A 56,029-nucleotide genomic window follows, 5' to 3' on the forward strand; every position below is an offset into this window, starting at 1 on the left:
GCGGAACCGCCGTCGGACGAGCGAGCCGCCTCTGAGGAACCGTCGCCGGACGAGCAGGCCGCTCGTGAGGAGGTGCCGTCGGATTCCGAGGCAGCGCCGGCGGAGCTCTCCTGGCTGGACACCGAGACCGCCCTCACCCTCCTCGCCTCCCCCCTCGCCGGTATGGACGCCGCCGACCTGCGCCGCCTCGGGCGAGCCCTGCGGGACGAGGAGCGGGCCGCGGGCAACGCCCTGCCGCCGCCCTCCGACGTGCTGCTCGCGCGGGCGCTCGCCGAGCCCGAACGCCTGGCCGTGCAGGACCCCGCGTACGCGCGGGGAGCCCAGCGGCTCGGCGCGCTGCTCGGCAAGGCCCGCGAGCGCCTCGCGAGCGGCGGCAGCGCCGAGGAGGCGCTGTGGGACCTGTGGGAAGGCACGCCGTGGCCCGGGCGCCTGGAGCGGGCCGCCCGGCGCGGCGGCGCCGCGGGGCGCAACGCGGACCGGGATCTCGACGCCGTGTGCGCGCTGTTCGCGACGGCCGCGCGCGCGGAGGAGCGCACTGGAGGACGTGGCGCCCTGAACTTCCTGGAGGAGATCGACGCCGAGGACATCGCCGCCGACACCCTCACCCGGCGTGCCGTGCGCCCCGACGCCGTCCGCCTGATGACCGCGCACCGCTCCAAGGGCCTGGAGTGGCGCCTGGTCGTCGTCGCGGGCGTCCAGGAGGGCCTGTGGCCGGACCTGCGCCGCCGCGGCTCCCTCCTGGAGGCCGACCGCATCGGCCGGGACGGACTCGCCGAACCGCTCACCCCGGGCGCCCTGCTCGCCGAGGAGCGCCGCCTGTTCTACGTGGCCGCCACGCGTGCGCGTGAGCGACTCGTCGTCACGGCGGTGAAGGCACCGGCCGACGACGGCGACCAGCCCTCCCGCTTCCTGACCGAACTCGGCGTCGAACCCAAGGACGTGATCGGCCGCCCGCGCCGCCCCCTCTCGGTCGCCGCCCTGGTCGCCGAACTCCGCGCCACCACCGTCGATCCCCGCGTCTCCGACACCCTGAGGAAGGCCGCCGCCCGCCGACTGGCCCGGCTCGCCGCCCTCGCCGACGAGGACGGCCGCCCGCTCGTCCCCTCGGCGCACCCCTACCGCTGGTGGGGCATGTTCGAGCCGACCGAGTCCAAGGTGCCGCTGCGCAACCGCGACCAGCCCGTCGTGCTCTCCGGCAGCGCCCTCGACCAGCTCGCCAACACCTGCGCCCTCCAGTGGTTCCTGGGTCGCGAGGTGAAGGCCGACGCGCCCGCGACGGTCGCTCAGGGCTTCGGCAACGTCGTGCACGTCCTCGCCGACGAGGTCGCCTCCGGGCACACCCCCGCCGACCTCGACGTGCTCATGGAGCGCCTCGACTCCGTGTGGAACGCGCTCGCCTTCGACGCGCCCTGGAAGTCGGCGCAGGAGAAGGAGCACGCGCGCGTGGCGCTCGAACGCTTCCTGAAGTGGCACGTCATGGACCGCACCGGCCGCACACCGGTGGCCAGCGAGCACGACTTCGACGTCACCCTCGAAGCGGGCGAGGTCGAGGTACGCATCCGCGGCCAGATGGACCGCGTCGAGACCGACGGCGAGGGACGCGCGTACGTCGTCGACTTCAAGACCGGCAAGCAGCCGGTGAGCTCCGCCGAAGTCGAACGCCACCCCCAACTCGCCGTCTACCAGCTCGCCGTGCGCGAGGGCGCCGTCGACGAGGCCTTCGACGGCGTACGGCCCGAGCCGGGCGGCGCCGAGCTCGTCCACCTGCGCCAGGGTGCCCCCAAGAGGGACGGCGGCGAGACGCTGCCGAAGGTGCAGGCGCAGGAGCCGCTGGAGGGGGAGTGGGTCGGCGATCTGCTCGCTACGGCGGCCGGCAAGGTCCTCGACGAACGGTTCACACCGAACGCCGGGCAGCACTGTTCCCACTGCGCGTTCCGGGCGTCGTGCAGCGTCCAGCCGGAGGGGCGACACGTCGTGGAGTGAGGTGAACATGCCGGTGTGATCAGTCGCACCACACGTGCTGACCTGCGCATCCTCCGGCCCGAAGGGCGATTCGTCCTCCGCTGTCAGTGGGCGCCGCTAGCCTCTGCGACATGCCCGCCCGTATCACCCATCCCGATCAGCTCAAGGAGCTCCTCGGCATCCCGTTCACCCCGGAGCAGACGGCCTGCATCACCGCGCCGCCCGCCCCGCAGGTGATCGTGGCCGGCGCCGGCTCGGGCAAGACGACGGTGATGGCGGCCCGCGTGGTCTGGCTGGTCGGCACCGGCCAGGTCGCCCCCGAACAGGTCCTCGGCCTCACCTTCACCAACAAGGCCGCCGGTGAACTCGCCGAGCGCGTCCGCAAGGCACTCGTCAGGGCGGGCGTCACCGACCCCGACGTCATCGACCCGGACAACCCGCCGGGCGAGCCCGTGATCTCCACCTACCACGCCTTCGCGGGCCGCCTGCTGACCGACCACGGCCTGCGCATCGGCCTCGAACCGACCTCCCGCCTCCTCGCCGACGCCACCCGCTACCAGCTCGCCGCGCGCGTGCTGCGGGAGGCCCCCGGCCCCTACCCGGCCCTGACCCGCTCCTTCGCCGACCTGGTCAGCGACCTCCTCACCCTCGACGCCGAACTCGCCGAGCACCTGGTCCGCCCCGAGCAGGTGCGCGCCCACGACGCCCAGCTGCTGCTGACCCTCCAGGGCGCCAAGCTCACCAACGACGCCCTGCGCAAGGTCCCCGAGGCGGCCGCCGCCCGCCGCGAACTCGCCGACCTGGTCGTCCGCTACCGCGCCGCCAAACGCGAACGCGACCTGCTCGACTTCGGCGACCAGATCGCCCTGTCCGCACGCCTCGCGGGGATTCCCGAGGTGGGCGGCATCCTGCGGGACGAGTTCCGGGTGGTGCTGCTCGACGAGTACCAGGACACCTCGGTCGCCCAGCGCGTCCTGCTGGCGGGTCTGTTCGGCGGCGGCACCGGCCACCCGGTCACCGCCGTCGGCGACCCCTGCCAGGCCATCTACGGCTGGCGGGGAGCCTCCGTCGCCAACCTCGACGACTTCCCCGAACACTTCGCCCACCCCGACGGCCGCCCCGCCACCCGCCAATCGCTCAGCGAGAACCGCCGCAGCGGCGGCCGCCTCCTCGACCTCGCCAACGGCCTCGCCGAGCCCCTGCGCGCCATGCACGCGGGCGTGGAGGCCCTCCGCCCGGCCCCCGGCGCCGAACGCGACGGCATGGTGCGCTGCGCCCTCCTGCCCACGCACGCCGAGGAGATGGACTGGCTCGCGGACTCGATCGCCCATCTCGTACGGACCGGGAAGGCGCCCGGCGAGATCGCCGTCCTGTGCCGCACCGCGACCGACTTCGCCGAGATCCAGGGCGCCCTCGTCGACCGGGACGTCCCGGTGGAGGTGGTCGGCCTCTCGGGCCTGCTGCACCTGCCCGAGATCGCCGACCTGGTCGCCGTCTGCGAGGTCCTCCAGGACCCCGGCGCCAACGCCTCCCTCGTCCGCCTCTTGACCGGCCCGCGCTGGCGGATCGGCCCGCGTGACCTCGCCCTCCTCGGCAGGCGTGCCCGGCGTCTGGTCTCCCACACGCGTGTGGACGACGGCGACGACCCCGACCGCCGGCTCGCCGAGGCCGTCGAGGGGGTCGACCCGGCCGAGGTGATATCGCTCGCCGACGCCCTGGAGACCTTCCTGGAGACGCCCCTCTACAGCGACGACGAGGACGACGACGGGCTGCCCTTCTCACCGGACGCGCGCGTGCGGTTCGCGCGTCTGGCCGCCGAACTGCGCGACCTGCGCCGCTCTCTCGCCGACCCCCTGATGGACGTCCTGCACCGCGTCCTCGCCGTCACCGGCCTGGAGGTCGAACTCTCGGCGTCCCCGCACGCGTTGGCCGCCCGCCGCCGCGAGACCCTGTCCAACTTCCTCGACATCGCCGCCTCCTTCGCGGCCGGGGACAACGAGGCGAGCCTCCTCGCCTTCCTCGGTTTCCTGCGCACCGCCGCCCAGTACGAGAAGGGCCTCGACAACGCCCTGCCCGGCGGCGAGAACACCGTCAAGGTGCTCACCGCGCACAAGTCCAAGGGCCTGGAGTGGGACGTCGTCGCCGTCCCCGGCCTGGTCACCGGGACGTTCCCGAGCAGCCAGGGCCGCGAGAAGTGGACCGCCCAGGGCAAGGTGCTGCCGCACGCGCTGCGCGGCGACACCGACACCCTCCCCGACATCACCTCCTGGGACGCACGGGGCATGAAGGCATTCCACGAGGCCATGAAGGACCACCAGCACACCGAGGAACTGCGCCTCGGCTACGTCACCTTCACCCGCCCCCGCTCCCTCCTGCTCGGCTCAGGCCACTGGTGGGGACCCACCCAGAAGAAGCCCCGGGGACCCTCCGACTTCCTCCAGGCCCTGCACGACCACTGCACGGCCGGCCACGGCGAGATCGAGGCATGGGCCGACGAGCCGGCCGAGGACGAGGAGAACCCCGCCCTGCACAGCCGGACCGAGGACCAGATCTGGCCCCTCCCCCTGGACGACAGGGCCCTGGCCCGACGCCGGGCTGCCGCCCAGACGGTCCTGGACCACCTGGAGGACCTCGCCGCCCACCCGGACACCCACCCCGCGGCCGTACACGACCCGGACACCTACGACGACCCGGACTGGCCCCCGCCGCCGGACGACGACGAGGCGCCGCACGACGACGAACCGACGTACGCCGAGGAGTCCCCCTTCGAGGACGAGACCGTCGGGGTAGACGTCCCCGACGACTGGGACACCTTCACGACGGACCGCCCGGCCGTCCCGCACCAGGCCACCGCCCCGGAGCCCGTCACCGCACCGGCCCGCCCCCACCCCGCGGAACCGGAACCCCTCACCCCGGAGGAAGCCCGAGCCATCGCCTCCTGGGACCGCGATCTCGACGCGCTCACCGGCGAACTGCTGCGCACGCGGCAAGCGGTCACCGACGTACCCCTGCCCGCGTCGCTCACCGCGTCCCAGGTGCTCCGCCTGGCCGCCGACCCCGACGGGCTCGCGCAGGAACTCGCGCGCCCCATGCCGCGCCCTCCGCAACCCGCCGCACGTCAGGGCACCCGCTTCCACGCCTGGGTCGAGGCCCGCTTCGAAGCCCTGACCCTGCCCATGCTGGAGCCGGACGACCTGCCCGGCAGCGACGCCGAGATCGCCGACGAACGCGACCTGGAAGCCTTCAAGGACGCCTTCGAGCGCACCGAGTACGCCCACCGCACCCCCTACCGCCTCGAGACGCCCTTCCAGCTCGCCATCGCCGGCCGCGTGATCCGGGGCCGTATCGACGCCGTCTACCGGCACAGCGACGGGGACACCACGACGTACGAGATCGTCGACTGGAAGACCGGCCGCACCCGCACCGCCGACCCCCTGCAACTCGCCGTGTACCGGCTGGCCTGGGCCGAGCGGCAGGGTGTGCCTGTGGAATCGGTCACTGCGACGTTCCTGTACGTCCGCACCGGAGACGTCGTACGCCCCAGGAACCTGCCGGACCGGGCCGCCCTGGAGCGGCTGCTCACCCAGGAACCGGGAGGGCGGTCGGACGGCTTCGAGCCGGCGAACTGTGAGGAACCGCCCACCGAGGATGTCGGTGCGGGCCGATAGGCTCATGACCATGAGCCAACCCGTTGACAGTGTCGTCAGCGCTGTCCGTCCGTACATCGAGCAGCACCGCGCCGCCTTCCTCGACGACCTCGCCGAATGGCTGCGCATCCCGTCCGTCTCGGCCCAGCCCGACCACGGACCCGATGTACGCCGCAGCGCCGACTGGCTCGCCGCCAAGCTCAAGGAGACCGGTTTCCCCACGGTCGAGGTCTGGGAGACCCCGGGCGCGCCCGCCGTCTTCGCCGACTGGCCCGCCGGGGACCCCGCGGCGCCCACGGTCCTCGTCTACGGCCACCACGACGTACAGCCCGCCGCCCGCGAGGACGGCTGGGACAGCGACCCCTTCGAGCCGGTCGTCCGCGACAACCGTCTCTACGCGCGCGGGGCGGCCGACGACAAGGGCCAGGTCTTCTTCCACACCCTCGGCGTCCGCGCCCACCTCGCCGCCACCGGCCGCACCGCCCCGGCGGTGCACCTGAAGCTGCTCGTCGAGGGCGAGGAGGAGTCCGGCTCCCCGCACTTCCGCGCGCTGGTCGAGGAGCGCGCCGACCGGCTCGCCGCCGATGCCGTGATCGTCTCCGACACCGGCATGTGGGCCGAGGACACCCCCACCGTGTGCACCGGCATGCGCGGCCTCGCCGAATGCGAGATCCGCCTGTACGGCCCCGACCAGGACATCCACTCCGGCTCCTTCGGCGGCGCCGTCCCCAACCCGGCCACGGCCGCCGCCCGCCTCGTCGCCGCGCTGCACGACGAGCACGCGCGCGTGGCGGTCCCCGGCTTCTACGACGGCATCGTCGAACTCACCGACCGTGAGCGGGAGCTCTTCGCCGAGCTGCCCTTCGACGAGGAACAGTGGCTGCGCACCGCCAAGTCGCACGCCACCCACGGCGAGGCCGGACACACCACCCTGGAGCGCGTCTGGGCCCGCCCCACCGCCGAGGTCAACGGCATCGGCGGCGGCTACCAGGGCCCCGGCAACAAGACGATCGTCCCGTCCTCCGCGATGGTCAAGCTTTCCTTCCGGCTGGTGGCCGGCCAGGACCCCGGCCACATCGAGAAGGCCGTCCGCGCCTGGGCCGTCGAACAGGTGCCCGCCGGGATCCGGCAGGAGATCACCTTCGGCGCCGCCACGCGCCCGTGCCTGACCCCGCTGGACCACCCCGCCCTCACCTCCGTCGTACGGGCCATGGGCCGCGCCTTCGACCAGCCGGTCCGCTTCACCCGCGAGGGCGGCTCGGGCCCGGCCGCCGACCTCCAGGAAGTCCTCGGCGCACCCGTGCTGTTCCTCGGCATCTCCGTGCCCTCCGACGGCTGGCACGCGCCCAACGAGAAGGTCGAGCTCGATCTGCTGCTCAAGGGCGTCGAGACCTCCGCGTACCTGTGGGGTGATCTCGCCGAGCACTGGAGCCATGCGCCCTGACCGTCCCGCGCCGCCCGGACCGGCAGCGCGCGGGGCACACTGAAAGAGCCGCCCCGCACCGCGAAGCCCGCCGGGCCCGGTCGTCTCCGTCGTACGTCCCACGAACCGCCCGCCGAAACAATCCGTTGCACCGGGGGAGTTGGAAGCACCCGTGACCACCTGGACCGACCACACCGCCGACCGTCCTGTCTCGCTCACCGCCCCCAGCGGCATCGACCGCGCCGCGCACCACCGGCTCGACGAGGCCTGGCTCGCGGCGGCGTGGAGCCACCCCTCGACCCGCTGCTTCGTGGTCTCCGGAGGTCAGGTCCTCATCGACGAGACGCCGGACGGCCGTACCGAACTCGTCATGACCCCCTCCTTCGAGGCCCCGCTCACCGAGGCGCACCGCTACTTCCTCGGCATCGACGAGGAAGGCGTCCGCTACTTCGCCCTCCAGAAGGACGCCCTTCCCGGCCGAATCGACCAGTCCGCGCGCCCCGCCGGTCTGCGCGAGGCCGGACTGCTGCTGTCCGCGCGCGAGGCGGGCCTGATGGTGCACGCGGTCGGCCTGGAGAACTGGCAGCGCACCCACCGCTTCTGCTCCCGCTGCGGCGAGCGCACCGTCATCGCCGCGGCCGGCCACATCCGCCGCTGCCAGGCCTGCGGCGCCGAGCACTACCCGCGTACCGACCCGGCCGTGATCATGGCCGTCACGGACGACGAGGACCGCATCCTGCTGGGCCGCCAGGTGCACTGGCCGGAGGGCCGCTTCTCGACGCTGGCCGGCTTCGTCGAACCGGGCGAGTCCATCGAGCAGTCGGTGCGCCGCGAGGTCTTCGAGGAGGCCGGCATCACCGTCGGCCCGGTCGAGTACGTCGCCAGCCAGCCCTGGCCGTTCCCCTCCAGCCTCATGCTCGGTTTCATGGCCCGCGCCACCTCCACCGACATCAACGTCGACGGCGACGAGATCCACGAGGCCCGCTGGTTCTCCCGCGACGACCTCCAGGCCGCCTTCGAGTCCGGCGAGGTCCTGCCGCCGTACGGAATCTCGATCGCGGCCCGTCTGATCGAGCTCTGGTACGGCAAGCCGTTGCCGACGAGGAGCTTCGTCTGAGAGGCCGGGCATGTCCGACCTGTACTGGAACCACAACGTCCACTACCACCCCCTGGTGCTCGACGCCGTCCCTGACGGCTGCCGGGAGGCCCTGGACGTCGGGTGCGGGGACGGGGTGCTCGCCCGCAAGCTGGCCGGCAGGGCCGCGTCCGTCACGGGCGTCGACCGCTCGCCGGAGATGATCCGGCAGGCACGCGCGGCCGCCTCCGGGAACATCACGTTCCTGGAGGCGGACTACCTCGACGGAACGGCCCTCCCCGCGGGCACGTACGACTTCGTCAGCGCGGTCGCCGTGGTGCATCACGCGCCCTTCGAGGACGCGGTCGCCGGCCTGGTCCGGCTGCTGGCCCCCGGTGGACGGCTCGTGATCGTCGGGATGGCCCACAACAAGACAGGGCTGGACTGGGTGATCAGCGGCTGTGGCGTGCCCGTCTCGCTGTTCCTCAGGCGCAAGCAGGGCGGCAAGCGGGCCCCGGCCGGTATGCCCATGGAGGACCCGGCCATGCACTGGGGCGAGGCCCGCCGGGCCGCCCGCCGTCTTCTGCCCGGCTGCCGTTACCGGCGCCGACTGCTGTGGCGCTATACGGCGGTGTGGGACAAACCACAAGAAGGCGGTTCCTGAGCCGCCCCAGGAACCGCCTCCGTGCCCGCGCACCTACGCGCTGATCTTCTGCTTCACCTGTGCCAGCGACGGGTTGGTCAGCGTCGAACCGTCCGCGAAAAGTACAGTCGGGACTGTCTGATTCCCGCCGTTCGCCTTCTCCACGAAGGCCGCGGACGCCGGGTCCTGCTCGATGTTGATCTCGGTGTACGCGATGCCCTCGCGGTCCAGCTGCTTCTTCAGCCGCTGGCAGTAACCGCACCAGGTGGTGCTGTACATCGTCACAGTGCCCTGCATGTCTCGCGTGCTCCTTCGGTGGCTCGGGGACGAGGCCGTCCTACGGGGAACGTATGCGACCGGGACGCCATTCCCGCCCCGGGGTGCTTGGCCAGGTGACGCCTGCCGCATTAGTACGACTGCGGCTACCTGCCTGTGGACAACCGGCTCACCCGCCTCCGCCGACCTGGCAGCATGGCCGTGTGACAGCAGCAACGCACTCCACGCTCTTCCCGCACACACCGGACACGGCCGACGCGGTGCTCGAAGGGCTGGACCCCGAGCAGCGTGAGGTGGCCACCGCCCTGCACGGGCCGGTGTGCGTGCTGGCGGGCGCCGGCACCGGCAAGACCCGGGCGATCACCCACCGCATCGCCTACGGGGTCCGGGCCGGGATCCTCCAGCCCTCCAGCGTGCTCGCCGTCACCTTCACCAACCGTGCCGCCGGGGAGATGCGCGGACGCCTGCGCCAGCTCGGTGCCGCGGGTGTCCAGGCGCGTACGTTCCACTCGGCGGCCCTGCGGCAGCTCCAGTACTTCTGGCCGAAAGCAGTCGGTGGCTCCATGCCCCGGCTCATCGACCGCAAGGTCCAGCTCGTCGCCGACGCGGCCGCCGCCTGCCGCATCCGCCTCGACCGGGGCGAGCTGCGGGACGTCACCGGCGAGATCGAGTGGTCCAAGGTCACTCAGACCGTGCCCTCCGACTACGCCCTCGCAGCCGCGAAGGCCGGGCGTGAGACCCCTCGCGCCGCAGCCGAGATCGCCCAGCTCTACGCCGCCTACGAGGACATCAAACGCGACCGTGCCGTCATCGACTTCGAGGACGTCCTGCTGCTGACCGTCGCCGTCCTCCAGGACCGGCACGACATCGCCGAGCAGGTCCGTGCCCAGTACCAGCACTTCGTCGTCGACGAGTACCAGGACGTCAGCCCCCTCCAGCAGCGCCTGCTGGAGCTGTGGCTCGGACAGCGCGACACCCTGTGCGTCGTCGGTGACGCCAGCCAGACGATCTATTCGTTCACCGGGGCAACTCCCGACCATCTCCTCGACTTCCGCACCCGCCACCCCGGCGCCACCGTCGTCAAGCTGGTCCGCGACTACCGCTCCACCCCCCAGGTCGTCCATCTCGCCAACGGCCTGCTCGCCCAGGCCCGCGGCCGCGCCGCCGACCACCGGCTGGAACTGATCTCCCAGCGCCGGCCCGGCCCCGAGCCCGTCTACACCGAGTACACCGACGAGCCCGCCGAGGCCGAGGGTGCCGCCCGCCGCATCCGGGAACTCATGAACGCGGGCGTCAGGGCCAGCGAGATCGCCGTCCTGTTCCGCACCAACTCCCAGTCGGAGACCTACGAACAGGCCCTCGCCGACGCCGGTGTGCCCTACCAACTGCGCGGCGCCGAGCGGTTCTTCGACCGGCCCGAGGTACGCAGGGCCATCGTCAACCTCCGGGGCGCGGCCCGCTTCGGCGGCAACGACTCGCGGCTGGACGACGCCGTGGACCTGCCCTCCCAGGTGCGTGCCGTGCTGTCGGGCGAGGGCTGGACCACCGCGCCGCCGGCCGGCTCCGGGGCCGTCAGGGAGCGCTGGGAGTCGCTGGCCGCCCTGGTGAACCTCGCGCAGGACTTCACCGCCGCGCGATCCGGCGCCACCCTGAACGACCTCATGGCCGAACTCGACGAGCGGGCCGGCGCCCAGCACGCCCCGACCGTCGAGGGCGTCACCCTCGCCTCGCTGCACTCGGCCAAGGGTCTGGAGTGGGATGCCGTGTTCCTGGTCGGTGTCGCCGAGGGCATGATGCCGATCACCTACGCGAAGACCGACGAGCAGATCGAGGAGGAACGCCGGCTCCTCTATGTCGGCGTCACCCGCGCTCGCGAGCGCCTCCATGTCTCCTGGTCGCTCTCCCGCTCGCCCGGCGGCCGCCCCAACCGCCGCCCGAGCCGCTTCCTCGACGGGCTGCGCCCCGGCTCCACCGCCACCACGGGGCGGAGCGTCGGCGGCGGCCCCGGAGGCGTCGAGCGCGGCTTCACGAGCGCCGTCGGCGCCGCCCCGAGACGCACCCAGCGCACCCCGGCGCGCTGCCGGGTGTGCGGGCGCACGCTCACCGACGCGGGCGAGCTGAAGCTCATGCGTTGCGAGGACTGTCCCTCCGACATGGACGAGGGACTGTACGAGCGGCTGCGCGACTGGCGTGCCGTACAGGCGCAGCGCAGCGGACAGCCGGCCTTCTGCGTCTTCACGGACAAGACGCTGATGGCCATCGCCGAGACCGTTCCCGACGACGAGCACGAGCTGGCGCGGATCCCGGGCGTCGGGCTGCGCAAGCTCAACCGCTACGGAGCCGATGTGCTGACCATCTGCGCAGGCCGGGAGGTTGCGGAGGAAGAAGACGAGGGCTGATTTCAACTCGTCGGAAAAATAGTTTGCGCATGCCCCAGCAATCCCCATAGGTTCTTAGCCACGGGGACGGAGGCCTTCTCGGAGGCCCCGATTCCGTGCTCTACTTGCATATCCGTAGGACAGCGGCTCGCGCCGCCGTCCCCCGAGACGCCGAGAGGAGGCGATTGAAGTGATCAGCATCAACAGCAGCCAGGCCATCAGCACCGCCAAACTGACCGATCGCTCGGTCGTCTCCATGTGCATGCTCGGCGTTTCGAACCTGGGCACCGGTGTGTCCGGCATTCCTGCCGTGCGTCCGGCGTCCTCCGTGTCTCTCGCGGTCCTTCCCGTCCGTGAGCGCAATGAGCGACCGACCAAGGCACTGGAAGCAGTAGTGGCACAGGCGCATGTCTATGCCTTTGCGGCGGCCGGTGCCGGATTCCGGAAGCAGACGACGCAGCACCACCTGATGTGGGCCTTCCGTGGGCCAGAACCCTGGAGTGATCCAGCCTGATCGTCGATCAGGCCGGCGCCTTCAGGGCCGCGGAACCCCATCCGGGATCCGCGGCCCTTCTGTTTTCCCCGAACGGGGAGAGCGGAGCGAAGGGGCCTCGGGACAAGAAAAGAACCCGGTACCAAGCGACCACCGGTCCTACAGGGCCGGACCGAACAGACGAGGAAGACGAACCGTGCAACTCGAAGCGCACGCCCCGTCCGTACCGCCTTCCGAAACGATCCCCCCGCCCGGCCTCACGGAGGACTCCACCTTGATCCCGCTCACTGCGCTCACCGCGCTCGACGACGCCATCGAGAACCTCGGCGTACCCGTCCCCTGCCGTTCCTACGACCCGGAGGTCTTCTTCGCCGAGTCGCCGGCCGACGTTGAGTACGCCAAGTCCCTCTGCCGTACCTGCCCGCTGATGGAGGCATGCCTCGCCGGCGCCAAGGAGCGGCGTGAGCCCTGGGGCGTCTGGGGTGGAGAGCTGTTCGTCCAGGGTGTCGTCGTCGCCCGGAAGCGGCCGCGTGGCCGCCCGCGCAAGAACCCGGTCTCGGCATGAACATCGCAGGAACGATCGACCGCCCCCTCACGAACGACCCCACGAAGCAGGCCCCGATGAAGCCGTCCACCAGCGAGCCCGCAGGCTCCGCGATCCCAGACTTCACCACCACCGACGCGAACGACTCGCGTCAGAACAGGACCCGAGAGATGCAACTCATCCCAGAAGCCCTGGCTCGTGCGCATATGCACGACCGGCTGCAGGAGGCCGAGCAGGAACGCCGGGCGATCCGCCTGGCGACCGCCCGCCGGATGCAGCGCCGGGCCGAGCGCGCCTCCCTGCGTGCTCGCCGAGCGCTGGCCATGGCCGTCATGCAGTAACGCGACCCGGTGCGGTAACCCGACCCGGTAGTTCCCCGCGGGGGCCGGTCCGTCCAACGGACCGGCCCCCGCGGTGCGTTGTGCGCAACCGGGCCCGGCTCACGCCTCCGCGGCCGACTCCTGCTCGTCCTCTTCCTCCTCCGGCACGAACCCCGGCAGCCACTCCTCCAGTTCCTCGCGCAACCGCACCGTCGCGCCCAGCTGGCACAGGACACCGATGGTGCTCAGGGTGACCCGGTGTATCAGCAGGTATGCCGGGGGGAGGTTGAGCTGTTTGCCCAGTTGGTGGGCGGGGGAGCGGGGGTCGGCGATCCGGGCGGCCTGACTGCGCATCCAGCCGCGGGTGAAGGTGAACTCGTCGACCTCGGCCGGTTCGATGATCGGCAGGAGGTAGTCGAGGACCGCGTCGGGATCCAGCTCTATGGACTCCTTGACGAAGCCCTCGACGCGGAGGAGTTCGTAGACCGCCTCCGCCTCGCCGTCCAGCGTCATGCGCAGGCAGGTGCCGATGGTGTCCGGCAGTCCGCCCTGGAGCCGGTCGACCGTGCCGAAGTCCAGGACGCCCAGGCGCCAGTCCTCCTCGCCGTCCGGGCCGCCGGGCAGGAGCCGGAAGTTGCCCGGGTGCGGGTCGGCGTGCAGCAGGCCGGTGCGGGCGGGGCCGGAGAAGAGGAACCGGGCCAGGAGCTGCCCGGCGCGGTCGCGCTGCTCCTGAGTACCGTCCGAGATCACCTCCGACAGCGGGACACCCTCGATCCACTCCGTGATCAGGACTTGGTCGCTCTGGTGGACCACGGCCGGAACCACGACGTCCGGATCGTCCGCGAACTCCTCGGCATGGGCCTGCTGGGCCTGCGCCTCCAGGCCGTAGTCGAGCTCCTCGGAGACCCGGTCGCGCAGCTCGGCGATGAGCGGCTTGATGTCGATGCCGGGAACCAGGGGCCCCAGCAGGCGGGCGAAGCGGCCCAGTTGGGTCAGGTCGGACAGCAGGGCCTCGCCGGCCCCCGGGTACTGGACCTTGACCGCCACCTCGCGCCCGTCACGCCATACGGCCCGGTGGACCTGGCCGATCGACGCCGCCGCGGAGGGCTTGTCGTCGAACTCGGCGAACAGTTCCCGCCAGCCCTCGCCCAGCCGCTCCTCGAGCACCGCGTGCACGGTGCGGGTCGGCATCGGGGGCGCCGCCTCCTGGAGCTTCGTCAGGGCCGCGCGGTAGGGGCCGGCCACCTCCTCGGGGAGCGCCGACTCGAAGACGGACAGGGCCTGGCCGAACTTCATGGCCCCGCCCTTGAGCTCTCCGAGCACCTTGAACAACTGGTCCGCGGTGCGCTGTTGCAGTTCGCGGCCGACGATCTCCGCGGACTCGCCCACGATCCGCTTGCCGAGTCCCCAGGTGGCCCGCCCGGCGAAGCCGAGCGGGAGCGCGGCGAGCTTGGCGGTTCGGGTGACCGCCTTCCGGGGAAGATCAGACATGCGCCCTCCAGGTCCCAGCCGGCCGTGGCGCGGTTGCCTTGCGGCACAACTCCTCCGACGACCGTTGTTCCATCATTGTCTCGTGCGCAGCCTCCTCCTTGGAGGTGTGTTCTCCCTTACCTTTCTCCGCGGCCCCGCACGGACAGCCGGGATGCGGCGGTACCGGCCGGGCGTGCCAGGTCATACCGGGCAGTGAGACCTCCCAGCGGGCGCCCGCGCTCGACGGGAGGCGGCCGTCCAGGAAGGCGAGCGCGTGAGCGGCCGCGAGACCGGCGACCGTCGTGGCCAGCGCCAGGTCACAGGGGCGCACCGACAGTCGCCTGCTGCCCGAGCGCCACTGCGCCACCAGCCGGGGCCAGGCCTGGTCGCGGTCGGTCCGCGTCTCGTGCAGACAGCCCGCGCAGCCCGTCTCGCCCGGCAGGACGAGAGGGCCGACCACCCCTGTGGCCTCGACCACACCGGCGTACAGATGCGGTGTGCCGGACCGGACGAGGGGTTCGCCGGTGGCGGGAGCGGGCGCGTGGACCTCGACGTCGTCCCGCGGGGCGAGGACGACCAGGGAGAACCCGGGGTCGTCCGCCGTCACCGAGGCCCGGGAGCCGTTGCGCGGCGGGCGTCCGGGGGCCGCCGCGGACACGGCCCGGCGTGCGGCGACGTCCCTGCGGTCGCCGACCGAGGCGGCGGGGAGCCCGCCCGGGGCGACGTCCCCCGGCTCGACCCGGCCGCCGTCCCGCACGTCGACCTCTCCGACGCCGGCTCCCGAGAGCAGTGCGGCCAACGCCACGCCCACCCGGCCGGCCCCTCTGACCTGTACGCGCAGTGAGCGGCGGGCGGCCAGGAGTCTCATCGCGTCACCCGGCTCCGACGTGGTCAGCGAGAGGGAGGCCAGGTCGGGTGCCAGCCGGTCGAGGACCTCCTTCTTCCCCCGCAGCGCGTCCGCGGCCGGCCCGCCGCCCCTGGCGTCGTCGACGAGTCCGGCCCGCGCCAGCCGTCCCACGAGCGTGTCGACATGGCCGTCGGGCAGATCCATACGGCGTCCCTCCTCCCGCAGCAGCGCGAGACCGCGCGTGCCGTTGAGCAGGTCGAGGAAGCTGCCCGTCGCCGTGTCGACGGGGCCCAGCGTCAGCGCGTGCGCCGGGGTCATCCCGAACTGCACGGTGTTGAGATCGCGCCAGCCGCGCCGCAGCGCCGGCTTCATTTGCGGAACCATCGTGTGCTCGAGCGGAACCACTGCTTGCATGACAGGCCCCCGTAGCCCTCGTAGAACGTCCCCGTCCGCCCGCCGGAGCCCGGACCACGGTCGGTCGCGGCTGCGGCGGCGATGCCAGCATGCCCGGACCCGGGGGGCAGGTGCCGAAAGTTGTCCACAGGTGGGGGCCATTCGTCGTACAAATCAGACGCATGGTGGGCGATCGGAACCGAACCGTCCCGGAGCCGGGACTTCCCCCGTGTGCAGAGGGTAACGTCAGGGCGTGCCCGCCGACCCACTGCACAGCGCCGGAATGCCACAGCGCAGCACGACGAGCCAGCCGCCGAGCGGCTCGGGGGCGAGCGCGATCGAGGTGCGCAGGAGCAGCCGTCGTCGCCGGACGGTCTCCGCGTACCGCGAGGGCGATCGCACCGTCGTGCTCATCCCTGCCCGGATGTCCGAGGCGGAGGAGCAGCGCTGGGTGAGCGTCATGCTCGACAAGCTGGCCGCCCAGGAGAGCAAGCGGGTCCTCGGCGACACCGAACTCTCCGAGCGCGCCCAGCGTCTTTCGGCCCAGTACTTCGACGGCCGGGCGCGGCCCACCTCGGTCCGCTGGGTCACCAACCAGAACACCCGCTGGGGCTCGTGCACCCCGGCCGAGGGCAGCATCCGGCTCTCGCACCGGCTCCAGGGCATGCCGGAGTACGTCGTCGACTACGTCCTGCTCCACGAGCTTGCGCATCTGCTCGTGCCCGGGCACGGACCCCGCTTCTGGCGGCTGCTGGAGGCCTATCCGCGCACCGAGCGGGCCAAGGGCTATCTCGAGGGCGTGGTCGCCGCGGACCGGTTGCCGCATCTTCCGGGCGTCTGACCGACGACTCGAACGGGTTTTTGTACCGGATCTGTACCGACCTGAGCCGGTGTCGGAGTTTGCCGTTAGCCTGTCGCGACGCACTTGCTTTCGGGATGGGGGACGGTCGTTACGCATGGCCAGGGAATTCCAACGCGGCCACAAGGCCAAGATCAGTGACCTGACCGCGGGCACGGACCTGTACGTGGGAGTACAGATCTCGGGCCCCGGACTGACCTTCGACATCAGCTGCTTCGGCCTCGACGCCGACGAACGGCTCTCGGACGACCGGTATTTCATCTTCTTCAACCAGCCGAAGTCCCCTGAGGACTCCATCCAGCTCCTGGGCGAGCAGTCGGGCGACACGGAGTCGTTCCGGGTCACACTCGATCGGATTCCGTCGCAGATCCAGAAGCTGTCGTTCACGGCGACGATTGACGGCGCCGGCCAGATGTCGCAGATCGCCCCCGGCTATCTCCGTATCGTCGCCGGTGGCGAGGAGGTGGCCCGCTACTCGTTCGACGGCAGCGAGTTCTCCACCGAGCGCGCCGTGATGCTGGGCGACCTGTATCTGAAGGACGTCTGGCGGTTCGCCGCGGTCGGCCAGGGCTTCGACGGCGGTCTGGACGCACTGCTGAAGAACTTCGGCGGCGAGGTCGCCGAGGAGGAGCCCGCGTCCGCGCCCCAGCAGCCCGCGGTCCCGGCCCAGTCCCAGGCCCCGGCCTTCGCCCCGCCGCCGCAGGCCGCCACGCCGCCCGCACCGTCGCCGTCGTTCGGCGCACCGCAGGCCCCCGCGGCCCCCGCGCCCGCCCCGTCCGTCCACGCCGCTCCGACCATCGCCGGGACCGCCCCGCCCGCGCCCGCCGCGCCGACGAGTCCGCAGACGTTCACCCCTCCGGGTCAGTACACCCCGCCGGGTCAGACGTTCACGCCGCCCGGCGCACCTCCGGCGGGCCAGTACGCGCCCCCCGGCGCACCCGCCGGCCAGTTCACGCCCCCGGGCGCTGTGGCCGGCCAGTTCGCGCCTCCCGGTGCTCCCGGAGCCGTCCCCGGCCAGGCGCAGCCCTTCGGCGGCGGCACCCAGCTCGCCCCCGTGCCGCCCGAGGCCAACGTCCGGGTCGTCCTGACCAAGTACGCGGAAGCCCCCGTCGGCGACCGCTGGACGGAACAGAACCAGAACCTGGTGCGGGCCACCCTCACCAAGGACGCCCCCATCCTCGCCAAGCAGGGCAGCATGGTCGCCTACCAGGGCGACATCGACTTCGCCCACAAGGGCTCGGGCCTGCTCGGCAAGCTCACCGGGGCCCTCACCGGCCAGGGCATGTCACTGATGCGCTGCACCGGCAACGGCGAGGTGTTCCTCGCCGACGAGGCCAGCCGGGTCTTCGTCATCCGCCTCCAGGGCGAGCAGCTCTACACCAGCGCCCAGGGCGTGCTCGCCTTCGACGAGTCCCTGGAGACCGAGGTCCGCCGCATCGAGGGCGCGGGACTGCCCGGCGGAGGCTTCTTCAGCATGCTCTTCTCCGGCACGGGAGCGGTCGTCGTCAAGACACGCGGCGTGCCGGTCGTGCTGCCCGTCGGCGCGGCCACCTACGTCGACGGCAACGCCGTCATCGCCTGGTCCGCCGGCGCGCAGGCGGTCACCACGACCTCGCTCAGGCTGCGCCGCTCCGGGTACGCCCGGCAGACCACCGAGGCCGTGAACCTCCAGTTCCGCGGCGCCCCCGGCAACTTCGTCGTCGTACAGCCCTTCGAGGTGTGAGGCCATGGACTCCCAGACTCTGAGTGCGCACCGCGCCGCCGCGACCGGCGTCCGCATGAGTGTGCACAGCTCCAAGACGCTCAAGGTCACCATGGTCACCGGGCAGGACCTGATCGCCAAGGCCGGCTCGATGATCGCCTACGACGGCTATGTGCAGTTCGACGGGGCGCCCGCGAGCCTGCGCCGCTCGGCGGAGGAGATGGTCAGCGGCGAGGGCGGCCGGCTGATGCTGGCCCGCGGTGACGGCGACCTGTACCTCGCGGACTACGGCGGTGACATCCTCGTCCTGCACCTCAACGGCGAGGCCCTGTCGGTCAACGGTGCCACCCTGCTGGCCTGTGACGCCTCGCTGGAACTGGCCATCGAACCGGTCAAGGGACTCGCGAAGCTCTCCGGCTCCGGCCTGACCAACCTCGTCATCAAGGGCACCGGCTGGGTCGCCCTGGTCAGCCGGGGCATTCCGATGGCCCTGGACTGCGCCGAACGCGAGACATACGTCGACCCGGACGCCCTCGTCGCCTGGACGACCGGCCTGGAGATGAAGGCCCGCCGCACCATCAAGGCGAGCGCCCTCATCGGCCGCGGCAGCGGCGAGGCCTTCCAGATCGGCTTCAAGGGACAGGGCTTCGTCGTTGTCCAGCCGAGCGAGGACACCGGCGACCGATTCAAGATCCGGGGCTGAGGGGAGCACCAGGCACATCATGCACAGCACACTCTTCGCACACGTCCCGGTCGAGTCGACCGGGCGCTACACCCTGCAGAACCCGCAGCTCCTGAAGACCGACGTCACTCAGGGCAACAGTCCCGTCCTCGCCCGGCAGGGCGCCATGGTGGCCTTCGAGGGCCAGGTCGAGTTCGACAGCCAGTACCGCAACCGCGGCTGGCGCAACGCCGAGCGGATGACCGGCGAGCGCCTCGAACTCATGCGCTGCAAGGGCAACGGCATCGTCTACCTGGCCAACCTCGCCCAGCACCTGCACATCATGGAGGTCGGCGTTGGCATCACGGTCGACAGCTCCTATGTACTAGCCTTCGACGGCTCTCTCGGCGTCGGCATCGTCGCCGTGGACAGCGCCGTGGAGGTGGCCGCCGCGGGCGCCTACAACCTGGAGCTGTCCGGCTCCGGGCAGGTCGTCCTCATGACCTCCGGCGAGCCGCTGGTGCTGGAGGTGGGACCGGACAAGAACGTCTGCGTCGATTCCGACGCCGTCATCGCCTGGTCCACGTCCCTTCGCACCCAGCTCCAGGCGCCCACCTCCACCTCCGGCGTGTGGCGCCGCCGGGGCACCACGGGTGAGGGCTGGGAGATGCACTTCGGCGGCACCGGCCACATCCTGGTCCAGCCCAGCGAGTTGCTGCCGCCGCAGGGCCTGCGCAACGGTGGGGTGCTCGGCCAGTTCGGTATGCGCGGCAACTCCCTCGGAGGCAGCAACAGCTGACCGCCCCGGCGGCACGACGAACGGCACATGTAAGGGGCGCCCGCCATTGCCGGGCGCCCCTTACACACGCGGCCAGCGCCGCGATCACGCGCTCACAACCTCGCGCGGGTCGCTTCCAGCAGTCGTACGACCGAGCCGTCCGCCACGGCCGCCACCTCGTCGTAGGCGAACCACCGCACGTCGAGCGACTCGTCGCTGATCGTCTCCACGGCGCCGGACGGGGCGAGCGCGGCGTACTGGACGTCGAAGTGGCAGTTGCACGGCGGCGGGATCGGATGCCGGTCCAGACGCACCGGGCCGCCCGGCAGCAGCGTCAGGTCCGGGATGCCGGACTCCTCCGTCGCCTCGCGCAGGGCCGCCGCCTCCAGGGAGGTGTCGGCCGGCTCGCAGTGGCCGCCCATCTGCAGCCACATGCCCAGCTTCTTGTGGAGGGTGAGCAGGGCCCGGCCGCGCTCCGGGTCGACGACCAGGGCACTCGCCGTGATGTGGCCGTCCTCGCAGGCCTTCCACATGGCGTCCGGGTGAGCCGCCAGATGGTCCAGGTAGGCCTGGCGAAGATCCGCCTGGTCCTCGTATCCCTTCAGGACCAGGGCGGCGTCGTCATGGAGGCTCACTCTGCGCTGCCGCCCTCGGCGGAGTCGTCCTTCTTCTTGAGGTCCGGCTTGTCCGCCGCCTCGCCGAGCATCTTGTCCAGCTCGGAGAAGTCCAGCTGCTCGCGGTGCACGAAGCCGTCCGGGTCGTCCAGGTCGGACGCGGTCGGCAGCATGTCCGGGTGGGCCCACAGACCGTCACGGCCGTCGACACCGCGCGCGTCCGTGAGCGAGGCCCACAGCCGGGAGGCGTCCCGCAGGCGGCGCGGGCGCAGTTCCAGGCCGATCAGCGTGGCGAACGTCTGCTCGGCCGGACCGCCCGAGGCACGCCGGCGGCGCAGGGTCTCGCGCAGCGCGTCGGCGGACGACAGGCGCGGCTTCGCGGCCGCGTGGACCACCGCGTCGACCCAGCCCTCCACGAGCGCCAGCGCGGTCTCCAGACGGGCCAGGGCCGCCTTCTGCTCCGGGGTGTCCTCCGGCTGGAACATGCCCTGCTGGAGGGCGTCCTGGAGCTGCTCGGGGTTCTGCGGGTCGAACTGGCCGACCACGTCCTCCAGCTTGGCGGTGTCGACCTTGATCCCGCGCGCGTACCCGTCGACCGCGCCGTACAGGTGCGAGCGCAGCCACGGCACGTGCGAGAACAGGCGCTGGTGGGCGGCCTCGCGCAGGGCGAGGTACAGCCGCACCTCGTCCTTGGGCACGCCCAGGTCCTTGCCGAAGGCCTCGATGTTCGCCGGCAGCAGCGCGGCCTTGCCCACCGGGCCCAGCGGCAGGCCGATGTCGGTGGAGCCGACGACCTCGCCCGCGAGCACGCCGACGGCCTGCCCGATCTGCGTGCCGAACATGGCCCCGCCCATCGAGCGCATCATGCCGATCAGCGGGCCGGCCATGGCCTGCATCTCCTCGGGCAGGACATCGCCCATGGCGGTGCCGACCCGCTCGGCGACCGGGTCGACGAGCTCCTTCCACGCGGGCAGGGTCGCCTCGACCCACTCCGCGCGGGACCACGCCACGGCGGAACCCGCCCCGGACGGCAGCGACGTCGCGTCGTCGAGCCACAGGTCCGCCAGGCGTACGGCCTCCTGGACCGCGGTGCGCTCGGCGGGGCCGATGCTCGCGTCCTTGGTGCCGTCCGAGGTGCCCTGGGAGACCGTCTGACGGGCGATCTGCTTGGCCATGTCCCAGTTCACCGGGCCGCCCTCGTACGAGAGCATCTGACCCAGCTGCTGGAAGGCGGCGCCCAGGTCGGTGGGGTTCAGGGAACCGAACATGGCTGCGAGCGGATTGTCCGCACCGGGGCCGCCAAAGCCTCCGGCTCCGGGCAGAGCGCCGAAACCGAACGGGTTGGCCGGTCCCTGACCACCACCGCTCTCCTGGTCCTTCTTCTTGCCCTCGTCGCCGTCGTCCGGCTCCTCCGGCGGAAGGCCGAATCCGAATGGGGTGTCACTCACGGGATTCCTCGGCTGGTAAGGCCACCGGTTGCCTCCGGCGGCGCGGCTGCCCGATAACACCCCCCAGCGTAGACACCGACGGCCGTTAGGGCCTCGGTGCTCCGCCGACTCTCCGCCTGCGGCAGGATGGATGCCACCTGGTACGTACGCGTCACTCGCGTTCCTACTGAAGACAACCGCTGGAGACGCCCGGTGAGTTCCCCTGATCCGCAGGTTCGCGCAGCGCGAAACCAGTCAACCAATCCCGCCGCGCGCGGGCCAGTCGTCGCGGTCACCGGCGCAGCCTCCGGCATCGGAGCGCTGCTGACCGAGCGACTCGCCGCCTCGGAGGAGATCAAGCAGGTCATCGCGCTCGACGAGCGGCGTGGCGAGTGCGCCGCGGCGCAGTGGCACATCCTGGACGTGCGGGATCCGGCCATCGCGGAGAAGCTGCGCGGCGCCGATGTCGTGGTCCATCTGGCGCTCGACCTCGATCTGGAGACCGACCCCGCGGCGCGTACGGCGTACAACGTGCGCGGGACGCAGACCGTGCTCACCGCCGCGGCGGCCGCGGGCGTCCACCGAGTCGTGCTGTGCACCTCCGCGATGGTCTACGGGGCGCTCCCGGACAACGAGCTGCCCCTTTCGGAGGACGCCGAACTGCGGGCCACCGCGGAGGCGACCGGGGTCGGGGACCTGCTGGAGATCGAGCGGCTCGCGCGGCGGGCGCCCCGGGCGCACCCCGGGCTCAACGTCACGGTCGTCCGGCCCGCAGTGCTGGTGGGAGGCGGTACCGACACCGCCCTGACCCGGTACTTCGAGTCTCCGCGGTTGCTGGTCGTGGCCGGGTCCCGGCCCGCCTGGCAGTTCTGCCACATCGAGGACCTCTGCAGCGCCCTGGAACACGCCGTCCTGGAGAAGGTCGAAGGGGAGCTCGCCGTCGGGTGTGACGGATGGCTGGAGCAGGAGGAGATCGAGGAGCTCAGCGGGATCCGCCGGATGGAGCTGCCCTCGGCCGTCGCGCTGGGGGCCGCGGCCCGGCTGCACCGGATCGGTCTGACGCCGTCTCCCGCCGGGGACCTCGCGTACACGATGTATCCCTGGGTGGTGAGCGGAAGCCGGCTGCACGACGCCGGATGGCGGCCGCGGTGGACCAACGAGGAGGTGCTCGCGGAGCTCCTGGAGGAGGTAGCCGGGCGCCACACCGTTGCCGGGCGGCGACTGGGGCGCAAGGACGCGACGGCCGCGGGAGCGGCGGGAGCGACGGTCGCCCTTCTGGGTGCGGCGGCTGTCGTACGGCGGGCTCGGAAGGCGCGGCGGAGGATCTGACCGGAGCGCGCTCCGCCACGTGGGTGCGACAAGCCACGAGCGACAAGCGACAACGAACCAGCACTTCTGTACGAGCCTCCAAACGCACACACGCGTGTGCCGGGTGATAGCGCTATTTCCCGTGGTCTCAGGAGTGCGGCACGATGGACGCATGGCACCCACTGACGACCACCCCGGTGAGCAGGCCGCCGACGAGCCCATCAAGCTCATCGGCATTCGAGAGACCCCGCTCTCCCTCGACGAGGTCTTCCGCGCGGTCGGGGACGACGCCGCCGGCGGGACCGCCCTGTTCGTGGGGACCGTGCGCAATCACGATGGCGGCGCCGACGTCGACAAGCTCGGCTACTCGTGCCACCCCAGTGCCGAGGCCGAGATGCGAAGGGTCGCCGAGAAGGTCGTCGCCGAGTTCCCGGTGCGGGCCCTCGCCGCTGTGCACCGGGTCGGGGATCTCGCCGTCGGGGACCTCGCCGTCGTCGTCGCCGTTTCCTGTCCGCACCGGGGCGAGGCCTTCGAGGCCTGCCGGAAACTGATCGACGATCTCAAGCACGAGGTGCCGATCTGGAAGCATCAGACGTTTTCTGACGGTACGGAGGAATGGGTCGGCGCCTGCTGAACCCTTCCTTCACCTCTCCGGTTGCGTAACCGCCCCCCTGGCGTGAGCGTTGTCAGTGCGGATGGGTAATCTGCTGATCCGTCAGTTTTCTGCGGTTGCTCAGTGCGGGGTCGGGAGGTCGGCATGGGGGCGCTCGTCTGGTTGTTGATTCCGTTGTTGGCCGGGGTTGTCGGCGGGCTGTGGGGCAGTTGGGCCAACCGGACCCGCAAGGCGCGCAGCGACGGCCCCGAGCTCGACGGGTACGCCCGTTTCCGCGCCGCGATGGAGAAGTCGCACTCCGGCACCTGACGTCCACCTGACGGCGGCGCCCTGACGAAGGTCCGACAGGGGCGTCCCGTACTGTCGTGCCATGCCACGCCGCACCGCGACGATGCTCGCCTCCACCCTGATGCTGATCGCGCTCCTCTGCGCGGGAGTCTTCATCAATGTGCCCTATGCCGAGATGTCACCGGGGCCCACGGTGAACACTCTCGGGGACCACGGCGGCGAGCCGGTGCTGCAGATCTCGGGACGCAAGACGTATCCGACGAGCGGCCACCTGAACATGACCACCGTCCGGGTCACCAGCGCCGACTACAAGATGAACCTCGTCGAGGCCGTGTACGGCTGGCTCGCGCACGACAACAAGGTCGTACCGCACGACACCCTCTACCCGGACGGCAAGACCGAGGAGCAGTCGACCCAGGAGAACGCCGAGGAGTTCAGCCAGTCCCAGGAGAGCGCCAAGGTCGCCGCCCTGAAGGAACTGGACGTCCCGGTGCAGTCCTGGGTGATCGTCTCGACCGTCGTCAAGGACTCCCCGTCCGAGGGCCGGCTCCACGCCGGTGACGTGCTCAAGGCCGTCGACGGTACGGCGGTGAAGGCGCCGGAGGACGTCGCCAAGCTGGTGACCAAGCACAAGCCCGGCGAGAAGGTCGTCTTCACGATCGTGCCCGTGAAGGAGCAGACCGCCGCGGAGAAGGCCCACAGGACGGCGACGAAGACCGAGAAGGTCACCATCACGACCAGGGCCTCCGACGACGAGGGCGAGAAGCGCGCCATCGTCGGGATCGCCGCCGGGACCGACCACACCTTCCCGTTCACCATCGACATCAAGCTCGCCGACGTCGGCGGTCCGAGCGCCGGTCTGATGTTCGCGCTCGGCATCTACGACAAGCTCACCCCGGGCAGCCTGACCGGCGGCACGTTCGTCGCCGGCACCGGCACGATCGACGACAACGGCAAGGTCGGACCGATCGGCGGCATCGAGATGAAGACGGTCGGCGCGCGCGACAAGGGCGCCCGGTACTTCCTGACGCCCGCCGACAACTGCGCGGCCGCCGCCAAGGACACCCCGAGCGGACTCACCCTGGTCAAGGTGAACACCATCGGGGACGCCCTCGGCGCGCTCGAGGACATCCGCGAGAAGAAGACGTCCGACCTGCCGAAGTGCACCAAGGGATAGCCGCGAGGGCTACTCCTCGAACGTCGCCGACAGCGCCTCCGCCAGGCCCGGCACCAGGTCGCCGCCCGTGAGGACCTCCGTGGGGGAGTCCTTCTCGCGCAGACGCAGGGCGGAGTCGCGGGTTCCGTCGCGCAGGACCGCGACCGTCATGCGGACCTCCTGACGGTCCGGGTGCTCGGCGACCCACTTCGTCAGCCGGGCCTCGCTCAGCCCCTGCGGGACGGACGCCTCGGCGGACGGCGGCAGCATCAGGCGCTCCACGGTGAGCGCGCAGCCGACGACCGCGTCGGGCCAGGCGATGGTGCCGAGGAACTCGTCGAGCGGCTTGCCCGCGGGAATCTCCTCCTGCTCGATGGGCGTGAAGCCCGAGGGCGCCTGCGCCTGCGCCAGACCGAGCTGGCTCGCGAGAGCGGGTTCCTGGGCGCGCAGCCGGGCGGTGTCGACGAGGGCGAAGAGACGGGCGGGCTGGTCCCAGCCGAGGCCGGAGGCGTACTCGTCGATCTCGAGTACGGCCCGGGTGAGCGGGCTCGCCGCCATGGGGGTGTTGGACATGGTCACAATCCTGCCTCGTTCGTCACCTGAATCGGGAACCGAGTAAACGGTGAGTAAGTTGCATAGGTGTGGGCCCGCGATCACGGGGGGCCACCCAGGGCCCGCGAACACGAGGGTCTGACGGATCGACAGCGAACTTCGAGGTGCGCACCTTGGCTTTCCAGATGCCGGACCGCGGCGGAGGCCCGACAGGGCCGCGGATGAGAGTGGGCCGCCCGTCCCGGCGTGCCAGGACCCTGCTCATGACACTGGGCATCCTTGCCGTCCTCGGCATGGCGTTCACCATGTTCGCGGGCTTCTGGACGGACTGGCTCTGGTACCGCTCGGTGAACTACTCGTCCGTGTTCACCACCACCCTGTGGACCAAGATCGGGCTGTTCTTCGTCTTCGGCCTGCTGATGGCCCTCGCGGTCGGCTTCAACATCTGGCTGGCCCACCGGCTGCGCCCGCCGCTGAGCGCCATGTCGATGGAACAGCAGAACCTCGACCGCTACCGGATGGGCATCGCGCCGTACAAGAGGTGGCTGCTGCTCGGGATCGTCTCCCTGGTGGGCCTGATCGCCGGCGCCTCCGCCTCCAGCCAGTGGCGGACCTGGCTGATGTGGGTCAACGGCGTCTCCTTCGGCCAGAAGGACCCGCAGTTCCACCTCGACATCTCCTTCTACACCTTCGACCTGCCCTGGTACCGGTTCCTGCTCGGCTTCGGCTTCGCCGCCGCGATCCTCTCGGTGATCGCCGCCGCGCTCACCCATTACCTGTACGGCGGTCTGCGGATCACCTCCCCGGGCGCGCGGGCCACGGCCGCCGCGACCGGGCACCTGTCGGTGCTCCTCGGCATCTTCGTCGCCCTGAAGGCGGTCGCGTACTGGCTCGACCGGTACGGCCTCGCGGTCAAGTCCAGCGACTTCAAGGCGACCGACAGCTGGACCGGCCTCAGGTACGTCGACGCGAACGCCTATCTGCCGGCCAAGACGATCCTGTTCTGCATCGCCGTGATCTGCGCGCTGCTGTTCTTCGCCACCCTGTGGCGGCGCACCTGGCAGCTGCCCGTGATCGGCTTCGGCCTGATGGTGCTCTCGGCGATCCTCATCGGCGGGCTCTATCCCGCGATCGTCCAGAAGTTCCAGGTCCAGCCGAACGAACAGGCCAAGGAAGCGCCGTACGTCGAGAAGAACCTCAAGGCGACGCGTGAGGCGTACGGCATCGACGACGCCTCGGTGAAGGAGTACGACGGCAAGTCCACCACCACGGACAAGACCGAGCTGCGCCAGGACGTCGACGCCACGGCGAGCATCCGGGTCGTGGACCCCAACGTGGTCTCGCCGACGTTCCAGCAGCTCCAGCAGATGCGTAACTACTACGCGTTCCCGACCAACCTGGACGTCGACCGTTACAGCAAGGACGGCAAGGACCAGGACACGGTCATCGGGCTGCGCGAGCTGAACCTCGCCGGCATCCCGAAGAACAACTGGATCAACGACCACTTCCGCTACACCCATGGTTACGGCGTGGTTGCCGCCAAGGGCACCGAGGCCGACGACGAGGGCCGCCCGGTCTTCACCGAGTCCAATCTGCCCTCCCAGGGCGACCTCGGCACGTACCAGCAGCGCGTGTACTACGGCGAGAAGACCACCGAGTACTCGATCGTCGGCGGTCCCCAGAAGGAGATCGACTACTCCGACGACAACGGTGAGAAGACCTACAGCTACAAGGCCAAGAGCGGGGTCAACCTCTCCAACCCGGTCAACCGGGCCGCGTACGCGGTGGCGTTCAGCGAGCCGCAGATCCTCTACTCCGGTGCGATCGGCGAGGGCTCGCGGATCCTGTACAACCGCACGCCCAAGCAGCGCGTCGAGGCGGTCGCCCCGTGGCTGACCATCGACGGCGACGCCTATCCGGCGGTGGTGAAGGGCAAGATCCAGTGGATCGTCGACGCCTACACGACGACCAACGGCTACCCGTACTCCTCCCGTACGACCCTCGGTGACACGACGGCCGACTCGCTGACCGCGACGAACAACCAGCGCGCGGTGGTGGCCCAGCAGAACCAGGTCAACTACATCCGCAACTCGGTGAAGGCGACCGTCGACGCGTACACCGGCGAGGTCAAGCTCTACCAGTGGGACACCAAGGACCCGGTCCTCAAGACCTGGATGAAGGCGTTCCCGGGCACGGTCGAGTCGAAGAAGGACATCTCCACCGACCTCATGGACCACCTGCGGTACCCGCAGGACCTGTTCAAGGTCCAGCGTGAGCTGCTGGCGCGCTACCACGTCGAGGACGCGGACACCTTCCTCAGCGGCAGCGAGGTGTGGCAGGTGCCGGACGACCCGACCAACAAGTCGGGCAACGCGGTGCCGCCGTACTACCTGAGCATGAAGATGCCCGACCAGTCGGCACAGGCGTTCTCGCTCACGACGACGTTCACGCCCAACGGCCGGGACAACCTCAGCGCGTTCATGTCGGTCGACGCCGAGGCGGGCACCACCGACTACGGCAAGATCAGAATCCTGAAACTGCCGACGAACACCACGGTCAACGGGCCCAAACAGGTGCAGAGCCAGTTCAACTCCGAACAGAACATCGCGGAGACGATCAGCCTCCTCAACAGAGGCGACTCCAATGTGGAGTACGGCAATCTCCTGACCGTGCCGCTCGACGGAGGACTGCTCTACGTGGAGCCGGTCTACGTCCGCGGTGGTGGGCTCAAGTACCCGCTGCTGCGGAAGGTGTTGGTGACCTACGGAGGCAACACCGCCTTCGAGGACACCCTCGACGAAGCCCTGAACAAGGTGTTCACAGCGGACGGTTCGACCACCGAGCCACCGGACGACGACGGCGGGACCACCACCAAGCCGCCGCCGACCTCCAGCAACCCGACGGTCCAACAGGCGCTGGACGACGCCCAGAAGGCCTTCGACGCCGGCCAGGAAGCCCTGAAGAAGGGCGACTGGGAGGCGTACGGCCGGGCCCAGGAGGATCTGAAGGACGCGCTCAAGCGCGCCGAGGCCGCGCAGTCCGCGGCGGACAAGGACAAGGGCAGCAGCGTGAAGCCCAGCGGCAGCCCGAGCCCGAGCGGCAGCCCGAGCCCGAGAAGCAGTCCCAGCAGTAGTCCGAGCAGCTGATCAACTGCTGGTCGGATGCCCACCCCGCGCCGTGGTACGGTTGCAACACAACGGCGCGGGGTGGAGCAGCTCGGTAGCTCGCTGGGCTCATAACCCAGAGGTCGCAGGTTCAAATCCTGTCCCCGCTACTGGAATCGAAGGCCCGGATCCTTTCAGGATCCGGGCCTTCGTGATGTGCGAACGCATGTGCCGAGGAACCGACGGCCGCGCCGCCGGGGGCAGTTGGAGGGAACTGTGTTTCACTTGTCGTTCTGTGGGCATGTCGACAAAACGCTGAATTGACCTCACTGGCTGCGGTATACCAGGTGTACCCAGGTTGCAGGTGGTGCGACGATGGACGTTATGGGGGACAAGGCAACTCTGTTCGAGACAGGGCGTTTTGTGCAACCTTCCGGGCGGGACGGGGTCGGGGAGGCGGCTGACGATGCCGCCGCCGAGGAGGCCCAGCAGCGGCTGGCCGCCGAAGCCGGCGACGTCGAGGCGATGAGCGTCCTCGGCGCCCTTCTGCTGCGCCGCGGTGATCTCGACGGAGCCGAGCCCCACCTGCGTGCCGCCACCGCCGCGGGCGACCGGGCCGCCGCCAACAACCTCGGAGTCCTGCTGCACCAGCGCGGATACGCCGACGACGCCGCCGGCTGGTGGCGGATCGCCGCCGTCGCCGGATCGGCCGCGGCCGCGCACGCGCTGGGCCGCCACCACCGTGAGCGGGGCGACGAGCCCGCCGCCGAGTACTGGCTGCGCCAGTCCGCCGAGCAGGGACACGCACTGGGCGCATACGCGCTCGCCGACCTGCTGGAGCACCGCGGGGACACGGGCGCCGAGCAGTGGATGCGGATCGCCGCCGAGCGGGGACACCGGGAGGCGGCCTACCGGCTGGCCCGCTCGCTCGACCGCCGCCTGGGTCCGGAGGGGGACATAGGGGACGACCACGGTGCCGGTGCCGAGGCCGAGCAGTGGTACCGGCAGGCCGCCGCGCGTGGACACCGGCGGGCGGCACTGCATCTCGGGGCGATCCTGGAGCGGCGCGGTGCCCTCAAGGAGGCCGGGCGCTGGTATCTGACCTCCGCCAAGGACGGCGAGGCGCGGGCCGCCTGCGCCCTCGGGTTCCTGCTGCGGGACGCGGGCGACACCGAGAGCGCCGCGGTGTGGTGGCTGCGCGCGGCCCAGGACGGGGACGGCAACGCGGCCAACGCGCTGGGCGCCCTGCACGCCGAGCGCGGCGAGCCGCAGACCGCCGAGCGGTGGTACCGGGCGGCGATGGACGCCGGCGACGACAACGGCGCGTACAACCTCGGGCTGCTCTGCGCCGAGCAGGGGAGGACCGCGCAGGCCGAGCAGTGGTATCGGCGGGCCGCGTACGCGGGGCACCGGGAGGCGGCCAACGCGCTCGCCATCCTGCTGCTCCAGGGCGGGGATACGGCCGGGGCCGAGCCGTGGTTCTCCAAGGCCGCGGAGGCCGGGAGCGTGGACGCGGCGTTCAACCTCGGGATCCTGTTCGCCGGGCGCGGCGAGGAGGCCGTCGCCCTGCGGTGGTACGAGCGCGCCGCCGCTGCCGGGCACACCGAGGCCGCGCTCCAGGTCGGCATCGCCCGGCTGCGGGAAGGGGACGAGGCCGGCGCCGAGCGGCACCTGCGGTGTGCGGCGGGGGGCGGCAGCGCGGAGGCCGCGTACCGGCTGGCGACCGTGCTGGACGCCCGGCGGCCGCCGGTGCCCGCGCACTCGCTCGGAGAGCCGGTGCACGAGGAGAAGAGCGAGTGCGAGGAGTGGTACGAGCGGGCGGCCTCCCAGGGGCATCGCCGCGCTCAGGTGCGGGTGGGCATGCTCGCCGCGGCCCGGGGTGACGTCGTGGAGGCGGCTCGCTGGTACCGGGAGGCCGCGGAGGCGGGATCCCGAAACGGGGCGTTCAACCTGGGACTGCTGCTCGCCCGGGAGGGGAGTGAGCCGGAGGCCGCCGTGTGGTGGGCCCGGGCCGCCGACGCGGGGCACGGGCGGGCGGCGTTGCGGCTCGCCCTCGTCTACGCGCGTCGGGGCGAGCTGGCCGAGGGGCAGCGGTGGGCCGACCGGGCGGTGGCCCTGGGGCCCGCGGAGGTCTCCGAGCGGGCGGCCCGGCTGCGGGACGCGCTGCGCGAGGAACTGTCGGCGTAGCGCCCCCGCGCGCTGCCGCCAGCCAAACGATTTGCCTCTGGCCTCCTCCTTCACGTAACGTTGCATTCATCGCCGCGGGGTGGAGCAGCTCGGTAGCTCGCTGGGCTCATAACCCAGAGGTCGCAGGTTCAAATCCTGTCCCCGCTACTGAAGGCCGAGGGCCGGAATCCGAAAGGGTTCCGGCCCTCGGTGTTTTCAGGGGCGGTGGCCCACCGCCTCCTCGTACAGGGTCCTGTTCACCGTCCTCGCCTCCGGCAGGGTCTCGCCCTCCGTCACGCCCTGTGCCCGGTACGCCGCCTGCAGGCGGTCCGTGGTGCCCGCGCGGATCTCCCAGTCCATCGGCCGACGTCCTCACGGCCCTCCAGAACGGCGGCGTCGACTCCGCCTGGCTCCTGGACCCGGTCTGGCGCAGGGTCGACGGCAGGCCCGGCTCGCCTTCCTCGGCGGCCAGCCGTCCGGCGAGCCCCTGGGCGGCCTGCTGTACGGCTCGGGCCTGCTGAACGACGACGTGGACGCGGGGGTCGCCCTGCTGCGGGCGTACATCCGCACGGTGAACACCTACTTCGCGGCCGGCTACAAGTCGGATGCGACCTTCGTCACCTACCTGGCGAAACTCCTGAAGACGGACGAGGCGATCCTCAGATCCACCCCGGTGCCGCAGCCCGCCACCGGGCGGACGGTGCGTGTCCCGCCCCCGCCCGCCTTCGACTCCGGGCTCTTCTGGTCGTGTGACGCTGTGCAGGATGTCGACGTCAGCAGGAGGAGTGCGGTGACCGCTGCGCCGTAGAAGCGTGTTCTCACGACTGGCCCCTTCCGCGGTCCCTCGGTGCCCAGGGGGTGAGCAGGCGGCCCAGGATGCGGACCAGTTCGGAGAAGAGGACTCCGAGGACGGCCACGCAGACGATGCCGACGAACATCACGTCGTTCTGGAAGAGGGCGCGGGAGTCGAAGATCAGGTGGCCGAGGCCGTTCGTCGCGGCGATCTGTTCCGAGGCGACGATCACCAGGACCGCCACGCCCGCCGCGATCCGGGCGCCGACCAGGACGGACGGGAGGGAGGCGGGGAGCAGGACGTGGCGGAACATCTGCCACGGGGAGGCGCCGAAGACCTGCCCCGCGTCGCGGTGACCGGAGGGGATCGAGATCACCGCCGACATCGTCTGGATCCATACGAAGAAGAAGACCGTCGTCGCCACCAGGGCGATCTGGGGGCCCTCGCCCAGGCCGAACATGTTCAGGAAGACGGGCAGCAGGGCCAGCTTCGGGACGACGTACAGGGCGTCCAGCAGGGGTTTGGAGCTGTTGCCGCTGGAGTGCGCTCAAGAGGGTTCTGGTGAGCGGGAGTGAGTGCTGCTGGTCTGTGTTGTGTCACGCGCCTCGGTGGTGGTGTCGGTTTCAGCGAGGAACTGACGTTCCCTCATCGAATGCGTGACCTTCACGGGTGGCGCTCGTTTCCCATGGCGACGGGATCTTCGAGTGGGACCGGGCGGGGGTGACAGGGTGGGTGAACTGAGGAGTCTCGCCGCGCCGTTCCTCGCCTCCGGTCCCAGCGGTGTGGCCGTCCGGACCCGCCTCAAGCAGTTGACGCCCGACGATGAGAAGGTGCTGCGACAGGTCGGCGGGCACCTGGGATCGCTGGCCTCGAAGGATCTCAAGGCCCGTTGCCGCGACGGCCTGGCGCACTCCGGTGCGGCGTGGGCGGCGCGCAAGCGGGAGCTGACGCCCCTGTCGTCGTCGCGGTGGGCGGGCAGTATCACCAAAGCCAGCCACGACCAGTGGGCGCTGGCCCGCCGCTGCCAGTCGGCGCACATCCACAACCTGGAAGCGGGCATCCGCACCATCGAGGACCGGCTGTCCCAGCCGATCGGCCAAAAGGGGACCAAGAAGGCACCGGGGGGTTATCGGTCGCGGCGGGAGTGGCATGCGAAGTCCCGGCGGCTGCGGGTACTGGAAGACCGGCTGGCTGCCGCGCGGGCCGACCGCGACGCCGGAATCGTGCACGTCGTACGCGGTGGCAAGCGTCTGGCCCGCACCCGGCACCACCTGGAGGCGGCCCAGCTCACCGAGGGCGCATGGCGCCGGGGCTGGGAAGCGGAGCGCTGGTTCTGCCAGGCGGACGGGGAGTCCGGCAAGCGCTACGGCAACGAGACGATCCGCATCAGCCCCGACGGTGAGGTGAGCATCAAGCTCCCCGCGCCGCTCACCCATCTGGCGAACGCCCCGCACGGACGGTACGTCCTGGCCTGCCGGGTCGCGTTCGCACACCGAGGCCCCGAGTGGGCCGACCGTGTTGCGGCCGACCGGGCCATCGCCTACCGCATCCACTACGACGTCGGCCGGGACCGCTGGTATGTGACCGCCTCCTGGCAGCTCCCGCCCACCCCCGCCCTCCCCATCGAGGCCGCACTCGCCCATGGCGTGATCGGCCTCGACATGAACGCCGATCACCTCGCCGCCCGGCTCCTCGACGTCCACGGCAACCCGACCGGCGCCCCGCGCCGCTTCTTCTACGACCTCACCGGCACCGCCGAACACCGTGACGCCCAGGTCCGCCATGCCCTGACCCGCCTCCTGCACTGGGCCCGCGCCTGTGATGTGAAGGCGATTGCCGTGGAAGATCTGGACTTCGCCGCCGAGAAGACCCGGGAGAAGCACGGCCGTAAAAGGCGGTTCCGTCAGCTGATCTCCGGCATGCCAACCGGTAAGCTCCGCGCCCGGCTGATGTCGATGGCCGACCAGAGCGGCATCGCGGTCATCGCCGTCGACCCGGCCTACACCAGCCGCTGGGGTGCCGAGCACTGGCAGAAGTCCCTCACCACGAAGAACCGCAAGACCACTCGCCACGATGCTGCTGCCGTGGCGATCGGAAGACGCGCCCAGGGACACCCGATCCGGCGACGGACGGCACCGCCCCCTGCTCACCGGAGTGATGAGCAGGGGCATCGGACCGTCCAGGCCCGACCGGGCGTCCCCGGGCGTGAGGGAACCCGCCCCCGCATCCCCGGACCACGGACACGATCCGTCGGCGCCGGACGCGGAGCGAACGCGGGCAACCAGAACGCCCAACACCGTTCGGGGCGTTCGGCTGAGCACGAGACCTGGCAACAGGACTCACTCCCGCTCAGTCCCTAGGAACGGTTCCAGGGCTGCTCTGACCAGGGGCAGCGAGCCCATCAGGAGGCCCAGGGCGTAGCCCGTCACCGTGCCGAGGGCGTAGCCCGCCAGGACGCGCTTCAGGGTCGCCCACACGTCCGGCCACAGGTCACCGGCGGCCGCGCGGTCCCAGCCGTCGGCTAGTCCTGGAAGATCATGGCCGCCGGGCGGGCCGAGGTCGTGCGGATCTCGAGGGTGCCCGTGCTCGGCCTGAGCAGGCCCGCGGCGATGCGCAGCAGGGTCGATTTGCCGCAGCCCGAGGGACCGACCAGGCAGACGAACTCGCCGGGCGCGACGCTGAGGTCGAGGGGGCCGAGGGCGTCGACCGAGCGGGGCGGACGGCCGAAGGTGCGGGTCAGGGCGGTGGCGTGGAGTTTGGGGCGCGGAGGGTCCGGGGCGGGGTGCGGTGACCGTTCTTCTGTGGTGGGTTCGGGGCGCGGATCTCCCACGGTTGCTCCTTGCGGAGTTCGGTACGGAGAGGGGTGGCCGCACGACGATATGACGACCCGTCAGATTCAGGAACCCTGTGGACAGCACAAAGCCCCGGCGTCCGCGAGGGGTGCCGGGGCTTCGGGGTTTCGGTGCAGGCTGTTACGCGGCAGCGCAGTTCGGGCACACGCCCCGGTACGTCACCTCGACGTCCGAGACGGTGAAGCCGAAGCGCTCCGAGTCGGGCAGCTCGGCCAACGGGTTGCCCGTGGGGTGCACGTCCCGGATGGCGCCGCACTGGGCGCAGACCAGGTGGTGGTGCGGCTGGTGCGCGTTCGGGTCGTACCTCTTGGCTCGCTTGTCGGTGGCGACTTCGAGCACCTCGCCGAGGGAGACCAGCTCGCCCAGCGTGTTGTAGACGGTCGCCCGGGAGATCTCGGGCAGCTTGGCCACGGCGCGCGCGTGGACCTCGTCGGCCGTCAGGTGGACGTGTTCGCCGTCGAGGACCTCGGCCACGACGCGCCGCTGCGCGGTCATCCGCCATCCGCGGCCGCGCAGTCGTTCCAGAAGGTCGCTCATGCGCACCAGCCTAACAGCTGGAGACCAGAACCCGAATGGATGTGAGTTTGGAAGGCTGCTCGATTTGGATTGAGTCTAATGCGAGGAGCCGGTGGCGGCCGGTACGCGCTCCCGTGCCGGTGCCCAGCAGCGGATGATGTCGCGGACCGAGACGATGCCGGTGGGCTCGCCGCGGTCCAGCACGATGAGGTGCCGGAAGCCGCCGTGGGCCATCGCCTGCGCGGCCTCCTCCAGGGTCCAGGTCGGAGTGGCGAAGACGACGTCGGTGGTGGTGTGGGCGTGGGCGTACTCCGTGTCCGGGCTCTGGCCGAGGCCCACGGAGTTCAGGATGTCGCGCTCGGTCAGAATGCCGGTGCCGGTGCCGTCGGGATCGAGGACCACGGCCGCGCCCACCCGGCGGGCGGACATCAGGGCGGCGGCCTGGCGGAGAGTGTGGGTGGGGCCGATGGTGAGGACCACCGTGCTCATGGCGTCGCGGACGAGCATGGGTTCGCAGTCACCTCCTGGGAACCAATGAGTTCGTTCATTGGTTCACAAGTTCACAAATGAGGGTCCCCTCAGAGTCGCAGGTAAAGCGACGGTCAACAAGAGGGCGCGCGTCGCCGATTGAGGGCGTGCGCGCTCAGATGTGATTCCCGCAAGCGCTCCTCAAGCCCTAGTAGCGCTCGTTGAGCCCTAGTAGCGCTCGTTGAGATAACCCAGGAACTCGTCGTGGAGCAGGCCGTTGGAGGCGGCGGCGTTGCCGCTGTGCGGGCCCGGGCGGCCGTCGAGGCCGGTGAAGGTGCCGCCGGCCTCCGTGACGACGATCGCGTTCGCGGCCATGTCCCACAGGGACAGCTCCGGTTCCGCGCAGATGTCGATCGAGCCCTCGGCGACCATCATGTACGGCCAGAAGTCGCCGTACGCGCGCGTGCGCCACACCTCGCGGGTCAGGTCCAGGAAGCCGCCCAGGCGGCCCTGGTCCTCCCAGCCGGTGAGGGAGGAGTACGCGAAGGAGGCGTCGGTGAGCCTGCCGACCTTGGAGACGTGGAGGCGAGTGGCGGAGGTGAGGCTGCGGCCGCTGAAGGCGCCGTTCCCCTTCGCGGCCCACCAGCGACGGCCGAGGGCCGGGGCGGAGACCACGCCGACGACGGGCTGGTAGCCGCCCTCCGCCACCTCCATCAGGGAGATCAGGGTCGCCCAGACCGGCACGCCCCGGACGTAGTTCTTGGTGCCGTCGATGGGGTCGATGACCCAGCGGCGCGGGCCGGTGCCCTCGATGCCGTACTCCTCGCCGAGGATGGCGTCGCGGGGGCGGGCGCGCTTGAGGTGACCGCGGATGAGTTCTTCCGCCGCCTTGTCCGCCTCACTGACCGGGGTCATGTCCGGCTTTGTCTCGACCTTGAGGTCCAGTGCCTTGAAGCGGGCCATGGTGGTCGCGTCGGCCGCGTCCGCGAGGACATGGGCGAGGCTGAGGTCGTCGAGGTAGTCGGGCATGTGGCGAACGGTATCTGCCGGTGCAGGGATGGGGCCAGCGGGCCCGGGTGTGACGCCGCCGTGGGTTCCTGCTGGCAGAGCCGGGGTTCGGCTCGCCCGCGTCGGCGAGCCGCCACCGCGCACGCCCCTTCGTGCCGTCGCGAACCCTTGACAGTGCCCCCGTGCGCGTCAAATCTGGGCGCAGAGCTGCTTGCTCCCTGGGAGGCGATGATGCCTGCTGCGCGGGAATCGCTGCTGGACGCCGCTTACACGGCGTTGGCGCGTCGGCCGTGGTCCGCCGTGAGGATGGTGGATGTCGCGGCGACGGCCGGAGTGTCCCGGCAGACGCTGTACAACGAGTTCGGGAGCAAGGAAGGGCTGGCCCGCGCGCTGGTGAGACGAGAGGCCGACGGCTATCTCGTCGGCGTCGACCGGGCGCTCACCACGCACGGCGACGCCCGGGAACGGCTGACCGCGACCGCCGAGTGGACCACCGCCTCCGCCCGGGAGAACGCGCTGGTACGGGCCATGCTCACCGGCTGCTGGAGCGAGCGGCTGCCCTCGCCGACGCTCTCGGGCGTGCCGTCCTCCTCCGCCGTACCGGCACAGCGCCGGGCCGACGGACCGCTGCCGTCACCCGGCGAATTCGTGGCGCTGGTGCGCGACCGCGCCGTCTCCGTCCTCGCCGGACCCGGCGTCCACAAGTCGGACGTCCCCGAACTCACCCGCTCCTGCGAACTCGCCGTCCGGCTCGCCCTGTCCTGCGTGGCGGCCCCGCCGGGCGAGGGCGGGGTCGCGGACCTGGTGCGCAGCGCGCTGCACCGGCAGCCGGTGTGAAGCGGTGCATGAACCGGGCGCCGGTGCTTGAACCGGGCCCAGGGCCCTTCTGATGGGACCTAGTGCGACGAGCCCGACAGCTGGAGGCCGATCACTCCTATGATCACCAGGCTGATCGAGACGATCTTCAGCGTCGACACCAGGTCGTCGAGGAAGATCATCCCGTAGATCGCGGTGCCCGCCGCGCCGATGCCGGTCCACACCGCGTACGCGGGGCCGACGTCCAGCTTCCTCAGGGACAGGGTCAGCAGGCCGAAGCTGCCGAGCGCGAAGATGCAGAACGCGACCGTCGGCCACAGCCGGGTGAAACCGTGGGAGAGCTTCAGACACACGGCGAAACCGGTCTCCAGCAACCCGGCCACCACCACCAGCAGCCACGCCATGTGCTGTCCTCCCGTATGTCCGGCTCGGTGCGAGTATGCACTTACCGAACTCGCGTACACCCAAACAACGCGGAGGTCAGTCCCCGGGCCCCCGTCAGTCCCCCTCCGTCCGCTCGCGTGTCGAGAGCAGTCGCCGCAGGGAGTACAGCCGGGCCGGATCCGCGTGGCCCTCGGCCACCCACGCGTCCAGCGCGCAGTCCGGCTCATCATGACTGCACGCGCGCGGACAGCCCTCGGTTCCCGGCACCAGGTCGGGAAACGCCAGGATCACGCGGGAGGGGTCCACGTGGTGGAGGCCGAACGACCGTACGCCCGGGGTGTCGATCACCCAGCCGGCGTCACCGGCCAGCGGGAGCGCCAGCGCCGAGGTCGTGGTGTGGCGGCCGCGGCCGGTCACCGCGTTCACATGGCCCGTCACACGGCGCTGCTCCACCGGAACCAATGTGTTGACCAGTGTCGTCTTGCCCACGCCCGAGTGACCGACGAACGCCGTGATCTTGCCGTCGAGATGGTCGCGCACCACGTCCGCCGCGCTGCCGCTCTCCAACTCCTCGCGGCTGGTGACGACGTACGGGATGTCCAGATGGCCGTACAGCTCCAGCAGCTTGTCGGGCTGGGCCAGGTCCGACTTCGTCAGGACCAGCAGCGGGGTCAGGCCGCCGTCGAAGGCGGCCACCAGGCAGCGGTCGATCAGGCGCGGGCGGGGTTCGGGGTCGGCGAGGGCCGTGACGATGGCGAGCTGATCGGCGTTGGCGACGACCACGCGCTCGTACGGATCGTCGTCGTCGGCCGTGCGGCGCAGGACCGAGGTGCGCGGCGAGATGCGGACGATGCGGGCCAGGGTGTCCTTCTCGCCGGAGAGGTCGCCGACGATGTCCACCCGGTCCCCGACGACCGCGGCCTTGCGTCCCAGTTCGCGGGCCTTCATCGCCATGACGACCCGGCCGTCGACGAGACAGGTCAGGCGACCGCGGTCGACGGTGAGGACCATGCCCTCGACCGCTTCCTCGTGCTTGGGGCGGATGTTCGTACGCGGCCGGTTGCCCTTGCGGTTGGGGCGGCTGCGGATGTCGTCCTCGTCGGTGTGCTTGCCGTAGCGGCGCATGGCGTGAGTCCCCTACGCCTTCTCGCTCCCGAGCATCCCGCTCCACAGGTCCGGGAAGTCCGGCAGGGTCTTGGCCGTCGTCGCGACGTTCTCGATCTGTACGCCCTCGACCGCGAGGCCGATGATCGCGCCGGCCGTGGCCATGCGGTGGTCCTCGTAGGTGTGGAAGATCCCGCCGTGCAGCCGGCGCGGGCGGATGCGCAGGCCGTCGGCGGTCTCGGTGACGTCACCGCCGAGTTCGTTGATCTCCTTGGTGAGCGCGGCCAGCCGGTCCGTCTCGTGCAGGCGCAGATGCGACACCCCGCGCAGGGTGGAGGGGGAGTCCGCGAGGGCCGCCACAGCCGCGATGCCGGGGGTCAGCTCACCGACCTCGCCGAGGTCGACATCGATGCCGTGGATCGCACCCGAACCGGTGAACACCAGGCCGTACTCGGTGAGTTCGCAGGAACCGCCCATTTCGGTGAAGATCTCGCGCAGCCGGTCACCGGGCTGGGTGGTGCGGGCCGGCCAGTCCGGGATCACGACCTTGCCGCCGGTCACCAGGGCCGCCGCGAGGAACGGCTGGGCGTTGGAGAGGTCGGGCTCGACGGTGAGGTCCCGGCCCAGCAGAGCGCCCGGCGTGACCCGCCAGACGTTCGGCTCGCCGCCCGACTCCGGGGTGTCAACCTGGGCGCCGACCGCGCGCAGCATGTCCACCGTCATCCGGATGTGCGGCATCGAGGGCAGGGTCGAACCCACGTGCCGGACCTCGACGCCCTGGTTGAAGCGCGGGCCGGAGAGCAGGAGCGCCGACACGAACTGGGACGACGAGGACGCGTCGATCTCGACCGGGCCGCCGTCCAGGGCGCCCACGCCGTGCACCGTGAGCGGCAGCGCTCCGCGGCCGTCGTCGTCGATCCGCGCGCCGAGGACGCGCAGGGCGTCGATCACACCGGTCAGCGGGCGTTCGTACGACCTCGGGTCGCCGTCGAAACGGATGGGGCCGTCGGCGAGCGCGGCGACCGGCGGCAGGAAGCGCATCACCGTGCCGGCGTTGCCGACGTCCACCGTGGCCGGGCCGCGGAGGCCCGCCGGCAGCACCCGCCAGGTCTCGCCGGTGCCGTCGGGGCCCACGCCCTCCTCGATGCCCACGCCCATCTCGCGCAGGGCCGCCGCCATGAGGAGGGTGTCGCGGGAGCGGAGGGGGCGGCGCAGCCAGCCCGGCTCGGAGGCCAGGGCCGCCAGTACCAGTGCGCGGTTGGTGACCGACTTCGACCCCGGGACGTGGACCGTGGCGTCGACGGCTCCACTCGCGTGGGGGGCGGGCCAGAGGGCGGTGTCTGAGGGGTTCAGGGCCATAGGGTCACTTTAGTAGGGGGCCGCCCGTCGAGTGCGCCGCCGTCGTGGCCGGCCGCACCCCGGTGACGTCGCTCCTTCGGGGCCTGTCACACCTCCAGCAACCACCGTCCGCCGCCTATCAGGGAACACAGGCTCACCGCGTGGAACAGGAACAGCCACAGCCCCGCCGGCACGTGCGTCAGGCGGGACAACTGGTCCGCGTCCGAATCACCCGCGCCGCCCCTCGCCCGCTTCGCCTGTAGCTCGAAAGCGGGACGTACCCCGCCCAGCAGCAGGAACCACACCACCGCGTACGCGAACGCCGCCTGCACCTGGGATCCGGCGAGCCAGGACACCACCACGAAGGTGCCGCCGGTGAGCACCACCGTGAGCGCCCCGTACGCGTTGCGGATCATCACCAGCAGGGCCACCAGCAGGGCCGTCGCCGCCCACAGCAGCAGGGTGATGCGGCCGGCGGAGAGCAGGGCGGCGCCGCCGAGGCCGAGCAGCGGGGGAGCGGTGTAACCGGCCGCCGCGGTGAGGATCATGCCGATGCCGTGCGGCTTGCCCCGGCTGACCGTGAGCCCGCTGGTGTCGGAGTGCAGCCGTATCCCGGTGAGCTGACGCCCGGTGAGCAGGGCGACCAGGCCGTGGCCGCCCTCGTGGGCGATGGTGATGGCGTTGCGCGAGAGCCGCCACAGCGTATGGGGGACCACTATGGCGAGCGCCGCCGCCATGGTGCCGAGCACCACCCACAGGTCGGGGTCGGGCTGCAGGCCGATGAGCCGGTCCCAGAGGTCGGGCAGCGCGGTCGATGCGGTGCTGTCCATGTTTCCCGGTGGCTCCCTCTGGTCGTACGGAGTCTGGCAGTGTGGCACGTATGTGCGGACGGTATGCAGCCAGTCGTGGGCCCGAGGATCTCGCAGGAATCTTTGAGATCGAGAAGTGGGAGCCCGAGGAGACCCTGGAGCCCGACTACAACGTGGCCCCGACCAAGGAGGTCTATGCCGTCCTCGACCGTCCCCTGAAGGACGCCGAGGACCCGCGGCCGGTTCGGCAGCTGCGGAAGCTGAAGTGGGGGCTGGTCCCGAGCTGGTCGAAGACCCCCGAGGGCGCGGCCCGGATGATCAACGCGCGCGCGGAGACCGTGCACGAGAAGCCGTCGTACAAGAGGGCCTTCGCCACCCGCCGCTGCATCATCCCGGCCGACGGCTACTACGAGTGGGTCACCGGCTCCGGCGAGCGGGAGCTGGAGGTCGAGGGGAAGAAGAAGCGGCCGCGCAAGCAGCCCTACTTCGTGCTGCCCGCCGACGGTTCGGTGTTCGCGATGGCCGGGCTGTACGAGTTCTGGCGGGACAAGACCCTGCCCGACGACCATCCGCTGGCCTGGTGGGCGACCTGCTCCGTGATCACCACCGAGGCGGAGACCGGCCCGCTGGCCGTCTCCCCGGCCGACGGCCCGCGCTCCCTCACCGACATCCACCCCCGGATGCCGCTGATGCTGACCCCGGACCGCTGGGACACCTGGCTCGACCCGTCCCGCACGGACCTGGAGGACCTGCGCTCGCTGCTCGCGCCCCCGCCCGAGGGGCTCATGCGGGCCTACCCGGTCTCCACCGCCGTCAGCAACGTCCGCAACAACGGGCCCGAGCTGCTGAAGGAGCTGGAGGGGCCGGAAGAGGGCACACTCTTCTGACGTGACCACCACGGAGATCATCAGCACCGAGGCCGGGGACGCCCGCATCACCTGGCACCCGGCGCGCACCGCACGGCTCGTGCTGGCCGTCAGCCATGGCGCCGGCGGCGGCATCGAGGCGCGGGACCTCCAGGCGCTCGCCGACACGCTGCCGCGGCACCGAGTGACCGTCGCCCTCGTCGAGCAGCCCTGGCGGGTGGCCGGCAAGAAGGTCGCGCCCGCGCCGAAGACGCTGGACGCGGGATGGCGGGGCGTCTGGCCCGCTCTCGGGGCGCCCGGCCTGCCGGTGATCTCCGGCGGGCGCAGCGCCGGGGCCCGCGTCGCCTGCCGTACGGCCGTGGAGCTGGGCGCCGCCGCGGTCCTCGCCCTGAGCTTCCCGCTGCACCCGCCGGGCAGGCCGGAGAAGTCCCGCGCCGCGGAACTGCTCGGATCCGGGGTGCCCACCCTGGTTGTCCAGGGCGGCAACGATCCGTTCGGGAAGCCGGCGGAGTTCCCGGACGGGTCCTTCGAGCTGGTCGAGGTGCCCCGCGGCGATCACGGCTTCGCCGTGCCGAAGCGGGCGGAGATCACGCAGGAGGAAGCCGTGACGGTTGTCACCGACGCGGTCTTGAAGTGGGCCGGGTCACTGGGGTAAAGGCCCGGGAATGTTGGGCCGCGGACCTCTGTTGAGGCGGACAGAAGCGCTGAAGACACGGCGCGGACCGTCGTAGAGAGGAAGTCCGCCGCATGGGTTCGACCTTCTGCCCGAGCCGCAGCAGCCGCGCTGACCTGGACTGGACAGTGCTGCATGCGGCCAAGACCACCTCTATTCGAGGGGCGGCAGGGACGGGTAGTCGTCTATCCTCCAATTCCGGTGGCATCGGTTTCGGTGCTGCCCGGAATCTTGAGGAGGTGGGTCCGGTCACTGGGATCGACGCAGGGACCGACAACGGCCAGGCGGAGCAGCCCGAGGGCCAGGGCGCGAGCACGGAGTCCACTGCGGAGCGCACCGCGCGCTTCGAGCGGGACGCGCTCGAATTCCTCGACCAGATGTACTCGGCCGCGCTGCGCATGACGCGCAACCCGGCCGACGCCGAAGACCTGGTGCAGGAGACGTACGCCAAGGCGTACGCGTCCTTCCACCAGTTCCGTGAGGGGACCAACCTCAAGGCGTGGCTGTACCGGATCCTCACGAACACGTTCATCAACTCGTACCGCAAGAAGCAGCGCGAACCCCAGCGCTCCGCGGCCGAGGAGATCGAGGACTGGCAGCTCGCCCGCGCCGAGTCGCACATGTCGACCGGTCTGCGCTCCGCCGAGTCGCAGGCGCTCGACCACCTGCCCGACTCGGACGTGAAGGAAGCGCTCCAGGCGATCCCCGAGGAATTCCGCATCGCCGTCTACCTCGCTGACGTAGAGGGCTTTGCGTACAAGGAGATCGCGGACATCATGGGGACACCCATCGGAACGGTGATGTCCCGACTGCACCGTGGCCGCCGCCAACTGCGCGGCATGCTCGAGGACTACGCCCGTGAGCGCGGGCTCGTCCCGGCCGGTGCCGGAGAGTCGAACGAAGCGAAAGGCTCGGGCTCATGAGCTGCGGAGAGCCGCACGAGACGGACTGCAGTGAGGTACTCGATCATCTCTACGAGTTCCTCGACAGTGAGATGCCGGACGTCGATCGCGTCAAGTTCAAGCAGCACTTCAGCGAGTGCTCGCCGTGCCTGGAGAAGTACGGTCTCGAAGAGGCCGTGAAGAAGCTCGTCAAGCGGTGCTGCGGCCGGGACGACGTGCCGACCGACCTGCGCGCCAAGGTCCTGGGGCGGCTCGACCTGATCCGCTCCGGACAGACCGTGCCGGAGCACGACGTGACGGCCTCTTCCCAGGAATCCTGAACCCCCTCCAGGGCACGAGCTCTCGTCACCCGAACGTGCTAATCGGCAGGTGATCGGCCCACGCCGCCTCCCCTCGTCGTCCTAGGCTCCTCGCAGCTGTGCGGACTGGGGCGGAGGGGCGACATGGAGGCGGTGCCGGCACGCGCGCGTGCGTACGTCGCCTGTGTCGCCGCAGCCGCACTGCTGTGTCTGCTGCCGCTGCCGGCCGTCCGCACCCTCTGGTGGGAGCTCGCCCTGCTCGCCGCGCTGTACGCCGGCTGCGAGCAGGCCGCCGCCCGCCGGAGGCTCACCGGCACCTTCTACCCGGTCCTGCTCGCCGGCGCCTTTCTGCTGCCGCCCCCGGCCGCCGCCCTCGTGGCGCTGCCGGGGGCGCTGCTGTCCCCGGTCGAGCGGAGCCCCCGAGCGCTGCGCCGCATCTGGCGGGCCGCGCAGCTCGCGGTGAGCGTGTGGGCCGCCACGCGGGTGCACGGGGCGATGGGCGGCCGGGACGCGGTCGCGGCCGCCGACTTCCCGTACGCGCTGCTGCCCGCCGGCGCCGCGGTGCTGGCCTTCTGTCTGGTGCTGAGCGTCCTGGACGGGGGCATCCTGGCGCTCGCCGAGAGGATTCCCGTACGGCGGGCCTGGCGCGGCCTGTTCCTCCGCTCCCTCGCCCCCGTCGCCGTCCACGGGCTGGCCGGGCTCATGATGGCCGTGCTGTGGCGCAGCCCCTACGGTCCCGTCGCCGCGTTGCTCGTCCTGCTGCCGATGTGCGTGTCGTGGTGGGTGTTCGCGCAGTACCACCGGGAGCGGGCCGCCCACCAGGCCACCATCCGGGCGCTGGTGCAGGCCGTCGACATCAAGGACGAGTACACCCGCGGGCACAGCGAGCGGGTCGGGCAGGCGTCGATGATGATCGCGCGGGAGCTCGGCATGGACGACGCCCGCACCGAAGTGCTGCGGTTCGCCGGGATCCTGCACGACGTGGGCAAGCTCGGCGTGCCGACGCGGCTGCTGAGGAAGGACGGACCGCTGACCCCCGAGGAGCGGCGGGTCATCGAGCTGCACCCCGAGTACGGGCACGAGATGGTGCGGGGCATCTCCTTCCTCGGGGAGGCCCGGGCCGCCGTGCTGCACCACCATGAGCGGCTGGACGGGAGCGGGTACCCCTACGGGCTGGTGGGTGCTCAGATCCCGGAGTCGGCACGGGTGGTGGCCGTGGCCGACGCCTTCGACGCGATGACCTCCACCCGCTCCTACCGGCGGGCCCGGCCCGTCGGCGCCGCGCTGGAGGAGCTGGAGCGGTGCGCGGGCAGCCAGTTCGACCCCCGGATGGTGACGGCCCTCGTCCGCGCCCTGTCCCGGCACGGCTGGCATCCGGCGGTCACGGCGGACGAGGCCGACGGAACCGGTGTGCCGCGCCCCCGCCCGACGACCACAGGGCGGCCCGGGGTACGCCGGTGAGCGCCCGGAAGGCGTCCCGTCGGCTGCCGCCGCTCCTCACCCTCGTCCACACCTGTGCCGCCCTGCTCGCTCTCGGCTCCCTCGCCCTCGTCCTGTGGACCGGACTCGAGGAGCGCGGCACCGCCCTCGCCTTCGGGGTGCTGATCACCGTCGGTGAGCTCAACCGGCGCAGCGGCCCCCACGTCAGGGAGGCCGCGCCGCTGGGTGCCGCCGGGGCACTGTCGTACGCCCTGCTCGGCGAGGACGCCGGCACGCCCACGCATCACGGCGTCACCCAGGCCGTCACCGTCGTCCTCGCCGCCTCCCTGGTCGGCAGCGTGCCGCACGTCGGACGCGGGCAGGGGCCCACCGCCGACCAGCTCGCCCGCCGGGTGCTCACCGTCGGGTTCGCCGCCGTGTGCTTCCAACCCCTCTACAACCAGGGGACCTTCACCCAGTGGGGCGGCCCCGCCTACGCCCTGCTCCTGCTCGCCCTGCTCTCGCTGACCGCACTGTGCGACGCGGTGCTCGCCGCCGCCCTCGCGCACTCCCGCACCCGCTGGCCCTTCGGCCCGCTGCTCAGGGACGAGCTGCGGTCCCTCCTGGGCATCGGTTCCGCCGTCGTGGCCACCGGCGCCGTGATGGCGCTCGCGGTCGCCGTCGCGGGACTGTGGGCGCTGCCCGTGTTCTCGGTGCCGCTGCTCCTCACCCAGCTCTCCGTCCGCCGGTACGCCGCCGTCCGCTGCACCTACCGGCAGACCATCGCCTCCCTCGCCCGCGCCACCGAGATCGCCGGGTACACGCCCGCCGGGCACGCCCGCAGGGTCGCCGCGCTCTGCCGGGAGGTCGGGCGCGACCTGGGGATGTCCCGGCCCGAGCTCACCGTCCTGGAGTACGCCGCCCTGATGCACGACATCGGCCAGCTCAGCCTCGTCGACCCGGTGCCCGCGGGTGCCACCGCCGCCCTGCCCCTCGCCGAACAGCGCCGCATCGCGCTGCTCGGCGGGGCCGTCGTACGGCAGACGGGCGTCGACGCGGCCGTCGCCGTGGTCGTGGAGCGGCAGGCCGACCCCTGCCGGGAGCAGCCGCTGGCCGCGCGGATCGTGCGGGCGGTCAACGCCTACGAGGAGAAGGCGCGGGACGCCGGACCCGGTGGGCCGCTGACCGCGCTGGAGGAGCTGCGCCTGGGCACCGCGGGGGACTACGCTCCGGAGGTCGTGGAAGCGTTGGCCCGGGTGCTGTCGAGGGACTGTCTGACCTCGCCCGTGACGGGGTAACCCATGGGTAATGAGCGCCCTTCCAAGCACACGTGGTTGGATGCGAGAGAGAGGGTGTCCGGGGGCACAGCCAGCCCACTCGACGGAACCGGCAGGCGGGAATCGTGAGGATCTTCGGCAAGGGACGGCACCGGCCCTCCGCCTCCTGGCGGCAGGCCACCGACCGCGCGTTCACGCTGATCGGCGACGGCCGGTACGAGGACGCGGGCGCGCTGCTGACACGTGCCGCGGACCTGGAGCCCTGGCTGTCCGAGTCCTGGTTCAACCTCGCCCTCCTGCACAAGTTCCGGCACGACTGGGAGCAGGCGCGGGCCGCGGGCCTGCGGGCCGTCGCGCTGCTCGACCGGGAGACCGGGGCGCCCGACTGGTGGAACGTCGGCATCGCGGCGACCGCGCTCCAGGACTGGCCGCTGGCCCGGCGTGCCTGGCAGGCGTACGGGCTGCGGGTGCCTGGTGGGGCGACCGCGTCCGGTGAGCCCGTCGGCATGGACCTCGGCAGCGCGGCCGTACGGCTGTCCCCCGAGGGCGAGGCCGAAGTGGTGTGGGGGCGGCGGCTGGACCCGGCCCGTGTCGAGGTGCTGTCCATCCCGCTGCCGTCGTCCGGGCGCCGCTGGGGCGAGGTCGTGCTCCATGACGGGGTGCCGCACGGCGAGCGGACCACGGCGTCCGGGCACGCCTATCCCGTCTTCGACGAGATCGAGCTGTGGGCTCCCTCGCCCGTGCCGACCTGGGTGGTCCTGCTGGAGGCGGCCACCGAGGCGGACCGGGACGCGCTGGAGCAGCTCGCGGCGGACGCCGGGTTCGCGGCGGAGGACTGGTCGTCGTCGGTACGGCTGCTGTGCCGGATGTGCTCCGAGTCGCGGATGCCGTCCGACGAGGGCGACGGGGAGCACCTGGACCCGCACGACCACAGCGAGCCGGGACACCCCGGACCGCTGGGGCACCGCACGGACGGGCAGTTGTGGGTGCCGGAGCGGGAGTGCGGGGTGGCTGCGCCGGCCTCGCTGGTCCGTGGGCTGTTGGACGGTTGGGTCGCTGACAGTCCGGATTCTCGTGACTGGCGGGATCTCGAAGAGGTCTGCTGAACATTCGCCGTACCCTGTATCAGCACCACACCCCCCATGTTCTTTGTTTGTGCAGGAAGGCGATCCGTAGGTCATGGCCCAGCAGGACACCGATCAGCAGCACGCGGGCGTGCTCCCCGTCGACGACGAGGGGTTCGTCATCGACACCGAGGACGCCGAGGAGCGGGAGAACGCCTGGCGTGAGCGCGGCACCTCGCGGCCCATCACCGTCGTCGGGAACCCCGTGCTGCACAAGGAGTGCAAGGACGTCACCGAGTTCGGTGAGGAGCTCGACCAGCTGGTCGCGGACATGTTCGCCAGCCAGCGCACCGCCGAGGGGGTCGGCCTCGCCGCCAACCAGATCGGCGTCGACCTGAAGGTCTTCGTGTACGACTGCCAGGACGACGAGGGCCGGCGGCACGTGGGTGTCGTCTGCAACCCGAAGCTCGTGGACCTGCCTGCGGAACAGCGCCGCCTCGACGACAGCAACGAGGGCTGCCTGTCGGTGCCCACCGCGTACGCGCCGCTCGCCCGCCCCGACTACGCCGAGGTCACCGGGCAGGACGAGAAGGGCAACCCGGTCAAGGTCCGCGGCACCGGCTACTTCGCCCGGTGCCTGCAGCACGAGACCGACCACCTGTACGGCTACCTCTACATCGACCGTCTCTCCAAGCGCGAACGCAAGGACGCGCTGCGGCAGATGGCCGAGAACGAGCCCCGCTACCCCGTGGTCGCCAACGACTGAGTCCCACCGCTCCCGCACACCCGGCGCCTGTTCAGGGATCACTCCCCGAACAGGCGCCGTTCGTCTGTGCGTCGCACGTTCGATCGGATGTGCTCACATAGTGATCCGGTTCAGGTCACATGAGGGGAGAATCCCGACACCGTGGGGTAGTGAATGAAGCAAATCCATTCCCAGAATGGTCAGTTGTGGTGCTGAATGGGAAGTGCGGGGATACGCAACGGCGCACGCCCGCTTCAGCGCAGGGGTGTGTGCCAACTGGCGGCTGGAAGGGGTTTGTTCGTGTCTGCTTTCCCACACAGCACCACATCGACGCCGACGGCGATCGCGGTTCCACCGTCGCTCTCTCTCCCGGTGATCGAGGCAGCGTTTCCCAGGCAACTGCATCCGTATTGGCCCAGCCTCCAGGAGAACACCCGTACCTGGCTTCTGGAAAAACGGCTCATGCCGGCGGACAAGGTGGCCGAATATGCCGACGGACTGTGCTACACGGACCTCATGGCGGGGTACTACCTCGGCGCCCCCGACGAGGTCCTCCAGGCGATAGCGGACTACAGCGCGTGGTTCTTCGTCTGGGACGACCGGCACGACCGCGACATCGTCCACCGCCGTTCGCGGGCGTGGCGGCGGCTGAGGTTCCGCTTGCACGCGGCGCTCGACTCGCCACGGGACCATCTGCACCACGAGGATCCGCTGGTCGCCGCCTTCGCCGACTGCATGGTGCGGCTGTACTCGTTCCTGCCCCGGACGTGGAACACCCGGTTCGCCGGTCACTTCCACGACGTGATCGAGGCCTACGACCGGGAATTCCGCAATCGCACCAGGGGAACCATTCCCACGGTCAAGGAATACCTGGCACTGCGCCGCCTCACCTTCGCGCACTGGATCTGGACGGATCTGCTGGAGCCGAGCGCGGGATGCGAACTCCCGGACGGGGTGCGGAAACATACGGCATACCGGCGGGCGGCCCTGCTCAGCCAGGAATTCGCCGCCTGGTACAACGACCTCTGTTCACTCCCCAAGGAAATCGCGGGAGACGAGGTACACAATCTCGGCATCAGTCTCATCAAACACCAGGGGCTGACCCTCGAAGAGGCGATCGGAGAAATGCGGCGGCTGATCGAGAAATGCGTGGATGCATTCCTCGTGGCCGAGGCCGACGCCCTCCTTCTCGCCGACAGTCTCGACGACGGCACCGTGCGCGGGAAGGAACTGAGCGCCGCCGTCCGGGCCTGCGTCCGCAATATGCGCAACTGGTTCAGCACCGTCTACTGGTTCCACCACGAGTCCGGCCGTTACATGGTCGACAACTGGGACGACCGGTCCACGCCCCCGTACGTCAACAACGAAGCGGCAGGTGAGAAATGACCGTCGAATCCGTGAAACCCGAAGCCACGGTGGCTCCCGAGTCGGGTGAGCCGCCGTTCGCGGGCGGGGGCGTCCCCGTCCTCGGCCACGGCTGGCGTCTGCTCCGTGATCCGCTGAGCTTCCTGTCCGGGCTGCGGCGGCACGGCGAGGTCGTACGCCTCCGGCTCGGCCCCAAGTCGGTGTACGCGCCCACCACCCCGGAACTGACCGGAGCCGTGGCCCTCAACCCCGACTTCGTCATCGCCGGGCCGCTGTGGGAGTCCCTGGAGGGGCTGGTCGGCAAGGAGGGTGTGGCCACCGCGAACGGCCCGCAGCACCGGCGGCAGCGGCGCATCATCCAGCCCGCGTTCCGGCTCGACGCCCTCCCGGCGTACGGGCCGATCATGGAGGAGGAGGCGCACGCGCTCGCCGAGCGCTGGCAGCCCGGTGAGACGGTCGACGCCACCCTGGAGTCCTTCCGGGTCGCCGTGCGCATCGCGGCCCGCTGTCTGCTGCGCGGCGACTACATGGACGAGCGCGCCGAGCGGCTGTGCGTCGCGCTCACGACCGTCTTCCGGGGCATGTACCGGCGGATGGTGATACCCGCCGGGCCGCTGTACAAGCTGCCCCTGCCGGCCAACCTCGCATTCAACCGCGCGTTGGCCGATCTGCATCTCGTGGTCGACGAGATCATCGCCGAACGCCGGGCATCCGGTCAAAAGCCGGACGATTTGCTGACGGCATTGCTGGCGGCCAAGGACGCGAATGGCGACCCCATCGGGGAACAGGAGATCCACGACCAGGTCGTCGCGATACTCACCCCCGGCGGCGAAACCGTCGCGTCCACGATCATGTGGCTGCTTCAGGTGCTCGCCGAACACCCCGAACACGCGGACAAGGTGTGCGCGGAAGTCGAATCGGTCACCGGTGGCCGTCCTGTGGCATTCGACGACGTACGGTCGCTCAGGTACACGACCTATGTGGTGGTCGAGACCATGCGATTGTGGCCCGCGGTATGGATATTGACGCGGCGGGCGGTGCGCGACACCGAACTCGGTGGCTATCGCATTCCGGCCGGGTCCGACATCGTCTACAGTCCGTACGCGATCCAGCGCGACGCGAAGTCCTTCGACGACAGCGCGGAGTTCGATCCTCTGCGCTGGAGTCCCGACCGCGCCAAGTCGGTTCCGAAACACGCCATGAGCCCGTTCAGCACCGGGAACCGGAAGTGCCCGAGCGACCACTTCTCGATGGCCCAGCTGACGCTGCTCACGGCGGCGCTGGCCCGGAAGTACCGCTTCGAGCAGGTGGCCGGCTCCGACGACACCCCCCGGCCGGGCATCACGCTGCGGCCGAACCGGCTCCTGGTGCGGCCCGTGCCGAGGTGACGGGTCAGGCGGCCGCCTCCGGGCCCTGGAAGGTGCGCCGGTAGGCGTTCGGCGTGGTGCCCACCGTGCGCAGGAACTGGTGACGCAGCGCGGCCGCGGTGCCGAAGCCGGCGCGGCCCGCGATCGTGTCCACCGTCTCGTCCGTCGCTTCCAGCAGCCGCTGGGCCAGCAGCACCCGCTGGCGCAGGATCCAGCGGTAGGGAGTCGTACCCGTCTCCTGCTGGAAGCGGCGGGCGAAGGTGCGCGGGGACATGTGCGCGCGCTCGGCGAGCTGCTCGACGGTGACCTCCTCGTCGAGGTGCTGCTCCATCCACACGAGCACCTCGCCGACGGTGTCGCACGTCGACCGGGGCAGCGGCCGCTCGATGTACTGCGCCTGTCCGCCATCCCGGTGCGGCGGTACGACCATCCGCCGGGCGATCTTGTTGGCGACCTCGGGACCCTGCTCCTTGCGCACGATGTGCAGACAGGCGTCGATACCGGCGGCGGTGCCCGCGGAGGTGATCACCGGGTCCTCGTCGACGTACAGGACGTCCGGCTCGACCGTCAGCCGCGGGTACGCGAGCGCCAGCTCCTCCGCGTGGTGCCAGTGCACGGTGCAGCGCCGTCCGTCGAGCAGTCCGGCGGCGGCGAGCAGGAAGACGCCGGAGCACACGCTGAGCACCCGCGCCCCGCGGTCGACCCCGTCGCGCAGGGCCTGGAGCAGCTCCGGCGGAAACTCCCGCGTCTCGTAGTCGGCGCAGGCCGGCACGGCGATCAGATCGGCCGACTCCAGCCGCTCCAGGCCGTGCTCGACCTGCAGGGTGAAGCCCGAGCGCGAGGTCAGCCGGGGCCCCTCGCCCGAGGCGACCGCGAAGTCGTACACGGGCAGTCCGTCGTCACTGCGGTCGGTTCCGAAGACCTCGCAGACCACACCGAGCTCGAAGGGATTCACGCCGTCCAGGACGACGGCCGCCACGTTCTTCAGCATGCTGCCAGTGTGCCTCAAAGGTGGCAGTAAATCGAGGGTGTGCGGCAGTCCTGCCACTGTTTGTCAGGAGTCTGCGGCGCGACAGTAGTGACATGACTACCGCACAGACACAAGGACTGATCGGAATGCTGACTGTTCTCGGAATCCTCGTCCTCCTGGTCCTCCCGTCGGTGATCGGGATCCTGCACGACCGCCGGATGGACCGTCAGATCAAGCGGGCCTACGAGTACCGGGCCGCACGCAGGACGACGCGCACCGTCTAATCTCTCCTGAACCATCAGGGGAGGAACATGAGACACAGACTGTGGGCCGTGGCAGGCGGGGCGGCAGCCCTGACCCTGCTCACGGCCACCGGCGCCCACGCCGAGGGCGAGGGTGACATCAGGGTCACCAAGACGGTGGTGAACAAGGGCGGCAACGTGATCATCGGTACCGCGAAGACCGTCACGTACCCGATCGCGATCACCATCAAGGACGACTCGGGCGTCAAGAAGATCACCGATCTCAGCACGTTCAACAGATCCAACGGCTACGGCTTCATCGACTGGAACGGCGACTCTTCCTGCGTGAGGAAGAGTTCGACGACGTCCGTGTGCACGGGCACGATGACGGTCGACCCCGGCTGGATCGCCGCGAGCGACGACATCGACAGCAACAGGGTCGCCGGTGTCTGGCAGGTCAACGCCACCGTCAAGGCCAACGACGGCGACTACTGGATCTCGGACGACATCGCCGAGTACAAGGTCAAGCGGGCCGCGCAGCTCACCACCGACGCGACCCCCGAACCCGTCGCCAAGGGCGCCCAGCTCACCGTCAAGGGCAAGCTCTCCCGGGCCAACTGGGAGGACCTGAAGTACCACGGCTACCCCGGCCAGGCGGTCAGGCTCCAGTTCCGCGCGGCCGGTGCCGCCCACTACAGCACGGTCAAGACCGTGAAGACGGACAACGTGGGCCGGCTCGGCACCAAGGTGACCGCCACGTCGGCGGGCAGCTGGCGCTGGTACTTCCCCGGCACCACGACGACCTCGCTGAAGGTGTCGGCCGCGGACGCGGTCACGCTCAGGTGATCAGCACGGTGACCCGCCACTCCTGAATGCCCTTGCAGGAGATGCCGCCGGTCCCGGTGGCACACAGGGGACGCTGTGAACTCAGCCGGACCCGGCCCGCCGAGACCGCCTTGTACGCGGAGCTCGCGTCACCGGGCAGCAGGACGATGCCGCTGTTGGTGGCCTCCAGACCGCTGCCGTCGACGGCGACCGGCTTCCAGGGCCGGTTCCTGGTCCCGTCCAGGCTGATCCGGATCGTGTCACCCACCGTGAGGCACACGGTGTCCCCGCTGTCGGTGGCACCGAGTTCCGCCCGGGTCGTGCATCCGGTCGCGGTGGGTGTGGCGGTGGGGGAGGACGGCGACACACTGTCGCCGCCTCCCCCCTTCCCGTTCCCGGCGTCGGTGCCGCAGCCCGCGAGGAGCAGCGTCAGTGTCGCGAGGGCGAGGGTCGTCTTGCGGATCGGGCGCATGGATGGCCTCCTTCCCCCTTGGACGTACCACCCACGTGCCCGGATCCACCGATTTTTGAAGATGTCCCGTCAGAAGTCCTCGTCCAGGTCGACCGTGCCCTCCACGGCCACCTGGTACGCGGACGGGCGCCGCTCGAAGAAGTTGGTCAGCTCCTGGACACCCTGGAGCTCCATGAAGGAGAACGGGTTCTGCGAGCCGTACACCGGCGCGAAGCCGAGCCGCGTCAGTCGCTGGTCGGCCACGCACTCCAGGTACTGCCGCATCGACTCGGTGTTCATGCCGGGCAGTCCCTCGCCGCACAGGTCGCGTGCGAACTGCAGCTCCGCCTCCACGGCCTCCGCCAGCATGTCGGTGACCTGCTGCTGGAGCCGGTCGTCGAAGAGCTCGGGCTCCTCCTTGCGGACGGTGTCGACCACGTCGAAGGCGAAGGACATGTGCATGGTCTCGTCGCGGAACACCCAGTTGGTGCCGGTGGCGAGACCGTGCAGCAGACCCCGGCTGCGGAACCAGTAGACGTAGGCGAAGGCGCCGTAGAAGAAGAGGCCCTCGATGCACGCGGCGAAGCAGATCAGGTTGAGCAGGAAGCGGCGGCGGTCGGCCTGGGACTCCAGCCGGTCCAGCTTCTCCACCTCGTTGATCCACCGGAAGCAGAACTCCGCCTTCTCGCGGATCGAGGGGATGCTCTCGACGGCGTCGAAGGCCGCCGCCCGGTCCTCAGGGTCGGGGAGGTAGGTGTCGAGCAGCGTCAAGTAGAACTGGACGTGGACGGCCTCCTCGAAGAGCTGCCTGCTCAGGTACAGGCGCGCCTCGGGCGAGTTGATGTGCTTGTACAGCGTGAGCACCAGGTTGTTCGCGACGATCGAGTCGCCGGTCGCGAAGAAGGCCACCAGGCGGCCGATGAGGTGCTGCTCGGCGGGGCTGAGCTTCGCCAGGTCGGAGACGTCCGAGTGGAGGTCGACCTCCTCGACGGTCCAGGTGTTCTTGATGGCGTCCCGGTAGCGCTCGTAGAAGTCCGGGTAGCGCATCGGGCGCAGGGTCAGCTCGAAGCCCGGGTCGAGCAGGTTTTTGGAAGGCACAGTCTTGGCTCCGCTGGTCATTACTGGCAGGCCTCGCAGGACTCGGGGTTCTCAAGGGAGCAGGCGACCGCGTCTTCGGGGGCCGGCTGCTGGACGGGCACCGTCGCCTGTGCGGCGCGGGCGATCCGGGTCGCCGGGCGCGAGCGCAGGTAGTACGTCGTCTTCAGCCCGGACTTCCAGGCGTACGCGTACATCGAGGAGAGCTTGCCGATGGTCGGCGTCTCCAGGAAGAGGTTCAGGGACTGCGACTGGTCGAGGAACGGGGTCCGCGCCGCCGCCATGTCGATCAGAGCGCGCTGCGGGATCTCCCACGCCGTCCGGTACAACGCCCGTACGTCTCCGGGGATCCACGCGAAGTCCTGCACCGAGCCGTTCGCGTCGCGCAGCGCCTCACGGGTGCGGGCGTCCCACACGCCGAGCTCCTTGAGCTCCTTCACCAGATACGAGTTGACCTGGAGGAACTCGCCGGACAGCGTCTCGCGCTTGAACAGGTTGGAGACCTGCGGCTCGATGCACTCGTACACCCCGGCGATCGAGGCGATGGTGGCGGTGGGCGCGATGGCGAGCAGGAGGCTGTTGCGCAGACCCGTGGTGGCCATGCGCTCGCGCAGTGCCGCCCAGCGCTCCGGCCAGGTGAGGTCCGTCGCGTAGTGGTCGGGGTGCAGAACCCCTTGTGCCGTACGGGTCTTCTCCCAGGCCGGCAGCGGGCCGCTCCGCTCGGCGAGGTCGGCGGAGGCCTCGTAGGCGGCGAGCATGACCCGCTCGGCGATCCGGGTGGAGAGCCGCTTGGCCTCGGGGGAGTCGAAGGGCAGGCGCAGCTTGAAGAAGACGTCCTGCAGGCCCATCGCGCCGAGACCGACGGGACGCCATTTGGCGTTGGAACGGCCCGCCTGCTCGGTCGGGTAGAAGTTGATGTCGACGACCCGGTCGAGGAAGGTCACGGCGGTGCGGACGGTGGCGTCCAGCCGCTCCCAGTCCATGTCGCCGGTCGTCGTGTCGGCGAACGCGCCGAGGTTCACCGACCCCAGGTTGCAGACCGCCGTCTCCCCGTCGTCCGTGACCTCCAGGATCTCCGTGCAGAGATTGGAGGAGTGGACGGTGTGGCCGGGCAGGGCCGTCTGGTTGGCCGTGCGGTTGGCGGCGTCCTTGAAGGTCATCCAGCCGTTGCCGGTCTGCGCGAGGGTGCGCATCATCCGGCCGTAGAGGTCACGCGCGGGGATCGTCTTCTTCGCGAGCCCCGCGGCCTCGGCCTTGCGGTACGCCGCGTCGAACTCCTCGCCCCACAGGTCGACCAGCTCGGGCACATCGGCCGGCGAGAAGAGCGACCACTCGGCGTCCGCGTTCACCCGGCGCATGAACTCGTCCGGCACCCAGTGCGCGAGGTTCAGGTTGTGCGTACGACGGGCGTCCTCACCGGTGTTGTCCCTGAGCTCCAGGAACTCCTCGATGTCGGAGTGCCAGGTCTCCAGGTAGACCGCGGCCGCGCCCTTGCGCCGGCCGCCCTGGTTCACGGCGGCCACCGAGGCGTCGAGGGTCTTCAGGAACGGGACGATGCCGTTGGAGTGCCCGTTGGTGCCGCGGATCAGCGAACCGCGGGAGCGGATGCGGGAGTAGGCGATGCCGATGCCGCCGGCGTGCTTGGAGAGCCGGGCGACCTGGTGGTAGCGGTCGTAGATGGA

General features: G+C 70.8%; 49 protein-coding genes, 2 tRNA genes and 6 pseudogenes (1 of these 57 only partly in view). 36 read left to right on the forward strand and 21 right to left on the reverse strand.

Annotated elements, in window-relative coordinates; all coding sequences use genetic code 11:
- The 5 genes from ACGFWE_RS19575 to ACGFWE_RS19595 form a co-directional block, all read left to right on the forward strand.
- Window positions 1–1,983, forward strand: a 1,983-nt coding sequence (locus tag ACGFWE_RS19575) for a PD-(D/E)XK nuclease family protein (protein ID WP_393600578.1), incomplete at its 5' end; no start/stop codon positions are given.
- Window positions 1,984–2,093: 110 nt separating this feature from the next.
- Window positions 2,094–5,630 carry a UvrD-helicase domain-containing protein gene (locus tag ACGFWE_RS19580; RefSeq protein ID WP_393600579.1) on the forward strand — a complete coding sequence of 1,179 codons (3,537 nt, stop codon included), beginning with the start codon at window positions 2,094–2,096 and terminating at the stop codon, window positions 5,628–5,630.
- A 10-nt stretch (window positions 5,631–5,640) separates the two neighbouring features.
- Window positions 5,641–7,053, forward strand: coding sequence for a dipeptidase (locus ACGFWE_RS19585; protein WP_352390285.1), 1,413 nt, complete (start codon window positions 5,641–5,643; stop codon window positions 7,051–7,053).
- Between the two features lie 151 nt (window positions 7,054–7,204).
- A complete protein-coding gene (gene nudC, locus ACGFWE_RS19590; RefSeq protein ID WP_352390284.1) occupies window positions 7,205–8,149 on the forward strand; it encodes an NAD(+) diphosphatase in 945 nt (314 codons plus the stop codon).
- A 10-nt stretch (window positions 8,150–8,159) separates the two neighbouring features.
- Complete coding sequence (locus ACGFWE_RS19595) at window positions 8,160–8,771, forward strand: class I SAM-dependent methyltransferase (RefSeq protein ID WP_393600580.1); 612 nt, start codon at window positions 8,160–8,162, stop codon at window positions 8,769–8,771.
- Between the two features lie 33 nt (window positions 8,772–8,804).
- Here ACGFWE_RS19595 and ACGFWE_RS19600 read toward each other — a convergent pair whose 3' ends face one another.
- On the reverse strand, window positions 8,805–9,047 hold the full coding sequence (locus ACGFWE_RS19600) for a mycoredoxin (protein WP_037719776.1): 243 nt from the start codon (window positions 9,045–9,047) through the stop codon (window positions 8,805–8,807).
- A gap of 53 nt (window positions 9,048–9,100) precedes the next feature.
- Between ACGFWE_RS19600 and ACGFWE_RS19605 the strand changes: the two genes are divergently transcribed.
- From ACGFWE_RS19605 to ACGFWE_RS19620, 4 genes are all read left to right on the forward strand, one after another.
- Window positions 9,101–11,425: an ATP-dependent DNA helicase UvrD2 gene (locus ACGFWE_RS19605; RefSeq protein ID WP_352390282.1), complete on the forward strand. Its 2,325-nt coding sequence runs from the start codon at window positions 9,101–9,103 to the stop codon at window positions 11,423–11,425.
- Window positions 11,426–11,594: 169 nt separating this feature from the next.
- On the forward strand, window positions 11,595–11,918 hold the full coding sequence (locus tag ACGFWE_RS19610) for a hypothetical protein (protein WP_352390281.1): 324 nt from the start codon (window positions 11,595–11,597) through the stop codon (window positions 11,916–11,918).
- Between the two features lie 175 nt (window positions 11,919–12,093).
- Complete coding sequence (locus ACGFWE_RS19615; RefSeq protein WP_351836836.1) at window positions 12,094–12,462, forward strand: WhiB family transcriptional regulator; 369 nt, start codon at window positions 12,094–12,096, stop codon at window positions 12,460–12,462.
- Window positions 12,459–12,782, forward strand: coding sequence for a hypothetical protein (locus tag ACGFWE_RS19620; RefSeq protein WP_352390280.1), 324 nt, complete (start codon window positions 12,459–12,461; stop codon window positions 12,780–12,782). Before ACGFWE_RS19615 ends, ACGFWE_RS19620 begins: the two co-directional genes overlap by 4 nt.
- A 99-nt stretch (window positions 12,783–12,881) precedes the next feature.
- Here the strand turns inward: ACGFWE_RS19620 and ACGFWE_RS19625 are convergent, their stop codons facing one another.
- Window positions 12,882–14,252, reverse strand: a complete 1,371-nt coding sequence (locus ACGFWE_RS19625; protein ID WP_352390279.1) for an AarF/ABC1/UbiB kinase family protein — start codon at window positions 14,250–14,252, stop codon at window positions 12,882–12,884.
- Entirely contained in the window at window positions 14,245–15,462 is a 1,218-nt protein-coding gene (locus ACGFWE_RS19630; protein WP_393600581.1) for a TOMM precursor leader peptide-binding protein, read from the reverse strand. The genes ACGFWE_RS19625 and ACGFWE_RS19630 overlap by 8 nt, the downstream gene beginning before the upstream one ends.
- 262 nt (window positions 15,463–15,724) lie before the next feature.
- Between ACGFWE_RS19630 and ACGFWE_RS19635 the strand changes: the two genes are divergently transcribed.
- The 4 genes from ACGFWE_RS19635 to ACGFWE_RS19650 all read left to right on the forward strand — a co-directional run bounded on the left by ACGFWE_RS19635 (window position 15,725) and on the right by ACGFWE_RS19650 (window position 19,492).
- The gene (locus tag ACGFWE_RS19635; RefSeq protein WP_352390277.1) at window positions 15,725–16,312 is read left to right on the forward strand and encodes a M48 family metallopeptidase; all 588 of its coding nucleotides are present in this window, start codon (window positions 15,725–15,727) and stop codon (window positions 16,310–16,312) included.
- A 115-nt stretch (window positions 16,313–16,427) separates the two neighbouring features.
- Entirely contained in the window at window positions 16,428–18,053 is a 1,626-nt protein-coding gene (locus tag ACGFWE_RS19640) for a TerD family protein (protein WP_393600582.1), read from the forward strand.
- Window positions 18,054–18,057: 4 nt separating this feature from the next.
- Window positions 18,058–18,735 carry an AIM24 family protein gene (locus ACGFWE_RS19645; RefSeq protein WP_352390275.1) on the forward strand — a complete coding sequence of 226 codons (678 nt, stop codon included), beginning with the start codon at window positions 18,058–18,060 and terminating at the stop codon, window positions 18,733–18,735.
- A 19-nt stretch (window positions 18,736–18,754) separates the two neighbouring features.
- Window positions 18,755–19,492, forward strand: a complete 738-nt coding sequence (locus ACGFWE_RS19650) for an AIM24 family protein (RefSeq protein WP_393600583.1) — start codon at window positions 18,755–18,757, stop codon at window positions 19,490–19,492.
- A 92-nt stretch (window positions 19,493–19,584) separates the two neighbouring features.
- Here ACGFWE_RS19650 and ACGFWE_RS19655 read toward each other — a convergent pair whose 3' ends face one another.
- Entirely contained in the window at window positions 19,585–20,106 is a 522-nt protein-coding gene (locus tag ACGFWE_RS19655) for an NUDIX hydrolase (protein WP_352390273.1), read from the reverse strand.
- Complete coding sequence (locus tag ACGFWE_RS19660; RefSeq protein WP_352390272.1) at window positions 20,103–21,533, reverse strand: zinc-dependent metalloprotease; 1,431 nt, start codon at window positions 21,531–21,533, stop codon at window positions 20,103–20,105. The genes ACGFWE_RS19655 and ACGFWE_RS19660 overlap by 4 nt, the downstream gene beginning before the upstream one ends.
- A gap of 192 nt (window positions 21,534–21,725) precedes the next feature.
- Here ACGFWE_RS19660 and ACGFWE_RS19665 point away from each other — a divergent pair, with 192 nt between their 5' ends.
- The 4 genes from ACGFWE_RS19665 (at window position 21,726) to ACGFWE_RS19680 (ending at window position 24,898) form a co-directional block, all read left to right on the forward strand.
- Window positions 21,726–22,841 (forward strand): SDR family oxidoreductase, encoded by a 1,116-nt coding sequence (locus ACGFWE_RS19665; protein WP_352390271.1) that lies wholly within the window; start codon window positions 21,726–21,728, stop codon window positions 22,839–22,841.
- Window positions 22,842–22,992: 151 nt separating this feature from the next.
- Window positions 22,993–23,454 carry a molybdenum cofactor biosynthesis protein MoaE gene (locus ACGFWE_RS19670; protein WP_352390270.1) on the forward strand — a complete coding sequence of 154 codons (462 nt, stop codon included), beginning with the start codon at window positions 22,993–22,995 and terminating at the stop codon, window positions 23,452–23,454.
- A gap of 123 nt (window positions 23,455–23,577) precedes the next feature.
- On the forward strand, window positions 23,578–23,742 hold the full coding sequence (locus ACGFWE_RS19675; protein WP_352390269.1) for a hypothetical protein: 165 nt from the start codon (window positions 23,578–23,580) through the stop codon (window positions 23,740–23,742).
- Between the two features lie 61 nt (window positions 23,743–23,803).
- Window positions 23,804–24,898, forward strand: coding sequence for a PDZ domain-containing protein (locus ACGFWE_RS19680; RefSeq protein ID WP_352390268.1), 1,095 nt, complete (start codon window positions 23,804–23,806; stop codon window positions 24,896–24,898).
- Between the two features lie 9 nt (window positions 24,899–24,907).
- Here the strand turns inward: ACGFWE_RS19680 and ACGFWE_RS19685 are convergent, their stop codons facing one another.
- On the reverse strand, window positions 24,908–25,450 hold the full coding sequence (locus ACGFWE_RS19685; protein WP_352390267.1) for a PPA1309 family protein: 543 nt from the start codon (window positions 25,448–25,450) through the stop codon (window positions 24,908–24,910).
- A gap of 164 nt (window positions 25,451–25,614) precedes the next feature.
- Here ACGFWE_RS19685 and ACGFWE_RS19690 point away from each other — a divergent pair, with 164 nt between their 5' ends.
- From ACGFWE_RS19690 to ACGFWE_RS19705, 4 genes are all read left to right on the forward strand, one after another.
- Window positions 25,615–28,575 carry a UPF0182 family protein gene (locus ACGFWE_RS19690; RefSeq protein WP_393600823.1) on the forward strand — a complete coding sequence of 987 codons (2,961 nt, stop codon included), beginning with the start codon at window positions 25,615–25,617 and terminating at the stop codon, window positions 28,573–28,575.
- A 54-nt stretch (window positions 28,576–28,629) separates the two neighbouring features.
- A tRNA-Met gene (locus ACGFWE_RS19695) sits at window positions 28,630–28,703 on the forward strand.
- 205 nt (window positions 28,704–28,908) lie between these two features.
- Window positions 28,909–30,720 (forward strand): tetratricopeptide repeat protein, encoded by a 1,812-nt coding sequence (locus tag ACGFWE_RS19700; RefSeq protein ID WP_393600584.1) that lies wholly within the window; start codon window positions 28,909–28,911, stop codon window positions 30,718–30,720.
- A 73-nt stretch (window positions 30,721–30,793) separates the two neighbouring features.
- Window positions 30,794–30,867, forward strand: a tRNA-Met gene (locus ACGFWE_RS19705).
- 48 nt (window positions 30,868–30,915) lie between these two features.
- Here the strand turns inward: ACGFWE_RS19705 and ACGFWE_RS19710 are convergent.
- A pseudogene (locus tag ACGFWE_RS19710) lies at window positions 30,916–31,059 on the reverse strand (hypothetical protein); the annotation flags it as partial.
- Between ACGFWE_RS19710 and ACGFWE_RS19715 the strand changes: the two are divergent.
- Window positions 31,059–31,372, forward strand: a pseudogene (locus ACGFWE_RS19715) (hypothetical protein); the annotation flags it as partial. The pseudogenes ACGFWE_RS19710 and ACGFWE_RS19715 overlap by 1 nt on opposite strands.
- Window positions 31,373–31,517: 145 nt before the next feature.
- On the opposite strand, the pseudogene ACGFWE_RS19720 reads toward ACGFWE_RS19715, so the two are convergent.
- Window positions 31,518–32,015: pseudogene (locus tag ACGFWE_RS19720) on the reverse strand (ABC transporter permease); the annotation flags it as partial.
- A gap of 205 nt (window positions 32,016–32,220) precedes the next feature.
- On the opposite strand from ACGFWE_RS19720, the pseudogene ACGFWE_RS19725 reads away from it, so the two are divergent.
- Window positions 32,221–33,852 (forward strand): annotated as a pseudogene (locus tag ACGFWE_RS19725) (IS200/IS605 family accessory protein TnpB-related protein).
- Here ACGFWE_RS19725 and ACGFWE_RS19730 read toward each other — a convergent pair.
- The 5 genes and pseudogenes from ACGFWE_RS19730 to hisN form a co-directional block, all read right to left on the reverse strand.
- Window positions 33,850–34,017 (reverse strand): annotated as a pseudogene (locus ACGFWE_RS19730) (ABC transporter permease); the annotation flags it as partial. The pseudogenes ACGFWE_RS19725 and ACGFWE_RS19730 sit on opposite strands and share 3 nt — an antisense overlap.
- Window positions 34,017–34,232: pseudogene (locus ACGFWE_RS19735) on the reverse strand (ATP-binding cassette domain-containing protein); the annotation flags it as partial. The pseudogenes ACGFWE_RS19730 and ACGFWE_RS19735, both read right to left, overlap by 1 nt.
- A 232-nt stretch (window positions 34,233–34,464) precedes the next feature.
- Entirely contained in the window at window positions 34,465–34,881 is a 417-nt protein-coding gene (locus tag ACGFWE_RS19740) for a Fur family transcriptional regulator (RefSeq protein ID WP_352390265.1), read from the reverse strand.
- A gap of 75 nt (window positions 34,882–34,956) precedes the next feature.
- On the reverse strand, window positions 34,957–35,367 hold the full coding sequence (locus ACGFWE_RS19745; protein WP_393600585.1) for a cyclic nucleotide-binding/CBS domain-containing protein: 411 nt from the start codon (window positions 35,365–35,367) through the stop codon (window positions 34,957–34,959).
- Window positions 35,368–35,556: 189 nt separating this feature from the next.
- Window positions 35,557–36,357 (reverse strand): histidinol-phosphatase, encoded by an 801-nt coding sequence (gene hisN, locus ACGFWE_RS19750; RefSeq protein WP_352390263.1) that lies wholly within the window; start codon window positions 36,355–36,357, stop codon window positions 35,557–35,559.
- Window positions 36,358–36,564: 207 nt separating this feature from the next.
- Between hisN and ACGFWE_RS19755 the strand changes: the two genes are divergently transcribed.
- Window positions 36,565–37,173: a TetR/AcrR family transcriptional regulator gene (locus ACGFWE_RS19755; RefSeq protein WP_393600586.1), complete on the forward strand. Its 609-nt coding sequence runs from the start codon at window positions 36,565–36,567 to the stop codon at window positions 37,171–37,173.
- 59 nt (window positions 37,174–37,232) lie between these two features.
- Here the strand turns inward: ACGFWE_RS19755 and ACGFWE_RS19760 are convergent, their stop codons facing one another.
- From ACGFWE_RS19760 to ACGFWE_RS19775, 4 genes are all read right to left on the reverse strand, one after another.
- Window positions 37,233–37,556: a DMT family transporter gene (locus tag ACGFWE_RS19760; RefSeq protein WP_393600587.1), complete on the reverse strand. Its 324-nt coding sequence runs from the start codon at window positions 37,554–37,556 to the stop codon at window positions 37,233–37,235.
- Window positions 37,557–37,650: 94 nt separating this feature from the next.
- Window positions 37,651–38,661 carry a ribosome small subunit-dependent GTPase A gene (gene rsgA / locus ACGFWE_RS19765; protein WP_393600588.1) on the reverse strand — a complete coding sequence of 337 codons (1,011 nt, stop codon included), beginning with the start codon at window positions 38,659–38,661 and terminating at the stop codon, window positions 37,651–37,653.
- Window positions 38,662–38,673: 12 nt separating this feature from the next.
- Entirely contained in the window at window positions 38,674–39,999 is a 1,326-nt protein-coding gene (gene aroA, locus ACGFWE_RS19770; protein ID WP_352390259.1) for a 3-phosphoshikimate 1-carboxyvinyltransferase, read from the reverse strand.
- An 86-nt stretch (window positions 40,000–40,085) separates the two neighbouring features.
- Window positions 40,086–40,808, reverse strand: coding sequence for a M50 family metallopeptidase (locus tag ACGFWE_RS19775; RefSeq protein ID WP_352390258.1), 723 nt, complete (start codon window positions 40,806–40,808; stop codon window positions 40,086–40,088).
- A 50-nt stretch (window positions 40,809–40,858) separates the two neighbouring features.
- Here ACGFWE_RS19775 and ACGFWE_RS19780 point away from each other — a divergent pair, with 50 nt between their 5' ends.
- The 10 genes from ACGFWE_RS19780 to ACGFWE_RS19825 all read left to right on the forward strand — a co-directional run bounded on the left by ACGFWE_RS19780 (window position 40,859) and on the right by ACGFWE_RS19825 (window position 50,785).
- Window positions 40,859–41,674, forward strand: coding sequence for an SOS response-associated peptidase (locus ACGFWE_RS19780; protein ID WP_352390257.1), 816 nt, complete (start codon window positions 40,859–40,861; stop codon window positions 41,672–41,674).
- A 1-nt stretch (window position 41,675) separates the two neighbouring features.
- Window positions 41,676–42,308 carry an alpha/beta family hydrolase gene (locus ACGFWE_RS19785; RefSeq protein ID WP_352390256.1) on the forward strand — a complete coding sequence of 211 codons (633 nt, stop codon included), beginning with the start codon at window positions 41,676–41,678 and terminating at the stop codon, window positions 42,306–42,308.
- A 257-nt stretch (window positions 42,309–42,565) separates the two neighbouring features.
- Window positions 42,566–43,249, forward strand: coding sequence for an RNA polymerase sigma factor SigR (gene sigR / locus ACGFWE_RS19790; protein WP_007384596.1), 684 nt, complete (start codon window positions 42,566–42,568; stop codon window positions 43,247–43,249).
- The gene (rsrA, locus tag ACGFWE_RS19795; protein ID WP_352390255.1) at window positions 43,246–43,548 is read left to right on the forward strand and encodes a mycothiol system anti-sigma-R factor; all 303 of its coding nucleotides are present in this window, start codon (window positions 43,246–43,248) and stop codon (window positions 43,546–43,548) included. Before sigR ends, rsrA begins: the two co-directional genes overlap by 4 nt.
- Window positions 43,549–43,671: 123 nt before the next feature.
- Complete coding sequence (locus tag ACGFWE_RS19800; RefSeq protein ID WP_393600589.1) at window positions 43,672–44,988, forward strand: HD-GYP domain-containing protein; 1,317 nt, start codon at window positions 43,672–43,674, stop codon at window positions 44,986–44,988.
- The gene (locus ACGFWE_RS19805) at window positions 44,985–46,244 is read left to right on the forward strand and encodes an HD domain-containing protein (RefSeq protein WP_352390253.1); all 1,260 of its coding nucleotides are present in this window, start codon (window positions 44,985–44,987) and stop codon (window positions 46,242–46,244) included. The genes ACGFWE_RS19800 and ACGFWE_RS19805 overlap by 4 nt, the downstream gene beginning before the upstream one ends.
- Before the next feature lie 104 nt (window positions 46,245–46,348).
- Window positions 46,349–47,329, forward strand: coding sequence for a hypothetical protein (locus ACGFWE_RS19810; RefSeq protein ID WP_352390252.1), 981 nt, complete (start codon window positions 46,349–46,351; stop codon window positions 47,327–47,329).
- 73 nt (window positions 47,330–47,402) lie between these two features.
- Window positions 47,403–48,053 carry a peptide deformylase gene (gene def, locus ACGFWE_RS19815; protein WP_393600590.1) on the forward strand — a complete coding sequence of 217 codons (651 nt, stop codon included), beginning with the start codon at window positions 47,403–47,405 and terminating at the stop codon, window positions 48,051–48,053.
- 279 nt (window positions 48,054–48,332) lie between these two features.
- Window positions 48,333–49,418, forward strand: a complete 1,086-nt coding sequence (gene cyc1, locus ACGFWE_RS19820; RefSeq protein ID WP_352390250.1) for an epi-isozizaene synthase — start codon at window positions 48,333–48,335, stop codon at window positions 49,416–49,418.
- Window positions 49,415–50,785, forward strand: coding sequence for a cytochrome P450 (locus ACGFWE_RS19825; RefSeq protein ID WP_393600591.1), 1,371 nt, complete (start codon window positions 49,415–49,417; stop codon window positions 50,783–50,785). The genes cyc1 and ACGFWE_RS19825 overlap by 4 nt, the downstream gene beginning before the upstream one ends.
- Before the next feature lie 4 nt (window positions 50,786–50,789).
- On the opposite strand, the gene ACGFWE_RS19830 is transcribed toward ACGFWE_RS19825, so the two are convergent.
- Entirely contained in the window at window positions 50,790–51,755 is a 966-nt protein-coding gene (locus ACGFWE_RS19830) for a helix-turn-helix domain-containing protein (RefSeq protein WP_352390248.1), read from the reverse strand.
- Between the two features lie 92 nt (window positions 51,756–51,847).
- Here ACGFWE_RS19830 and ACGFWE_RS19835 point away from each other — a divergent pair, with 92 nt between their 5' ends.
- Window positions 51,848–52,018: a hypothetical protein gene (locus ACGFWE_RS19835; protein ID WP_352390247.1), complete on the forward strand. Its 171-nt coding sequence runs from the start codon at window positions 51,848–51,850 to the stop codon at window positions 52,016–52,018.
- A 27-nt stretch (window positions 52,019–52,045) separates the two neighbouring features.
- A complete protein-coding gene (locus ACGFWE_RS19840) occupies window positions 52,046–52,822 on the forward strand; it encodes a hypothetical protein (RefSeq protein WP_393600592.1) in 777 nt (258 codons plus the stop codon).
- Here the strand turns inward: ACGFWE_RS19840 and ACGFWE_RS19845 are convergent.
- The 3 genes from ACGFWE_RS19845 to ACGFWE_RS19855 form a co-directional block, all read right to left on the reverse strand.
- A complete protein-coding gene (locus ACGFWE_RS19845) occupies window positions 52,815–53,273 on the reverse strand; it encodes a hypothetical protein (RefSeq protein WP_352390245.1) in 459 nt (152 codons plus the stop codon). The genes ACGFWE_RS19840 and ACGFWE_RS19845 overlap by 8 nt on opposite strands.
- A gap of 69 nt (window positions 53,274–53,342) precedes the next feature.
- Window positions 53,343–54,371 (reverse strand): ribonucleotide-diphosphate reductase subunit beta, encoded by a 1,029-nt coding sequence (locus tag ACGFWE_RS19850; protein ID WP_352390244.1) that lies wholly within the window; start codon window positions 54,369–54,371, stop codon window positions 53,343–53,345.
- Window positions 54,371–56,029, reverse strand: the 3' portion of a protein-coding gene (locus ACGFWE_RS19855) for a ribonucleoside-diphosphate reductase subunit alpha (RefSeq protein ID WP_393600593.1). It continues 723 nt past the right edge of the window; the window shows 1,659 of its 2,382 coding nt (coding positions 724–2,382); the start codon falls outside the window, past its right edge — the gene reads right to left on this strand; it ends in the stop codon at window positions 54,371–54,373. The genes ACGFWE_RS19850 and ACGFWE_RS19855 overlap by 1 nt, the downstream gene beginning before the upstream one ends.

Source organism: Streptomyces sp. NPDC048523, from assembly GCF_043199815.1.
Taxonomy (GTDB): domain Bacteria; phylum Actinomycetota; class Actinomycetes; order Streptomycetales; family Streptomycetaceae; genus Streptomyces.

Excerpts from the sequence above, each read along its gene's own strand:
- ACGFWE_RS19840 (WP_393600592.1), top strand. The coding sequence starts at position 52,046 with ATGAGACACAGACTGTGGGCCGTGGCAGGCGGGGCGGCAGCCCTGACC.
- aroA (WP_352390259.1), bottom strand. The coding sequence starts at position 39,999 with ATGGCCCTGAACCCCTCAGACACCGCCCTCTGGCCCGCCCCCCACGCG.
- ACGFWE_RS19845 (WP_352390245.1), bottom strand. The coding sequence starts at position 53,273 with ATGCGCCCGATCCGCAAGACGACCCTCGCCCTCGCGACACTGACGCTG.
- ACGFWE_RS19700 (WP_393600584.1), top strand. The coding sequence starts at position 28,909 with ATGGACGTTATGGGGGACAAGGCAACTCTGTTCGAGACAGGGCGTTTT.
- ACGFWE_RS19780 (WP_352390257.1), top strand. The coding sequence starts at position 40,859 with ATGTGCGGACGGTATGCAGCCAGTCGTGGGCCCGAGGATCTCGCAGGA.
- rsrA (WP_352390255.1), top strand. The coding sequence starts at position 43,246 with ATGAGCTGCGGAGAGCCGCACGAGACGGACTGCAGTGAGGTACTCGAT.
- ACGFWE_RS19685 (WP_352390267.1), bottom strand. The coding sequence starts at position 25,450 with ATGTCCAACACCCCCATGGCGGCGAGCCCGCTCACCCGGGCCGTACTC.
- ACGFWE_RS19630 (WP_393600581.1), bottom strand. The coding sequence starts at position 15,462 with ATGGTTCCGCAAATGAAGCCGGCGCTGCGGCGCGGCTGGCGCGATCTC.
- ACGFWE_RS19850 (WP_352390244.1), bottom strand. The coding sequence starts at position 54,371 with ATGACCAGCGGAGCCAAGACTGTGCCTTCCAAAAACCTGCTCGACCCG.
- ACGFWE_RS19680 (WP_352390268.1), top strand. The coding sequence starts at position 23,804 with ATGCCACGCCGCACCGCGACGATGCTCGCCTCCACCCTGATGCTGATC.
- ACGFWE_RS19760 (WP_393600587.1), bottom strand. The coding sequence starts at position 37,556 with ATGGCGTGGCTGCTGGTGGTGGTGGCCGGGTTGCTGGAGACCGGTTTC.
- ACGFWE_RS19580 (WP_393600579.1), top strand. The coding sequence starts at position 2,094 with ATGCCCGCCCGTATCACCCATCCCGATCAGCTCAAGGAGCTCCTCGGC.
- ACGFWE_RS19800 (WP_393600589.1), top strand. The coding sequence starts at position 43,672 with ATGGAGGCGGTGCCGGCACGCGCGCGTGCGTACGTCGCCTGTGTCGCC.
- ACGFWE_RS19595 (WP_393600580.1), top strand. The coding sequence starts at position 8,160 with ATGTCCGACCTGTACTGGAACCACAACGTCCACTACCACCCCCTGGTG.
- ACGFWE_RS19825 (WP_393600591.1), top strand. The coding sequence starts at position 49,415 with ATGACCGTCGAATCCGTGAAACCCGAAGCCACGGTGGCTCCCGAGTCG.
- ACGFWE_RS19830 (WP_352390248.1), bottom strand. The coding sequence starts at position 51,755 with ATGCTGAAGAACGTGGCGGCCGTCGTCCTGGACGGCGTGAATCCCTTC.
- ACGFWE_RS19775 (WP_352390258.1), bottom strand. The coding sequence starts at position 40,808 with ATGGACAGCACCGCATCGACCGCGCTGCCCGACCTCTGGGACCGGCTC.
- ACGFWE_RS19600 (WP_037719776.1), bottom strand. The coding sequence starts at position 9,047 with ATGCAGGGCACTGTGACGATGTACAGCACCACCTGGTGCGGTTACTGC.
- rsgA (WP_393600588.1), bottom strand. The coding sequence starts at position 38,661 with ATGCGCCGCTACGGCAAGCACACCGACGAGGACGACATCCGCAGCCGC.
- ACGFWE_RS19670 (WP_352390270.1), top strand. The coding sequence starts at position 22,993 with ATGGCACCCACTGACGACCACCCCGGTGAGCAGGCCGCCGACGAGCCC.
- ACGFWE_RS19650 (WP_393600583.1), top strand. The coding sequence starts at position 18,755 with ATGCACAGCACACTCTTCGCACACGTCCCGGTCGAGTCGACCGGGCGC.
- ACGFWE_RS19745 (WP_393600585.1), bottom strand. The coding sequence starts at position 35,367 with ATGCTCGTCCGCGACGCCATGAGCACGGTGGTCCTCACCATCGGCCCC.
- ACGFWE_RS19620 (WP_352390280.1), top strand. The coding sequence starts at position 12,459 with ATGAACATCGCAGGAACGATCGACCGCCCCCTCACGAACGACCCCACG.
- ACGFWE_RS19755 (WP_393600586.1), top strand. The coding sequence starts at position 36,565 with ATGATGCCTGCTGCGCGGGAATCGCTGCTGGACGCCGCTTACACGGCG.
- hisN (WP_352390263.1), bottom strand. The coding sequence starts at position 36,357 with ATGCCCGACTACCTCGACGACCTCAGCCTCGCCCATGTCCTCGCGGAC.
- ACGFWE_RS19640 (WP_393600582.1), top strand. The coding sequence starts at position 16,428 with ATGGCCAGGGAATTCCAACGCGGCCACAAGGCCAAGATCAGTGACCTG.
- ACGFWE_RS19585 (WP_352390285.1), top strand. The coding sequence starts at position 5,641 with ATGAGCCAACCCGTTGACAGTGTCGTCAGCGCTGTCCGTCCGTACATC.
- ACGFWE_RS19625 (WP_352390279.1), bottom strand. The coding sequence starts at position 14,252 with ATGTCTGATCTTCCCCGGAAGGCGGTCACCCGAACCGCCAAGCTCGCC.
- ACGFWE_RS19645 (WP_352390275.1), top strand. The coding sequence starts at position 18,058 with ATGGACTCCCAGACTCTGAGTGCGCACCGCGCCGCCGCGACCGGCGTC.
- ACGFWE_RS19605 (WP_352390282.1), top strand. The coding sequence starts at position 9,101 with ATGCGACCGGGACGCCATTCCCGCCCCGGGGTGCTTGGCCAGGTGACG.
- def (WP_393600590.1), top strand. The coding sequence starts at position 47,403 with ATGGCCCAGCAGGACACCGATCAGCAGCACGCGGGCGTGCTCCCCGTC.
- ACGFWE_RS19690 (WP_393600823.1), top strand. The coding sequence starts at position 25,615 with ATGCCGGACCGCGGCGGAGGCCCGACAGGGCCGCGGATGAGAGTGGGC.
- ACGFWE_RS19740 (WP_352390265.1), bottom strand. The coding sequence starts at position 34,881 with ATGAGCGACCTTCTGGAACGACTGCGCGGCCGCGGATGGCGGATGACC.
- ACGFWE_RS19835 (WP_352390247.1), top strand. The coding sequence starts at position 51,848 with ATGACTACCGCACAGACACAAGGACTGATCGGAATGCTGACTGTTCTC.
- ACGFWE_RS19675 (WP_352390269.1), top strand. The coding sequence starts at position 23,578 with ATGGGGGCGCTCGTCTGGTTGTTGATTCCGTTGTTGGCCGGGGTTGTC.